The sequence below is a fragment of the Micromonospora sp. HK10 genome, assembly GCF_000982955.1.
Classification (GTDB): Bacteria; Actinomycetota; Actinomycetes; order Mycobacteriales; family Micromonosporaceae; genus Micromonospora.
The window spans coordinates 55,698-104,302 of sequence record NZ_KQ058881.1 but is presented as its reverse complement, the minus strand read 5'-3'; the positions used below and the strand labels follow the sequence as shown (position 1 = coordinate 104,302).

Sequence of the window (48,605 nt, the reverse complement as noted above, 5' to 3'; positions counted from 1 at the left end):
CTGCCGGCCGAGGTCGGTCAGCCCGGCCAGCACGGCGTCGTCACCGCCGCGGGCCAGGGCCTGGATCCGGTCGAGCTCCGGCAGGTAGTCGGTGACCGGCCCGTCCTGCTCGGCGTCGGGCAGCAGGCGGCGGACCACGGCGTCCACCCCGGTGAGTGCGGCGAGGCAGCCGCGCCGGCCGCACGCGCAGACCGGCCCCGCCGGGTCCAGCGGCACGTGCCCGATCTCGCCGGCGAAGCCGCGACCGCCGCGCAGCAGCCGGCCGCCGCTGACCAGGCCGGCGCCGACCGCCACCCCGCCGGTCAGGTGGATCAGGTCGGCCGTGCCGGCGTACGCGCCGTGGCGCTGCTCGGCCAGCACGGCGAGGTTGGCGTCGGTGTCGACGGCCACCGCGAAGCCCGGCTCCCGCAGCGCGCGGCGCAGCTCGTCGGCGAGCGGCACGTCCCGCCAGCCCAGGGCGGGCGCCAGCGGCACCGCCTGGTCGGTGTCGACCAGGCCGGGCACGCCGACGGCGAGGCCGAGCACGGTGCGGCCCTGCCCGCCGATGCGGGTGATCGCGCGGCGGGCCAGCGCGGCGAGCGCCTGCACGGTCTCCGCGGCGCTGGCGGCCGGCGCGGCGAAGGCCCGCCGCCAGGTGAGCAGGCGGTTGCCGCCGAGGTCGACGGCGACCACCACCAGCTCGTCGGCGCCGATCTGCAGGCCCAGCCCGGCGTACGGCGCGCCGTCGAGGACGAGCATGGTGGCCGGTCGGCCGACCCGGTTCTCGGTCAGCCCGGTCTCGCGCAGCAGCCGCCGGTCGATCAGCTCGGTGACCAGGCTGGAGACGGTGGCCTTGTTGAGGCCGGTGTGCGCCGCGATGTCGGCCCGCGAGCAGGGCGCGTGCAGGCGGACGTGCCGCAGGACCACGGCCCGGTTGGCCACCCGCACATCGCCCAGGTCGCTGGGTCGGGGTGGGGTGTGAATGCTGATCACGAGCTGCCCGCTTCCTGCGCCGACGGTCCCGGTGGTGCGGACCTCATCATCGCCTACCTCCGTGGCCGACCCGGGCCCGCCACCACCGGCTGTCTTGTGGGCGGCATCACCGTCGTCTAATTTGTTCGGCTAGAACCCCAACTAATCCTATGCGGATCCCGAGTCCTCACGAAACCCGTACCCACGAAGGGAGTGCGCCGTGAAGCCGTCCCTGCCGGGCGTATCCACCGACCGCCGGAGCGTGCTGCGGCTGATCGGCCTCGGCACCGCCGCCACCCTGGGCGGCGGCACCCTGGCCGCCTGCAGCAAGGAGGCGGGCAGCAAGGGCACCGCCACCAAGGCCGACGCCATCCGGTCGGTGCTGCCCACCTACAAGCCGGCCGAGCTGCTCAAGCCGGACATCCCGGGCGAGGGCCCGATCCCGGACGGCTACCTCGCCTACCCCCGCCAGCTCGTGGACGCGGTCACCGAACAGCCCGGCCGCGGCGGCCCGGCGATCCGCACCATGAGCCCCTGGTGGGGGCCGACCCCGCCGACCCTGGGCAAGAACTCCTACCTGGCCGCCGTCAACGCCAAGCTCGGCGTCGACGTCGACCCGAGCCTGCAGGACGGCACCACCTACGCCGACAAGCTCAACGCCATGCTCGGCGCCCGCGACGTGCCGGACCTGCTGAGCATCCCGAACTGGGAGGTCGACAAGATCGCCCGGTTCTCCGACGCCGCCAAGGCGCTCTTCGAGGACCTCACCGACCACCTCAAGGGCGACGCCGCCGCGACGTACCCGTACCTGGCGTCGCTGCCCACCGGGGCCTGGGAGTACTCGGTGTGGGGCGGCCGGCTCGCCGCGGTGCCGTTCCCCACCGACGGGCCGTTCGGCTGGGCGCTGTTTCACCGCAAGGACCTGCTCGACAAGGCCGGGCTGGCCGCCCCGACGTCCCCCGAGGAGTTGCACGAGCTGGGGCGCAAGCTCACCGATCCGGCCAAGGGCGTGTGGGCTTTCGGCACGGTGTTCGACATGGTCCAGCAGTTCTTCGGCTGCCAGCAGATCTGGCGCAAGAAGCCCGGCGGCGGCCTGGAGCACAAGTACGAGAACCCCGCCTTCGCCGCCGCGCTGGAGTTCACCGCAAAGCTGTTCGCCGACGGCCTGGTCCACCCGGACACCGTGTCCAGCAAGGGCGCCGACGAGAAGCAGCTGTTCAAATCCGGCAAGATCGTCATGTACCAGGACGGCCTCGGCGCCTGGCAGGGCATGCAGAGCGAGCAGACCAAGGTGCTGCCCAGCTTCAACATGCAGCCGCTGCCGGTCTTCGGCGCCAACGGGGGCAAGCCGCTGATCTGGGGCAGCGAGAAGCCGATCTTCTTCACCTTCGTCAAGAAGGGCCTCGGCAAGGACCGGGTCGGCGAGCTGCTGCGGGTGCTCAACTGGTGCGCCGCCCCGTTCGGCAGCCGCGAGTTCGAGCTGCGCGAGTACGGCGTGGAGGGCAAGCACTTCACCCGCTCGGCCGACGGCAGCCCGGCGCTGACCGAACTGGGCCGCCGGGAGATGGGCGCCCAGTACACCCACATCGGCGGCCGGGTCCCGGTCAAGGTACGCAGCGCCGACACCCCCAACTACGTGCAGGAGTACCTCGGCTACTACAACAAGAACATCGGGCTCATGGAGAAGGACCTGTTCGCCGGAATCAAGCTGGAGCTGCCCGCCAACTGGTCGAAGCTCCTGCAGCCCACCGAGGACAAGCTCCGCGACATCCTGCGCGGGCGGCGGCCCCTCAGTGACCTGGAGGCGGTCAAGAAGGAGTTCTTCGCCACCGGCGGCGAGGAGGGGCGCGCGTTCCACGAGAAGGCGCTCGCCGACAACGGCCGATGAACCGGCGTCAGCCACCGCGTCACCGGCAACCGGCCGTGGGCTCGCCCACGGCTGGCGGGCCGGGGCAGGTGGACGCATGAGCACCCGGGAGGCCGCCGGTGTGGTGGCGGCGCCGGCGACCGACCCGCCCGCGCCGCCCCGTCCCGTTACCCGGCGGCGGCGCCGGCTGCGGACCCGGCTGGCCCGCGACTGGCCGCTGCTGGCGATGACCGCGCCGGCCGCCGCGCTGCTGCTGGTCTTCCACTACCTGCCGACCCTGGGCAACGTCATCGCCTTCCAGGACTACAACCCGTTCCTCGGCGACGGCCCGCTCGACGCGTTCCTGGGCAGCGAGTGGATCGGCTTCGGCAACTTCGAGGCCCTCTTCACCGACCCGCTGTTCTGGGACGCGGTCCGCAACACCCTCACCATCACCGCGTTCCAGCTGGTGTTCTTCTTCCCACTGCCGATCCTGCTGGCGATCCTGCTCAACAGCGTGGTCTCCGGCCGGGTGCGGGCCTTCGTGCAGAGCGTGGTCTACCTGCCGCACTTCTTCAGCTGGGTCCTGGTGGTCACCTTCTTCGTGCAGATGCTCGGCGGCGCCGGCCTGCTGGCCCAGGAGCTGCGCGACGCCGGGATGCAGCCGTGGAACATCATGACCAACCCGGACACCTTCATCGTCCTGGTCACCGGCGAGGCGGTGTGGAAGGACCTCGGCTGGGGCGCGATCGTCTTCCTGGCCGCCCTCGCCGCGATCGACCCCAACCTGTACGAGGCGGCGGCCGCCGACGGCGCCGGACGCTGGCGGCGGCTGTGGCACATCACCCTGCCCGGCCTGCGCCCGGTGATCGTGCTGCTGCTCATCATGCGCCTCGGTGACGCCCTGTCGGTCGGCTTCGAGCAGTTCATCCTGCAACGGGACGCGGTCGGCCGGGACGCCGCCGAGGTGCTCGACACGTTCGTCTACTACCAGGCCATCGTCACCCAGCAGTGGGGACTGGGCGCCGCCGCCGGCCTGTTCAAGGCGATGGTGGGCCTGGCGCTGATCCTCACCGCCAACCACGTCGCGCACCGGCTCGGCGAGCAGGGGGTGTACTCGAGATCATGACTGTGACCACCGAGCCCGCGGCGCGGCGACGGCCGAGGTCCGGGCGAGCACCGTGGGAGGAGCCGCCGTCGCCGCTCGGCGCGGCCACCAAGGCGGTGCTGCTGACCCTGCTCGTGGCGGCCGTCCTGCTGCCGCTGTGGGTGGTGCTGGTGACCAGCCTCGCCTCCCGGGAGACCATCGACGCGGCCGGGGGGATGGTGCTGGTGCCCCGCGAGGTCGACCCGTCGGCGTACCTGACCATCTTCAACGGTGGGCAGATCAGCCGGGCGGTCTGGATCAGCACCCTGGTCACCGTGGTCGGCACCGCGCTGAGCCTGACGCTGACCGTGCTGGCCGCGTACGGGCTGTCCCGGCCCGGCTCGGTGGGGCACCGGGGGTTGCTCTTCTTCTTCCTGCTGACCTTCTTGATCTTCCCGGGGCTGGTGCCCAGCTACCTGGTGGTTGCCGGGCTCGGCCTGAAGGACAGCATCTGGTCGCTGATCCTGCCCAGCGCGATCAGCGTGTTCAACCTGGTGGTCATCCGGGCGTTCTTCCTGAACATCCCCGGCGAGCTGCTGGACAGCGCCCGCGTGGACGGGGCCGGGGAGCTGCGCATCCTCTGGCGGATCGCGTTGCCGCTGTCCCGGGCGGTGGTGGCCGTGGTCGGCCTCTTCTACGCCGTCGGCTACTGGAACGCGTACTTCAACTCGGTGCTCTACATCGACGACAACGACATGTTCCCGATCCAGCGGGTGTTGCAGAGCTACATCCTGGCCGGGCAGTCGCCGAGCGTCTCCGGCGCCGCGGTCAGCCTGCCCGGGATCACCGCCTACCCGCCGACGCTCGCGGTGAAGATGGCCGTCGTGGTGGTCACCGTGATCCCCGCGGTGATCGTCTTCCCGTTCGTGCAGCGGCACTTCACCAAGGGTGTGATCACCGGAGCGGTGAAGGGCTGAGCGGCCCGGGTGGCGCCCGACCGTCCGGGCGTCGGGCGCCACCCGGGCGTCAGGCCGGGAACCAGCCGTCGAACGGGGTCACCGGCACCGGCGATCCGTCGAGCAGCACCCGCCGTGGGGTGTCCGCGCCCACCGCGCTCACCCGCCGTACGTCCAGCGGGCCGTCGACCCGTACCCGCAGGGTGTCCCCGTCGCGCACCGCCGTGATCACCGTGTCACCGCCGTCGTCGGACACCACGGCGCGGCCGTCCACGCCACCCCAGGCGACCAGGGTGACGTCCCGGAACGGCCCCTCCGCGACGGTGCCGGCGGGGGCCAGCACCGGGATCAGCGCGCCGTGGCGGACGTAGAGCGGCAGCCGGTCGATCGGCACGTCGACCCGCAGGTGCCGGCCGCCGGGATGGCGCTGTCCGGTGGCCGCGTCGAGCCAGTCGGCGCCGGTGGGCAGGTAGACGTCGCGCCGACCGGACGGGTCGAGCACCGGGGCGACCAGCAGGTCGGTGCCGAGCCGGTACTGCAGGTCGACGGTCCAGGCCGTCGGATCCTCGGGGGTGTCGAGCAGCAGCGCCCGCAGCATCGGGGTGCCGGTCCGGGCGGCCATCACCGCCGCCGACCACAGGTACGGCAGCAGCCGGTAGCGCAGCCGCAGCGCGGCCACCGCGTGCCGTTCCGCCTCGGGCGGGAAGTCCCACGGCAGCCGGCTGGTGGTGCCGTGCAGCCGGACCAGGGGGGACAGCGCGCCGAACTGGGTCCAGCGTACGTACAGGTCCGGCTCGGGCGTGCCGTGGAAGCCGCCGGTGTCGTGGCTCCAGAACGGCACCCCGGAGAGCCCGTGCGACAGGCCGCCGCGCAGCGTGCTGGCCATGCCGGGCCAGGTGGCGTTGACGTCGCCGCTCCACTGCGCGCTGTGCCGCTGCCCGCCCAGGTAGGAGGAGCGCGCCCACACCGTACGGTGCCCGGCCACCTCCTCGGTGACGCCCGCGACCACGTCGTTGAAGAGCAGCGCGTACACGTTGTGCAGCTCGACGCCGGTCATCCCGTTGTGCGCCACCGCGTCGGCGGGCACCCCCTCGGCGAAGTCGGTCTTGAACACGGCCACGCCCTGCTCCAGCAGCGGGCGCAGCAGCCCGGTGAACCAGCGCACCGCCGCCGGGTTGGTGAGGTCGACGATGGCGCAGACCGGATAGCTGCCGTGCCAGGTGTCGGCGACGTACGTGCTGCCGTCGGCGCGGCGCAGGAGGTAGCCGGCGGCCTCCGCCTCGGCGTACAGCGGGCTGCCGGTCATCAGGTACGGGTTCATCCAGAGGCAGACCCGGAAGCCCTGCTCGCTGAGGGTCTTGAGCATCCCGGCCGGGTCGGGGAAGGCCTCCTCGTCCCAGCGCAGGTCCGACCAGTTCCCGGCGACCTGCCAGTAGCAGTCCAGGTGCAGCACGTCGCAGGGGATGTCCCGTTCCCGGATCAGCCGGGCCCGTTCCAGGACCCGCTGCTGGCTGTCGGGGAAGAAGCCGGAGGAGATCCACGCGCCGAACGCCCAGCGCGGCGGCAGGTACGGCCGACCGGTCAGCCGGTCGAGCCGGTCCAGCACCTCGGCCGGGGTCGGCCCGGCCAGCACGTAGTAGTCGAGCAGGTCGTCGGGGACCAGCAGTTGCACGCTGCTGTGGGTGGCGGCGCAGACATCGAACTGCACCGGCAGCCCGCTGTCGACCAGCACCCCGTAGCCCCGGTCGGAGAGGTAGAACGGCACGTTCTTGTGCGAGCGGTCCGACTCGCCGCCGAAGGCGTCGAAGTTCCACATCAGTGGCCGCTGGCCGCGCTTGTCCAGCGGGGTGAACTTCTCCCCGAACCCGACGAACCGTTCGTCGCCGGGGGCGGTGAAGCTCTCGTGCCAGGCCACCGGCGCGCCATCCACGTAGGAGCGCCCGAGCGGCAGGGTGCGCCGGCGGCCGCTGATGTCGCGGGTGCCGGGGTCGGCGGCGAGCAGCAGCCGCCCGTCCGGGGCGAGGAACCGCAGCCCCCACGGGTCGAGCCGGATCTCGGCGAGCACGCCGCCGGCGTCGACGCGCACGTACCCGCCGCCGACGGTGACGCGGGCGGGTCCGGGCTCGGGGTGGACCAGGGTGAGCGCGCGGGCCGAGCGGCTGCGGGCGGCGAGGTCCTCGGCGAGGCGTACCCGGATCATCCCGTCGCCGGCGGACTCCACCCGGGCGGCCAGCGTGGCGCCGTCGTCGGTGGTGGCCGCCAGGGTGACCCCGTGCGGGTCGGTGCCGACCACCTCGGCCCGGGTCACGACGGCGGCCCCCTGCTCACCGGGTGCCCGGGTTGGCAGCTCGGGCGGGTCGGCCACGAAGGTCTCGTACGGGACCAGGGGCGGGCGGTACGGCATGGGCGTCTCCTCGAAGGCCGGCCGGGGCGGTACCGCCAGTTTCTTTGGATTCCCAACTAACTGTCAATGTTGTCGCGCATTGACTTGCCTCCGTGCGGTTTCTACTTTGTACGGGATGTCAACTAACCCGGTGCGGAACGGCGGGCGGCTCTGCTACGGCGGGGACTGGAACCCGGAGCAGTGGCCGCCCGAGGTGTGGCGCGAGGACGTCGCCCTGATGCGCCGCGCCGGGGTCAACCTGGTCACCGTCGGCGTGTTCGCCTGGTCCCGGCTCGAACCGGCCCCCGGCCGGCACACCGCCGACTGGCTCGACCGGGTGCTCGACCTGCTGCACGACAACGGCATCCGGGCCGCCCTGGCCACCCCCACCGCCGCCCCGCCACCGTGGTTCACGCTGGCCCACCCCGACGCGCTACCGGTCACCACCGACGGCGTACGCCTGCACCACGGCAGCCGCGACACCTACTGCGCCGCCGCGCCCGCGTACCGGGCCGCCGCCCGGGACATCGCCGGGTTCCTCGCCGACCGGTACGCCCACCACCCCGCCCTGGCCCTGTGGCACGTGCACAACGAGTACGGCACCACCTGCCACTGCCCGCACGCCGACGCGGCGTTCCGCCGCTGGCTGACCGACCGGTACGGCGACCTCGACGCGCTCAACGCCGCCTGGGTGACCAGCTTCTGGAGCCAGCACTACTCGGACTGGGCGCAGCTGGCCACCCCGCGCGCCACCCAGTACCTGGGCAACCCCGGCCAGCTGCTCGACTTCCGCCGGTTCTGGTCGGACACCCTGCTGGCCGCGTACGCCGAGCAGCGGGACCTGCTGCGGGCGGCCAACCCGGCGGTGCCGGTCACCACCAACTACGTCCTCGGCGACTGGGTGCCGGTCGACCACGCCCGCTGGGCCTCCGAGGTGGACCTCGTCGCCATCGACCACTACCCGTCCGCGGTCGACGGCGGCGCGGAGGAGCAGACCGCGCTCGCCGCCGACCTGGCCCGCGGCTGGGCACGGCACGGCGCGTACCGGCGCGGCGCGGGCGACGACTCGTGGCTGCTGATGGAGAGCGCGCCCAACCAGCTGCACACCGCCGGCCGGATGCACACCAAGGAACCCGGCCGACTTGCCCGGCACAGCCTCGCGCACGTCGCCCGCGGCTCGCGCGGGGTGATGTTCTTCCAGTGGCGTGCCCCGGCCGGCGGCGCGGAACGCTTCCACTCCGCCGTGGTCCCGCACGCCGGACCGGACAGCCGGGTGTTCCGCGAGGCGGCACAGCTCGGCGACCTGCTCGGCCGGATCACCGAGGCCACCGCCGGGCGGGTGGCCGCCGCCGTGGCGCTGGGCTGGGACGCCGCCAGCGCCTGGGCGCTGCGCCACCCCGGCATGCCGTCCCGGGCGCCCGACCACCACGCCGAGGTGGCCGCCGCGCACCGGGCGCTGTGGCGGGCCGGCGTCGCCTGCGACCTGGTGCCGCCCGGCGACCCGCTGGACGGCTACCGGCTGCTCGTGCTCCCCGCGCTCTACCTGGCCGCCGACGCCACCGTGGACTGGGTACGCCGGCACGTCGACGCCGGTGGGCACCTGCTGGTGACCTGGCTCAGCGGCGTCGCCGACGAGCACGCCCGGATCCGCCTCGGCGGCTACCCCGGCGCGTTCCGCGACCTGCTCGGCATCCGGGTCGAGGAGTTCCACCCCCTCGCCGACGGCGACCGGGTCGCGCTGACCGACGGCGGGTACGGCGAGCTCTGGACCGAGACCGTCCACCTGGCCGGGTCCGAGCCGGTCGTCGGGTACCGCGGCGGGGTGCTCGACGGCCGCCCCGCGATCACCCGGCACCGCCACGGCGACGCGCTCGCCTGGTACCTCTCCACCCGCCCCGACGACGACACCTACCAGCGGCTGCTCGCCGGGGCGGCCCGCGACGCCGGCGTCGGTCCGGTCTGCCCGGCGGCGCCACCCGGGGTGGAGGCGGTCCGCCGGCACGACGGTGACAGCAGCTGGCTGTTCCTGCTCAACCACACCGACCGGCCGCAGCGGATCCCCGCCACCGGGACGGAACTGGTCACCGGTGAACGGGTCGACGAGGCGGTCACCGTCCCGGCCGGCGGGGTGGCCGTGCTCCGCGAGCGGCCGCGCTGACGGTCGAGCCGCGGTCAGGCGGCGCGGTCCGCGGCCACCGGCCTGTGCCTGCCGAGCCGGCCGCGCAAGGCCGGCCCGGGGGTGCGCACCAGACCCGACGACGCCGGTCCCCGCGAGCCGGGCTGCCGGGTGAGAATGCGGGGATGTCGATCGTCCTGCGCGCCCCGGCCACCTCCACCGCTCCCGAACTGGTGCTGCGGCCGTGGCACGCCGGTGACGTCGAGGACCTGCTGGCCGCCTACCGGGACCCGGTGTTGCTGAGCTGGACCCGGAAACCGGTGACCACCCCGGGCGAGGCCCGTTCGTTCGTGCGACGCAGCCGCCAGGGCTGGGCGTCCGGCCGCCGGTTCAGCTTCGCCGTGGTCGAGCCCGGCCCGGAGGGGGAGCGGCTGGTGGCGAACGTGGTGCTCAAGGAGATCATCCCCGGCCGGCCGGACGCCGAGATCGGTTACTGGACCGCGGCGCCCGCGCGGGGACGCGGGGTGGCGCCGCGTGCGGTGGACGCGGTCAGCGCCTGGGCGTTCGTCCGGTTCGCCGCCGGCGGCCTGACCCGCCTCGAGCTGCTGCACCAGATCGACAACCCGGCCTCCTGCCGGGTGGCGGAGAAGAGCGGGTACGTCTTCGAGGAGGTGCTGCCCGCCCGGCCGCCGTTCCCGCGCGACGGCCACCGCCACGTCCGCCGACGGGACTGACCGCCGACGGGGCGTCGGGCCACATCGCCGGCCGGCTCGCCCGGGCCTCATGGCCCGGGGCCTCATCGGCCGGCCGGCTCGCCGGGCGCCGGACCGAGCAGCCGGAGCAGCAGTCGCGGTTCGCCCGGCCACGCGTCGAGCAGCACCTGCCGGGGCACCTGCCGGCCGGCGTAGCGCAGCGCCAGCGCCACCACCACGATGTCGTCCAGCGGACCGATGACCGGCAGAAACTCGGGAATCAGGTCGATCGGGCTGGCCAGCCAGAGCCCGGCGAGCACGATCGCGACCTTCGCCCGGCGGGGCACCCGGGGGTCCCTGCGCAGCCGCCGCACCGTGGTCAGACAGTCCGGGATGAACGCGGCCAGATCACGCAGGAGACCCGGTGGCAGCCGCCGGGCCAGCAGGATCAGCAGAGCCCAGCTGGCCAGCAGGCAGACGACCGCGACGGCCAGGCCGATCAGCCAGTCGCGCACGGCCACCGGTCCCTCCCCACGTCGTCCGGCCCCCCAGGAATGTACGCCGGACCACTGCCCGCCGCCCGCTGGGAATGGCGGCCCCTCCGACGGCGCTGACCTCGGTTGGAGCAGCGGATACGGTGGGTGCGGAGGTGACGGCGGTGACGCATGGCTGGGAGGCGGCGGTCGAGGCGCAGATCCGCTCGGCTCTGGAGCGGGGCGAGTTCGACAACCTGCCCGGTGCCGGCAAGCCGATCCCGGGCCGGGATCTGCCCTACGACGAGGGCTGGTGGATCAGGAGCTTCCTGGAGCGCGAGCAGTTGCCCAGCGACCTGCTGCTGCCCACCCCGCTGCAACTGCGCCGGCGGATCGAGAAGCTCCCCGACGAGGTGCGTGACCTGCCCACCGAGGAGTCGGTGCGCGCGTACGTGGCCGACCTCAACACCGAGATCGTGGCCTGGCTGCGCACACCGACCGGTCCCCGGGTCGTGGTCCGCCCGGTCAACGCCGACGACGTCGTCGGCCGGTGGCGGGCCGACCGGGAGCGGCTGAGCGTCGGGTCGGTGCCCGCCGCTCCGGCCACCGTTCCCGACGAGGCGCGGCGGCGCCGGCGGCATTGGCGGCTGCCCTGGCGGCGCAACTCCCGCTGAACCCCCGGCCGGACAGCAGCCGAGATCTGCCCGGCCGGACGGCCCGGGGTCAGCAGCCGACGCGCGTAGCGGACAGGGCGATGTCGTCGAACAACACGTCGTACGCGGACGGGTCAGGGTTGCCCTGGTACAGCTGCCAGCCGATCTTCACGGTGTCGAACTGGGGAAACACGAAGTCCACCGGGTTGCCGCCGTGCTCGCGGGTGGTGACGGTCAGGTCGGTCTGGTGCACGCCGTCGATCCAGACGTCGACGCGGTTGTCGGTCGCGTCCGCGCGCCACTCGACGCACTGCCAGCGGTCCGCGACCGACGGCGCCGACTCGCGCCAGTTGGTCCAGTCGCCGGTCGGGCCGCCGTCGGCGCCGACGCCCCACAGCGCGCGGCCGAGCGTGGGTACGTACTGACCGCCGAGCGGGCGGACGATCTCCGGACCCTGGCCCGTCGCCTCGACGAGGGTGTAGTGCGCCCAGTCCGGTGCGGTCGGGAACGCGGCCACCCGCAGGCGTACCCGGCCGAAGAAGCTGTTGCCGGGCGCGGTGAAGTCGTCCACCTTGAGAAAGGCGCGGCCGTTTCCCTCCGTGTGCACGTGCAGGACGCGGTCGCCTCGGTGGCGTTCGACGGTGAGGGTGCCGTGCTCGGTGTCGATGCCCCAGTTGAGGCTGGCGGCACCGCCCAGCGGGAGCCGTTCGAAGTCCTCACAGAACAGAACACGGTCCGGGCACCCACCGCGGGGGTGGGCGGGCGCCGCGGCCGGCGCGGCGAGCAGCAGAAGTGCACCGGCCGCAGCGGCCGCCAACTTGGTCATCATGTCGACATCGTTACATACATCGATTGATCAGGGTGGCCGGGTGCGCCCAGGGAGCGTGTTGGCGGGCTGCCGAACCAGCGGGAGAGGTGGTTGTCCAGGTCCTGCCGATCGTCGCCGACCCAGGCGGTCGGGCGGAGGAGCCGTTTCCCCGCCACGCGATCGCATCTCCGCATTACTGGATTATCGATAACGCCAATCCGAAAACCGGGCTAGGACAAACCGCGCAAACCAGAGATGCACCATAATGACAGTTCTTGGTTATCAACAGAAACGGTTACTGTTGTTGGATGGTCAAGATGTGTCTCCGCTGCCTCAAGGAACGCCCCCTTGACAGCTTCCGCAAGGGCGACCGTGAACTGGTCTCCTGTGCGCCCTGCCGCGAGTATGCGCGCGTCAACAACCACAAGAACCGGCGAGCGAAACCCGGCAAGATCCGTGCAGACAATCTCTGGGCCCTGTATCGCATCCGACCAGAGGAGTACGACGCGATCCGGGCGGCCCAGGCCTACCGATGCGCCATCTGTGGAATCAATGAGAGCGAGATCATGACGGGGTCACGAGGGCGACCGCGTCTGGACGGCACGCCGAACGCCGAACCGTTCCGACTGGTCGTCGACCACTGTCACGCGTCCGGGAAGGTTCGTGGACTACTGTGCGGCCCCTGCAACGCCGGTCTCGGCGGATTCCGCGACGATCCGGCGCTGCTGACAGCGGCAGCGCGTTACCTGCTCGGCCGGGAAGGACCGAGCCCTCTGGGCGGACGGCAACGTGCGCTTGACGGTCCCTGTAATGGGATCGAGGAGAAGGCTGCGGACGGCGCTGTCGGTTGAGGGCTGTTGGCCACACCGGAGCTTTGCCCCTTGACGGCGCTCTTCTGCAGACCGCGGTGCTGGTTCAGCTCAGGACCAGGAGGTCCAGGGCGTCGACCACGGGTCCGGTCTCGGACTGTGCCGCCCTGCGCAACCGGGCCAGGCCCGCGGCGTACTCGTCGTCGTTGATCAGTTGCAGCGGGGTGTGCGCCTCCCGGCGCAGCGCCGCCGCAGCCTCGCGGAGGGACGCCGCGCTGATCTGCGGGACCTGTTCGAGACCGACGGTGACGAACCCCGCCGCGGCGAAGGCTGCTTCGACGTCAGCCGCGCTGGGGTAGGCGTCGAGCACGCGGACGGCCTCGGGGAAGTAACGGAACAGGGTGATCGCCTGGTGTCGACCGGCGAACGCGGCGCGGATCAGCACCCGGCCGCCGGGCCGCACCACCCGGCGCAACTCGCGGGCCGCGCGGGCCAGGTCCGGCACGTGGTGGATGACCGTGGAGATCCAGGCGGCGTCGACGCTGCGGTCGTCGAGCGGGATGCGCTCGGCGTCGCCGGGCAGGACTGGCTGGAACATCGAGCGGGCGCGCATCGCCTCGGCGGGCTCGACCGCGACGACCTCGATGCGGTCGTACCAGGCGGTGAAGGCTCGCGCCCACATCCCGGTGCCGGAGCCCAGGTCAAGCACGCGCATGCCCGGCCGGGGATCCAGGTGCCGGATCACCGCCTCCCGCCAGGCCGCGAGCCCGTCGTCGCTGAGGTGCCGGGTCGCCTCGAACGCTGCGGCACCCGCATGGTCGTACGCGATTCGTGCCATGCCCCTCACCCAACTGCCCGGGCACCCGGGAAGGCAAGGGTGCGGCTGTGTGACGAACCGCGCACGCTGCGGGGCCGTCGGGTCGGACCTGGCTTACGTAGGGTCAGGCCATGGGCGTGGACTCCGCTGTGCGGCGCTGGCTACGGCAACGTGGAGCCGAGACGATCCCGCCCGGGGCCACTCTCTACACCCACCTGTGCCGAGTGCACGACCGCCTCACCGAGCTGGGGTGTGGCGTTGACGCGCAACTGGCTTCGCGGACCCCGCGCCGGCTAGTGCCGCAGCTCCGCCGCCGGACGACGACGGTCTAGTGCCGCAGCTCCGCCGGCGGACGGCGGCGGTTCCCGGCCAGCGCCACGTCCAGCACGGCGCCCACGCCCTCCTCGCCGAGGCCGGCCAAGCGGTGGATCAGCAGGAGTCGGTGCCGCAGCCACTCCGGCGTCCCGATCGCCGGCGTACGCTCGCCGCCGGCCCGGCCCGCCGCCCCGGTGCCGCGGGGCAGCGGGAGGTGGTCCACCGCCGCGGTGGGAAGCGCCCGCCCGCTCGGGTCGTGCTCCTCGACCAGCAGGGCCGAGGTGTCCTCCAGCACCCGGCACGTCCAGGGCTGGGGCAGCCGCGCCAGCCGGCGGACCGCCGCCGCGACGCCGGTCTCGTCCGCGTTGTCGGCGGCACGGACGCCGGTCACCACGGCATTCCACAGCTCCTGTTCCGCCGGGCTGGGTGGCCGCCTCGTCACCATCTTCGCTCCGCTTCTGCCGCTGCCGCCGTCGAGGATGCCGACCGGTCCGGGGCCGGCCGGCACGGGCCCGTAGGAGGGCGAGGCCCGTGCCGGTCGCGGTGATCACCCCAATCACCGTTCCCCGCCGGAGCCGGTCGGCCGGACGGCGTCCGGGGACCGCGCCGACGGGGGTCCGAGCCGGACACCGGTTGCCGGGCGTCCGGGCAGGGGGAGGGTCCGGATGCGCCTCCGGTGCACTCCCAACGTGAGTCAAGTATGCAATACGGTTACCGAGTTATGACGATTTGAACGCCCGCGTTTCTCGTGTCGCGACGGTCACCACCACGTCGGCATCCGCCGGCCGGTGTGGACGGCGGGAGCGCGTGTCGCAGTCAGCGGACGCGGTGCCGCCCCGGGGCGCGAACCCCGGGGCGGCACGCGCGATCAGCTCTGCGTACGGTCGTCGATCTCGGTGTCGGACTCCCCGGGTCGGGCGCCGATCGCCTCCTCGGCGGCGCGCCCGCCGGTGCTCTCGTCGCCCAGCGTCAGGCTGCTGCGGGGCAGACCGGACAGGCCGGCCGGATCCTGGATCTCGCCCTGCACGCCCCGGGTGTCCTGGCTGCGATCCTCGATTTCCGTACCCGATTCCCCGGGTCGGGCGCCGATCGCCTCCTCGGCGGCGCGCCCGCCGGTGCTCTCGTCACCCAGCGTCAGGCTGCTGCGGGGCAGACCGGACAGCCCGGCCGGGTCCTGCGTCGGCTGGTCCGGCCAGTCGGCGTTCTGCCCGCCGGCGCCACCGGCGGACTCGCGGCGCCCGGCACCCCGTGCGTGGTACCGGCCGGCGTCGGTGCCCGGATCACCCGGGTCGGCCAGGCTGGTGTCGACCGGTCGGCTGTCCGGATCGGCCAGCCCGGCCCGGCGCAACATGTCGACAAGCTCATCGTGCGGCATGCGCTCGGTGTCCGTAATGCCGGCACCGCGCGCGATCGACCGCAGGGTGGTCAGGTCCTGATCAGCGAAGGTCTCGGCCATGTCGGTGGCTTCCCGCCGGACCCGCAGCGGAAACCTGCGCCGCTCAGCCGCGTGGCCTGCCCAGGCCGCGCAGCACCGCCAGGCCGCGGGCAGGTCCGCGGCCGGGCACCGCCAGGCCCCGGGCAGTCCGGGGCCGGGCCCGCCGGGCGAGGTAACGGCCCGCGCACGAAACGGTCACAGAACTGACGTCCGGGTCTCGGTACGGGCACCAGGCTCACGCTTGGGTCTCGGCTCGACCACGGCGGGAGCCGTCACCACGTCGGTCTGCGTCAATGACCGAAACGGATCCGGTGCGTCCCGACCGGATCCGCCGCCCCTCACCCCGCCGGGAGGATCCGATGCTCCACTGGAGACGGTCACCGCTGCTGTTGGTGGCGCTGCTCGCCGCGACGGCGATCGGTGCCTGCACCGCCGCCGACACCGGCGCGCGCAGCGGCACCGCCGAGGCGCCGCCCCGCCCGTACGAGGGCAGCCCCTGGCCGGGCGGCGCCGACACCTCCACCGAGCGGGACCCGCTGTCCACCTTCGCCGTCGACGTCGACACCGCCTCCTACGGCTACGCCCGGCGGCTGATCGCCGACGGCCGGTTGCCGGAGCGGGCCACGGTGCGGCCCGAGGAGTTCGTCAACTCGTTCCGCCAGGGCTACCCGGAGCCGGCCGGCGACGGTTTCGCGGTGCACGTCGACGGTGCCCGCCCGCCCCGCGCCCACGAGGGCGGCGACCGCACCCGGCTGATGCGGGTCGGGTTGCAGACCCGCGCCGAGGACCGGGCATCCCGCCCGGACGCCGCGCTCACCTTCGTCATCGACACCTCCGGGTCGATGGACGAGCCCGGCCGGCTCGACCTGGTCAAGGACGCCCTGCACACGCTGGTGGACCAGCTGCGCCCCACCGACTCCATCGCGGTCGTCGAGTTCAGCACCGAAGCCCGGGTGCTGCGGGAGATGACGCCCGTCTCGGACGCGCGGCGGCTGCACGACGCCGTCGACTCGCTGCGTACCCGGGACAGCACGAACCTCGAGGCAGGCCTGGTGCTGGGCTACCGGGTGGCCCGCGACGGGTTCCGTGCCGGGCGGACCAACCGGGTGATCGTGCTCTCCGACGGGCTGGCCAACGTGGGCAGCACCGACGCCGAACCCATCCTGCGCCGGGTACGCGACGAGGCGGAGAAGGAGATCGCCCTGCTCGGGGTCGGGGTCGGCAGCGACTACGGCGACCGGCTGATGGAGCAGCTCGCCGACCGGGGCGACGGGTTCGTCGTCTACGTCAGCGAGCGCGAGCAGGCCCGGAAGATGTTCGTGGACCAGTTGCCGGCCGCCCTCAGCGTCCGGGCCCTCGACGCCAAGGTGCAGGTGAGCTTCGACCCCGCGGCGGTGCGCTCCTACCGGCTGATCGGTTACGACAACCGGGCCGTCGCGGACGAGGACTTCCGCGACGACCGGGTGGACGGCGGCGAGGTCGGCCCCGGCCACAGCGTCACGGCGCTGTACGCCGTCCAGCTCGCCGAGGGCGCGCCGGCGTCGGCCCGAGCGGCCCGGGTGCAGGTGCGCTGGACCGATCCGAGCGACCACCGGCCGGCCGAGACGTACCAGTCGGTCCGGGTGGCCGACCTCGACCCGGCCTTCGACGCCGCGTCGCCGCGCCTGCGCACCTGCTACGCCGCGGCCTACTTCGCGGTGGCGCTGCGCGGCGCCGACGACGGCGCGCCGGTACGGCTGGGCGACCTGGCGTCGATCGCCGACGGCGCGGCCACCGCGACCGAGGACCCGGACGTGCGGGAACTGGCCCGCACCATCCGGGCGGCCGAGGAGCTGCGCCGCTAGCCCGGGCGCCGGTGTCGGGGTGAGGTCCTCAGCCGGTCCCGGCGCGCAGGCTCCGGACCAGGGTGGGGATCATCACCGACGCCGGGACGAGGTGCAGCCCGAGAAGGGTGGCGACGGTGGCGGTGTCCGCCCCGGAGAGGAACGGCGGGACCAGCGAGATCGCGGTCAGCGACAGCGCCGTCCACCGGAACCGTTCGGCGGGGCGGGCGGCCCACCGCAGCAGCGCGGCGGCGATGACGACGCCCACGATGGAGAAGAAGCCGGTCACCACGGCGAAGCCGGGCAGCGGGATCGTCTCCCCACCGTCGGGGATCTCGAAGTCGACGCCGCCGGCCCGGGCGAGCGCGGCGGCGAGGGTGGTGGCCGCCGTCGCCGCGAGGGCGGCGATCAGGCCGGTGCCGGCGAGCCGGCGGAATCGGTGGCCGCGGTCGGCCCGGCGCGTCGCGGGGCCGGCGATGGTGTCGCTCGTGCTGCTCATGGTGCTGCTCCCGGTCGGGTGGTGGGGGTGCACGGGTGAGGACGGGTCCTGGTCCGGGATCACTCGATGCCGTCCGCGGGCAGGCGTTGCGGCAGCCCGAGCCGCGGGAACTGGTCGGCGTGGAAGATGAGAATCTCGGTGATCTCCCCGCCGGTGATGCGCAGCACGTCGATCGTCAGCGGCAGGTAGGCGCCGGCCTGCTCCCGCCAGTGGTAGTAGGCGACGGCGGGCTGCCGGTTCACGGCGGTGGGGACGGCGCGCAGGCCGGTCATGTCCGCGAAGCCGTCGTCGATCCAGTTGGTCACCACCGCGTCCCGGCCCACCTGGACGCCCGGCGTGGGTGGCATCGCGCAGCGGACGTCGTCGCGCAGCATCGTGGTGAGCGCGGCGATGTCGGTGGCCACGCTGGCCTCGGTGAATCGGCGTACCAGCTCCCGCGTCCCGGCGTCGTCCTCGGCGCCGGTCCAGTCCTGCCGCTCGGCGGGCAGGTGCTCCCGCATGCCGGCGCGGGCCCGCTGCAGCGCGCTGTTCACCGAGTTGACGGAGTCCCCGAGCAGCTCCGCGACGTCCCGCGCCGGCCAGCCGAGCACGTCGCGCAGGATCAGCACGGCCCGCGGGCGCGGCGCGAGGTGCTGCACCGCCACCAGGTACGCCAGCTCGATCGTCTCCCGGGCCACGGCGACGCTCTCCGGCTCGTCGGCGTCGCCCGCGGGCAACTCGTCGAGCAGCCGGTCCGGGTAGGGCTGCAGCCACCGCACCTCGCCGCCGGTCGCCGGCTCGGGGCGGCGCCGGGCGAGCAGGTCCAGGCAGGTGTTGGTGGCGATCCGGTACAGCCAGGCCCGGAACGGCGCGCGTCCCTCGAAGGTCTCCCGCCGCCGCCAGGCGCGCAGGAACGTCTCCTGCACGGCGTCCTCGGCGTCGTCGAACGATCCGAGCATCCGGTAGCAGTGCACGTGCAGCTCCCGCCGGTGCCGCTCGGCCAGTGCCGTGAACGCCGGCTCCTCGATCTCACCCGACCCGCTCACGCCCAACTCCTCCCGCGTGTCCACCCTCATCGCGTCATCCTTCCGTCCCGTCGGGTCCTGTCACAGGTGTGACGGGTCCGGGCGCGGGAACTCATCACCCGGACGGCAGCCTCCCCTTATGCCGCTCATATGTGCTGGTTCGTACCCTCAGGTCCATGCCTGTGGTGACGACGGAGACCAGACCGGCCAGCCGGTGGCGCGCGCCTGTCCGCCGGGCGGTACGCGCCGTCTGCCGGCCCGGCCCCTGGCGTCGCGGGCCGGTGCTCGCGGCGGCGGCGCTGCTGCTGGGGCTGGTCATGCTGCTGCACGCGAGGATCCCGAACCGGATCGGGAATCTCGGCAGCCTGGTGGAGACGTTCCTGCCGTGGTTCGGCCTGCTCATCCCGGCGCTGCTGGCCGGGGCGTGGTGGCGCCGGTCCGCCACCGCGGTGGCCGCGCTGCTGCTGCCGGCTCTGGTCTGGCTGAGCCTCTTCGGCGGGCTGCTCGCCGACAAGTCCCGGTCGGGTGGCTTCCTCACCGTGGGTGAGCACAACGTCGGCGCCGGCAATCCCGACCCCGCCGGCACCGCCCGCGCCCTGGCCGCCTCCGGGGTGGACGTGCTGGCCCTGGTGGAGTTGACCGAGGAGGCCCGCGGCACGTACGAGGAGGCGCTGGCGGCGACGTACCGGTATCACACGGTGCTGGGCACGGTCGGGCTGTGGAGCACGCTGCCGCTGTCCGACACCGCGCCGGTCGACATCAAGATGGACGCGGGACCGCTGGGCGACACGAAGCCGGCCGAGGTCACAGCGACCTACACCCGGGCGCTGCGGACCACGGTGAGCACCGACCGCGGCCCGCTGGCCGTGTACGTGGCCCACCTGGGATCGGCCCGGGTGAATCCCAGGGCGGGCTTCTGGACGGCCCACCGGGACCGGAACGCGCAGGCGCTCGGCCAGGCCCTCGCCGCCGAGCGGAGCGAGCGGGTGGTGCTGCTCGGCGACCTGAACGGCACCATGGACGACCGTGCCTTCGGCGGCATCACGTCCCGGCTGCGCTCGGCTCAGGTCGCGGCCGGGGACGGCTTCGGCTTCACCTGGCCGGCGGCGTTCCCGATGGTCCGGATCGACCAGATCATGGTCCGCGGCGTGACGCCGACCAACTCGCGCGTGCTGCCGGCCACCGGCAGCGACCACCTGCCGGTGGCGGCCCGCATCGCCTGGTGACCGAGTCCGAGGCGCACCCGGGCCGGTCAGCGCCGGGCGAGTTTCGGCGGCTGCCTGGGCCGGGTGCCCTCCGGATCGACGCCGACCCGCACCGCGAACCGGGGATCGACGGCCAGCAGCGGGCGCGGCCCGAACAGCGCCATCGCGGTCAGCAACTCGTCGGTGCCGCGCTCGCTCCACGCCGGCCGCAGTTCCGGGTCCAGGTCGGCGTGCGTCCGGCGCATCCGGCGCAGCAGCCGCCGGGCCGCCGCCCCGGTCTCCGGCACCTCACACAGCCACCAGCCGCCGAGCGCGGTGGCCAGGCAGCACAGCAGCAGGCCGGCCACCGAGGCGGGCCCGCCGGCGTCACGGCCCTCGACGGCGCTGTCCACCAGCCGGGTCAGCCCGACCGCGGCGACCGCGAACAGCGGGAGCGTGCCCAGCGCGATGCGCCGCCGCTGCGCCGGGGTGAGCAGCCAGCCGTCGCGGACCAGCCGACCGACCAGGCGGCGCAGCGCCCGGCCGACGTGCGGGTCGGCCAGCGTCGCGGCCCAGGTCTGCGGCCGGCGCAGCGCGGCGTGCAGGGCCCGGACCAGCGCCGCCGAGCGGGGCGGGGGCGGGCCGTCCACCGACAGGGTGCCCAGCTCGCCGAGCTGCGCCACCCCCGCCCGGCGCAGCACCGCGACGCCCACCTGGCAGGCCAGGCCCGCCCGGTCGGTCAGGTACGCCAGCTCGATGGTGTCCGGCCGCTCGCCCCGGGCGCGGCGGCCGGTCAGCTCGCGTACCGCCACGGCGATCGCGAGGGCCGCGGCGACCGCCGTGACGTAGTCGAGCAGGAAGAGCGGTCCGCTGACACCCCAGAGCATGGCGCCAAGTATCGCGCGGCGGCGCGGACCGCCGGCGCCGGCCGACGACCATGATCAGGAAGCGTGCCGTACCTCGGTGTCCCAGATCTGCGACCACGGTCGCCGCATGCCCCGACAGACGAAGATCGGCAGGCCGTTCTCGTCGTTGTCGACCGCCACCCGCTGGTCGACCCGGCCGGCCTCGGTAACCTCCGTGAACCAGGTCCGCAGCTGGTCGGGGCGCTCCCAACCCACGGCGATCACCACGTCGGCGCCGTCCGGGGGCCGGCCGAAGCGGGTCATGCTGTTGTGCCCCGAGTACGCCCGCGGCAGCCCCCGGGCCGGCCCGTACCGGGCCAGCGCCCCGGCCTCGCCGTAGTTGCCGGTGAGCAGCACGGCCCGGGTCCGCTCGGCCGGCGGCAGGGCGCGGTGCACGGCGGCCATCGAGTCGGCCAACGCCGGCCAGCCGATGGTCTCGCCCGCGTCGTAGTTGACGTCGACCACGAAGCCGGGCAGCCGCTGCGCCGGCAGGGTGGGCAGCAGCAGCACCGCGCTGCCGGCGAGGGTGATCGCGGCGCCCACGGCCAGCAGGGCCCGCCGCAGGCGCGCGCCGCGCCGGACGGCCCAGTCGACGGTCACCACGGCGCCGGCGGCGGTGAGCACCAGCAGCAGCGGGGCGTCGTAGTAGCCCTTGCCGCCGGCGAGCAGCACCAGCCCGAAGACCACCAGCCAGGCCCAGCCCAGCGCCCGGTACGCCGCCCAGGCCGGCCGGCGCAGCAGCGCCACAAGCCCGGCGACCCAGATCGGCGTCGCGTACGGACTGACGATCATCAGTTGCAGCACGGCCGCGTCGAGCCGGCCGCTGTAGGAGCTGTCCCCGCCGGCGATCGAGGCGGCCACCGACAGCTGCGGGAACCCGTGGGCGGCCTGCCAGGCCAGGTAGGGCACGGCGAGCAGGGCGGCCACGGCGGCGCCGGCCAGCACCCGGCGGTCCCGCAGCAACCGGCGCGGCCCGGCGATCGCCACCCCGGCCAGCAAACCGATCCCGAGCAGCCCGGGCAGCAGCTTGTTGAGCAGCCCGACGCCGAGCGCCAGACCGATGCCGAGGGCCCACCGGGTGTCCCCGGTGCGTAGCATCCGGGTCGCGCACCAGGCCGCGACGAGCCAGACCAGCAGGTCGACCGTGGTGGTGCTGAGCAGGTGCCCGCCGGCCAGCACGATGCCCGAGGTGGCGGCGAGGAACGCGGCGAACAGCTGGGCCGCCCGGCCCGCGCCGAGCTCGCGGGCGATGGCGGCGACCAGCGCCACCGCGGCCCCGCCGAGCAGCGCCGACGGGGTACGTAGCAGCACCAGGTTGCCGGGCGCGACGGTGTCGGCGAGCCGGGCCAGCGCCGGCACCAGGGGCCCCTGGTCGACGTAGCCCCAGTCGAGGTGCCGGCCGCAGAGCAGGAAGTACAGCTCGTCGCGGTGGTAGCCGTACCGGCCGGCGAACAGCAGCAGCACGACGCTGGTGGCGAGGCCGAGCAGCCACGGCCCGGCGGTGCGCGGCCCGGCCGGCGGCGGTGGCGTCGGGGACGACGGCGCCGGGGCGGGGCGGTCGAGGTCGGTGACGGGTTCGGCCACGCCGTCCATGATGGCCCTCCGGCGCCGCCGGTGGGGGGCACCGGGCGGTGCGGCGGGTGGCCGCCGGAAACCCGGTGACCGGCGGTCGGGCACCGCACTAACCTGCAGCGGATGCGAATGCGTGAGTTCACCGGGGCCGACTGGGCGCAGGTCGGGCCGATCGTCGCGGCGGTCGTCGCGGCCGGCGACACCTTCCCGTACGACCCGGCGTGGCCGGCCGAGGTCCTGCGCGACGTGTGGGTGGAGCGACCCCCGGGGCGCACCGTGGTCGCCGAGGAGGACGGGACGATTCTCGGCACCGCCAAGATGGGCCCCAACCGGCCGGGTCCGGGCTCGCACGTGGCCACCGCGAGCTTCATGGTGGCCGGGGCGGCCCGGGGTCGCGGCGTGGGCCGCGCCCTGGTCGGCGAGGCGCTGGACTGGGCGCGCCGCGAGGGGTACGCGGCCATGCAGTTCAACGCCGTGGCGGAGACGAACCTGGCCGCCGTGGCGCTGTACCGCTCGGTCGGGTTCGCCGTGGTCGGCACCGTGCCGGAGGCGTTCACGCACCCCACCGAGGGTCGGGTGGGGCTGCACGTCATGCACCGTCGGCTGTGACTGGGCACGATGGGCGATCATGGGCGGATGAGCAGTGAACCGATCGAGCTGACCGCCGCCCTGGCGCGCTTCGACCAGTTGTGGAGTCCGCGCATCGTCACCACCGTCAACGACTACGACGTCCGCGTCGCCAAGGTGGCCGGGGAGCACGTCTGGCACACCCACGACCACACCGACGAGTTCTTCCTGGTGCTCGACGGGGAGTTGCGCATCGCGTTGCGCGACGGCGCCGACGGCGGGCAGCGGGAGGTGGTGCTGCCCCGCGGCGCGGTGTACGTGGTGCCGCGCGGCGTCGAGCACCGGCCGTCCGCGCCGGACGGGGCCTCGATCCTGATGTTCGAGCCGTCCGGCACCTCCTCGGTGGGGGACCGGCACGAGGAGGCGCCCGGGCACGTCGACGCCACCACCGGGCACCGGCTCTGACCGGCGGGTTCAGCGCGTCACCGGCGTCCGGGTCGGGGACGGGACCGGCGCGGGCGCCGGCCAGCCGATCCGCCGTACGCCGGGCACCGCGGCGGTGCCGGCGCAGGCCACCAGCACCAGTGCCCCGGCGACGGCCAGCGGAACCGGCGGTCCCCAGGCGCGGGCGGCGAGCGGGGCCAGGGCGTACCCGAGCGGCATGGCGCCCAGCGACACCAGCCAGTCGTACGAGGTGACCCGGGCGAGCACCGCCGGCGGGAACTGTCCCTGCACCACCGTCTCCCAGACCGGGTTGAGGAACCCGAGGGCGGTCAACGCGAGGCAGTAGGCGGCGACGACCAGTGGGGCGGGCGCCGCCCCGGCGAGCAGCAGCAGCGGGGCCGCGTACGCGGCCAGCGCGAGGTTGCCCAGCAGCACCGGCCGGCGGGGGCGGAGCCGGGCGGCCAGCAGCGCGCCGGCGAGCATGCCGGCGGCACCCACCTGTTGCAGCAGCACCCACACGCCCTCTCCGCCGAGCCGCTGCACGGCGACCACGGGACCGATGGTGAGCAGCACCGCGGCGGCGCCGTTCCACACCCCGTGGGCGAGCAGGCTGCTCCAGTACCAGTCCCGGGAGCGCACCTCCCGCCAGCCGAGGGTCAGGTCGGCGCGCAGCGACCGGCGCGGCGCGGGGACGTGCCGGACCCGGATGAGCGACAGCAGCACGGCGCTGACCGCGAACGAGGCGGCGTCGAGCACGAACGCCCACCCCGGGCCGACGGTCCAGATCAGCAGGCCGGCCAGGCCCGGACCGGCGAGCCGGCTGGCGTTGGCGGTGACGCCCATCAGGGCGTTGGCCCGCTGCCGGCCGTCGGCGTCGACGGTGCCGGCGACCAGCGGGGACGCGGTCGGGATGGCGAACGCGGAGGCCGCGCCGCCGACGGCGGAGGCCGCCGCGAGGTGGGCCAGGGCGGGAGCGCCGCCGAGCAGTTCCGCGCCGACGACCAGCTGGGCGGCGCAGCGCACCAGGTCGGTGACGAGGGCGACCCGGCGGGCGTCGAACCGGTCGGCGACCACGCCGCCGAGCGGGAGCAGCAGCAGCCGGGGCAGCATGGCGCAGCCGAGCACCACGGCGAGTGCGGCGGTGGAGCCGCTGGCCCGCAGCACCGCCAGGGCCAGCGCGGTGGGCACCACCGCGTCGCCGACGGCGGAGACCGTGCGGCCGAGGAAGAGCAGGCGGAAGGCGGGCAGCCGGAGGGGGGACGTCATGCCCGGGGAGGTTAGTTCGACGCCGAATATTTCGTCAACAAAATATTGCTCGTGCGCGTACGGTGGTCGGGTGACCGCCCGTGATCGCACCGACCGACACGTCGACCGCTGGCTGCCCGTCCTGCCCGACCTGGACCCGGACATCGAGGGCGCGGTCACCCGCATGTCGGTGCTCACCCGCCACCTGCGCGGGGTCAAGGACCGCGCGCTGGCGGAACTGGACCTCCAGGAGAAGGAGTACGGCACCCTGCACGCCCTGGCCGGCCGGGGCGGCCGGGCCGCGCCCTCCGAGATCGCCGACGACCTGCGGATGGCGCCCGCCTCGATCACCGCCCGGGTCGACGCGCTGGTGCGTCGCGGGTATGTGCGGCGGATCCCGTCGACGGTGGACCGGCGACGCATCGACGTGGAGTTGACCACCGCCGGCCGGGACGCCTGGCGGCGCGCCATGGAGGTGGTCGGCGACGAGGAGCGGCGGGTGCTCGGCGTGCTCTGCCCGGACGAACGGCGCCTCCTGTCCGACCTGCTGCGCCGGGTCTGCCGGGCCGCCGAGGGCGCGCCAGGGCCGGAAGGTGTCGGCGGCCGGGGCTAGATTGGCGCTGGCACGCCCAGTCGTCCCGTCCGAGGAGTCGCCATGACCACACTCGCCGACCGGCCGCACACCGCCCTACTCGTCATCGACGTCCAGAACGGCGTGGTGGCCCACGCCCACGACCGGGATCGGGTCGTGGCCAACATCGTCACCCTCGTCGACCGGGCCCGCGCCGCCGGCGTCGCGGTCGTCTGGGTGCAGCACCGCAGCGATGACCTGCCCACCGGCAGCCAGCCCTGGGAGTACGTGCCCGAGCTGGTGCGCGGCGACGCCGAGCCGCTGGTGCACAAGGCGTACGGCGACTCCTTCGAGGACACCGACCTGGAGCAGGTGCTCGCCGAGCGGGGGATCGGCCGGCTCGTCGTGGCGGGCGCGCAGACCGACGCGTGCATCCGATCGACCCTGCACGGCGCGATCACCCGGGGCTACGACGCGACCCTGGTCGCCGACGCGCACACCACGGAGGACCTCAGCGACTACGGGGCGCCGCCGCCGGACCAGGTCATCGCCCACACCAACCTGTACTGGGGAGAGCACAGCGCGCCCGGGCGCACCGCCGGCACCGTCGACACCGCCGCGGTCGACTTCGCGGTCCCGGCCCGGGCCTGACCGCCGGCCGCTCCCGGGGGAAAATGCCTGGCCGGTGGCGGGCGCGACTGCCAGGCTGCGGCACATGAGTTCACAGGCCCTGGCGGGTGCGCTCGCCGACGACCGCCGCCGTGCCGTCTTCGCCGCCATCGTGCTCGGCGCCGCCGACCTGACCACCGTCGCGTCCCGTGCCGGGCTGTCCACCCGCGACGCCGCCACGGCCGTTCGCCGGCTGGCCGACCTGGGCGTGGTGACCGACGACGGCACCGGGCTGCGCGTCGACGGGCGGTGGCTGCGCGAGCAGGCTCGGGCGGGCGCGGCGGCGAGCGTACCCGCCGCGAATCCCCGGGAGTCGATCCTGCGCACCTTCCTGCGCGACGGGGCGCTGACCCGGCTGCCCGCCCAGCGGGGCCGTCGCCGCGTGCTGCTGGAACACATCACCGACCGGTCCTTCGAAACCGGGGTCCGGTATCCGGAACGCGCCGTCGACGACGCGCTGCGCGGCTGGTGCGAGGGCGGTACGGCCGACCACGTGACGCTGCGCCGCTACCTGATCGACGAGCGGCTGCTCCACCGGGACCACGGCGTCTACTGGCGGCCCTGACCCCGGTGAGGCTCGGTGACCGTCGGGCGAGGATCGGCCGGCCCGCCCGCCTTCCATCCCGGACGCCGAAGCCGACCCGTTCCCGGCAGCCCGTTTCCGCCGGCCCGTTCCCGCCGGCCCGGGTTGACGACGCCGTCCGATCGCGCTAAACAAGAAATCGGGAACTTGAGTCAACCAGACTCAACTTGACACCCTGGGTTGAGGAGAACCGAGGAGGCATGGCCATGTTGATGCGTACCGACCCGTTCCGTGAGATCGACCGGCTCGCCGAGCAGTTCTTCGGCACCACCGCGCGGCCGGCGGTCATGCACCTGGACGCCTATCGCGACGGGGACTTCTTCTACGCCGCCTTCGACCTGCCCGGCGTCGACCCGGACAGCATCGACTGCACGGTTGAGCGCAACGTGCTGACGGTGCGCGCCGAGCGGCGCCGGCCCACCGGCGAGGGTGTCGAGCTGGTCGCGGCCGAGCGGCCGATGGGCACCTTCACCCGGCAGCTGTTCCTCGGCGACACCCTCGACACCGACAAGCTGGAGGCCGGCTACGACAACGGCGTACTGACCCTGCGCATCCCGATCGCCGAACGCGCCAAGCCGCGCCGGATCAGCGTCAGCACGACCGGCAGCGGCCACCGCGAGATCCGGGCCTGACCGGCCGGCGGACCGGCGGCTGACCGGGCGCCCGCTTGGCAGCGCAGCGCCTGACCGGGTGCCCGCTGGCGGATCGGTACCCGACCGGGCGCCGGCCGGGACATCGCACCTGGGCGAGCGTCGGTCCGGGCCGGCTCGGCCAGCGGCACCGACGGCCGATCGCGGCGGCGCCAGGGCGCGGGCAGGAGCAGCAGCGCCGATGGGGCGCCGCCGGGGGATCAGCGCCCGACGGCGGGACCGGTGGGGGCGTCCACGACGGACGTCCCCACCGCCGTGTCCGGGGCGGCCGGATAGAGCCGGGCCAGCGCGTGCGCGGTGCGGGCCAGCCGGTCCCGCAGCTCCGCCGGCTCCAGCACCTCCACCTCCGCGCCGAGTTTGAGCAGTTCGGTGTGGGCGTGCCGGACCGACTCGATCGGCACGATGGTCTCCAGCCAGCCGTGCTCGTCCGGTGGGCCGGCCGCCGCGCGGGCCGCGCGGCTCATCTCCGGCGGGAAGACGTACGGCATGAACTCCAGCGCGGCGACGGTCAGCCGGATCCGCGCCCGCGCCCGGTAGACGTCCTGTTCGTAGCGTCGGGTCCAGTCCTGCCAGTAGGCGGCCAGGTCGAAGTCGGCCGGCCGCTCGTACCGCTCGTCGCTCGGCAGCACGTCCAGCACGGCGCCGACCCGGTAGGTGCGGATCTGCTCGTCGCAGCGGGCCACCAGGTACCAGCGGCCCGCCTTGAGCACCACGCCCAGCGGGGCCACCACCCGGATCACCTCGCGCGGCGCCCGCCACCGCCGGTAGCGCATCCGCACCAGCCGGTCCTCCCACACGGCGCGGGCCAGCGCGGCCAGGTGGGGGGTGGGCTCGGGGTGCCGGAACCAGCCCGGCGCGTCGAGGTGGAACCGCTGCCGCATCCGGCCACCCCGGTCGGCCAGCTCATCGGGGAGCGCGGCGAGCACCTTCAGCTCGGCCGCCGCCACCACCGGGCCGAGTCCCAGCTCGGCCGCGGGGCCGGGCATGCCGGCCAGGAACAGCGCCTCGGCCTCCGGCGCGGTCAACCCGGTCAGCCGGGTCCGGTACCCGTCGAGCAGCCGGTAGCCGCCGGCCGGTCCCCGGTCGGCGTACACCGGCACCCCGGCCGCGCCGAGCGACTCCACGTCCCGGTAGACGGTCCGGACGGAGACCTCCAGCTCGCCGGCGAGCTCCTGGGCGGTCATCCGGCCCCGGGTCTGCAGGAGCAGGAGCAGGGAGACCAGGCGGCTGGCACGCACCCGCCGACGGTATCCCGCCGCGCCGTACCGGTCGCGGCCCGGCCCGCCGGGCGAGCTCGCGGTACCCGCCGGCGGTCGACAGGTCCGCGGCCGCTCGACCCACGGCGCGACGGTCGCCGCGATTCCGTCGGGCGCGCCTCATCGCGAATCGCCCCGCCGGCTGAGAGCCTTTTTCACATGCTGCGTCCCGAGGTGCTGGCCCGCGGGTCGGCGCGGCCCGCCCTGCCCGGCGGTCCGGCCGACTTCACCGAGGCGTGGCTGCGCAACCGCCGGTTGTCGGAGCACACCCGCGACGCCTACCGGCGGGACGTCGGCGCGTGGCTGGCCTGGTGCGCGGGGCGGGAGATCGACCCGCTGCGGGCCACCTTCCTGGACGTCAACGCCTACGGGCGGGCGCTGGAGGCGACCCTGGCGGCGCGCACCGGCCGGCCGCTCACCCCGGCCACCGTGGCCCGCCGGCTGTCCGCCCTGTCCAGTTGGTACGACTTCCTGGTCAAGCTGCGCGCGCTGGACGCCAACCCGGTCACCGCCGCCGACCGGCCCCGGGTCGACCGGGACCACTCGGCCACCGTCGGGTTGACCCCCGACGAGGTGGACGCGCTGCTGGCGGCCGCCGAGGCGGAGACCGGCCCGACGGCCGCGCGCAACCGGGCCGCCATCGCGCTCCTGGCCGACCTGGGGCTGCGGGTCGGTGAGCTGATCTCGCTGGACGTGGCCGACCTCGGGACGGAACGCGGGCACCGCAGCGTGCGGTTCGTCGGCAAGGGCGGCAAGGTACGCCGCCGGGCACTGACCCCCGGCACCGCGTACGCGGTCGACGCCTACCTGACCGCGCGGGCCGCCGCCCAGCGGGTGACGGTGCCGGAGCTGACCGGCCCGCTGCTGGTCACCGCCACCGGCGCCCGGCTCGACCGGCACTCGGTGTTCCGGCTGGTGCGCCGGCTGGCCCGCACCGCCGGCATCGCGGCCTGGGCGAAGCTGTCGCCGCACTCGCTGCGGCACGCGTTCGCCACCACCGCGCGTGCCGAGGGGGTGCCGTTGGAGGACGTGCAGGACGCGATGGGGCACGCCGACCCGCGCACCACCCGCCGCTACGACCGGGACCGGCACAACCTGGACCGCGACCCGGCGTACGCCATCTGGGCGGCCCGGGCCCGCCGGCGCGGCTGATCGTGTCGGACGCCCGTCCTAGCGTGCGGTGATGCGACACGGACTGGAGATCTGCTGCGGCGGCCCGGCGATGACCGCCGCCCTCCTGGTCGAGCTGGGCGAGCTGGCGGACCGGGCCGGCTGGGACGGGCTGTTCTTCGAGGACTATCTGATCTACTACGAGGGCGAGGATCCGCCGACGTACGACCCGTGGTTGCTGCTCGCCGCGATCGCCGGCCGCACCCGGCGGCTCCGGCTGGGCACCACGGTGACCGCGTTGCCCCGCCGGCGGCCGGCGAAGCTGGCCCGGGAGGTGCTCACCCTCGACCACCTCTCCGGCGGCCGGGCCACCGTCGCGGTCGGCGTCGGCGACCCGAAGGACCGGGGCCTCACCGCGTTCGGCGAGCCGACCGACCTGAAGATTCGGGCGGCGATGCTGGACGAGGGCCTCGACCTGCTGGTCGGGCTGCTCGGCGGCGAACGTGTCCAGCACCGGGGCGTCCACTACCGGGTCGACGGCGCGACGCTGCGGCCGGCGCCGGTGCGGTCGCCGAGGGTGCCGGTCTGGGTCGGTGGCAGCACCCAGGCGAAGGCGGTGCTGCGGCGGGCCGCCCGCGCCGACGGGATCGTGCCGTACAAGCTCACCGACACCGGCGACTGGGCAGACTTCGCCCCCGAGGAGGTGCACGACCTGGTGGCCGCGCTGCCGGCCACCCGTGCCGACGGTCAGCCGTTCGACGTGGCGATCGGCGGCCGGCGCCGCCGGCCGGACGAGCGCGCCGAACGCAGGTACCTGGGGGAGCTGGCGGCGGCCGGGGCGACCTGGTGGCTGGAGTTCGTCCCGGCCGGCGACCCCGCGGCGATGCGCGCGGCGGTCGCCCGCGGGCCGCTGCGCTGAGCGGGCGCCTGCTGGTGGCTGCGGTGCGCGGCCGGGTCAGCCGCGGCGGCGACCGGGCCGGGGCTGGGCGTCGTAGGCGATCCGGGCCGCGCCGACCCGGGCGAGATTGGCGGCGGACCAGTCGGCCAGCGTGGCGAACAGCGGCGCCAGGCTGCGGCCCAGCTCGCTGATCTCGTACTCGACCCGGGGCGGGACCTCCGGGTGGTACGTGCGCACCACCAGGCCGTCGCGTTCCAGTTGGCGCAGTCGCTGGGTGAGGACCTTGGGGGTGATGCTGGCCAGGCGGCGCTCCAGCTCGACGAAACGCTGCCGGCCGTACTCGTGCAGCGCCCACAGGATGGGTGTGGTCCAGCGGCTGAACACGATGTCCACCACGGGTGCGATCGGGCAGGCCTGTCCCGGATCTACCGCCCGCCCGTGCGCGGGAACGGTGTCGCTGGTCACCATCGCCTCCCCGGCCATTACTTTCCTCTAGGTACCTACTATATGCCGGCAACTAACGTGACCACGTGCCCACGGAGGGCAGGGAGAGGAGCGGATCATGATCGTGGTTACGGGAGCGACGGGCAACGTCGGCCGGCCCCTGGTGCGGGCCCTGGCCACCACCGGTGCGCCGGTGACGGCGGTGTCCCGGCGGGTCACGGCAGGGGACCTGCCGGCCGGGGTGCGGGCGGTGCCGGCCGACCTGGCCGAACCGGACGGGCTCAAGGCGGCGCTGGACGGCGCGGACGCGTTGTTTCTCCTGCTCACCGGGGAACTGCTGACCGGCGGGGCCGACCCGGGCGCCATCCTCGGCACCGCCCGCAACGCCGGCGTACGCCGGGTGGTCCTGCTCTCCTCCCAGGGCGTTGCCACCCGGCGACACCCCTCGGAGCTGGAGGACGCGGTCCGGGCCAGCGGACTGGCCTGGACGCTGCTGAGGCCGTCCGGCTTCCACTCCAACGCGCTGGCCTGGGCTCCCGGCGTGCGGGCCCAGCGCGTGGTGCACGCGCCGTTCGGCCGGGTGGCGCTGCCGACGGTCGACCCGACCGACATCGCCGAGGTGGCGGCCCGCCTGCTGCGCGAGGGCGACCACAGCGGTGCCACGTACGAGCTGACCGGCCCGCAGCCGGTCACGCCCCGGCAGCAGGTCGGGGCGATAGCGGACGCGCTCGGCGAACCGGTGCGGTTCGTCGAGCAGAGCCCGGAGCAGGCGCGGGCGGAGTTGCTGCGCTTCATGCCCGAGCCGGTCGTGACGGCGACCCTCGGCATTCTGGGCACCCCGGTGCCGGCCGAGCAGCGGGTCAGCCCCGACGTCGAGCGGGTGCTGGGCCGCCCGGCGCGGACCTTCGCGGGCTGGGCGGCGGAGAACGTGGCGGCCTTCCGCTGACCGGGCGTGCGCCGGTCCGACCGATGCCGGGCACGCCGGGCGTGGAATCGCTCGGCGTGCCCGGCCAACGGTCAGCCCTGCGGACGGGGGCAGAGGCAGAACGGCTGGCCGATCGGGTCGAGCAGCACGGTCCACCGCTCGCCGCCTGGCTGGAACTCCGGCTTCGTCGCGCCGGCGGCCAGGAACTCCTTCTCCGCGACCGTCACGTCGTCGACGTGTAAGTCGAGGTGGTAACGCTTGCCGGCGGCCTCGTCCGGCCAGGCCGGCGGCGCGTACCCGGGCACCAGGCCGAAGCCGATCGAGGTCCCGTCCTTGGTGATCATCGCGTACTCGGCCTGGCTGTGGGTGACCTCCCAGCCCAGGGCGCGGGAGTAGAAGGCGGCGTGGGCCGCGGGGTCGGAGCTGTCGAGACTGACCATCGCGAGGTCGGCGTGCACTGTCATGCCGCCCATCCTGCCGCCGGTACCTGACATCCTGTGGCAGGTACCAGGGGCACAAGTTCCTGCGCCCACCCGGTCCCGGTCTCTACCGTCTACAGGTGATGGGCAGGGAGCGGGCGTACCACCGGCCGGCCCGGCGACGCCGGCCGGTACGCGGCGGTGTGCTGGTCGCCGGCCTGGGGCTGGGCACCTGCCTGGTCGGGGTGGCCGGCCTCGGGCTGTGGAACGTGCAGGTGGTGCTGCAGGCCAACGGCCCGGTACGGGAGACCGCGGACGTGTTCTTCCAGCAGGTGGTCGCCGGCGACCCCGACCAGGCGTACGAGAAGTTGTGCCGGGACGCGCGCGGCCGGTGGAGCCAGGTCGGCTTCGCCAGCTGGGTACGCACCCCGCCGCAGGTCAGCGGCTACGAGATCGTCGACGTGTCGGTCGCCACCCGGGGCGGGCGCCCACGCGGCACGGTCACCGTGCGGCTGACCCGCGAGGGCGGCGCCAGCGAGCAGCGGGAGCTGCCGGTGGTGCAGGAGGACGGCAGGTGGCGGGTCTGCGGGGATCCGTTCTGAGGCCCGGGCCGGGGGTTCAGCCGCGCGGGCCCAGGTCGCCGGAGCGGTAGTGCCGGCGACAGAGCACCTGGTAGCGCACGTCGGCGCTGTCGACCGTGTCGCCGATGACCACCTGCTCGCCCTCGCGCACCACCCGCCCGTCGACGACCCGGGCGTTGAGCAGCCCTTCCCGGCCGCACCAGCAGAGCACCTCGACCTGGATGCGGGCCACCGCGTCGGCGAGTTCGAACAGCCGCTGCGCGGCCGGGAACAGGCAGGACCGGAAGTCGGTGGCCAGGCCGAACGCGTACACGTCGACGTCGTACTCGTCGACCAGTTCGGCCATCTGCTCGATGTGCTCCAGGTTGTAGAAGGACGCCTCGTCGCAGATCAGGTAGTCCACGCGTACCCCGTCGGCGAGGCCGTCGCGGACCAGGTCGCGCAGGTCCAGCTCGTCGGTGACCTCGATGGCCGAGTGGGCCAGCCCGATGCGGGTGGTGACCTGCGGGCCCAGCGAGCGGTCGATGCGGGTGGTGACCAGCCCTCGGCGGCCCTGCCGGGCGTGGTTGTAGTTCATCTGCAGGGCCATGGTGGACTTGCCGCAGTCCATCGGCCCCCAGAAGAACTTCAACGCGGCGGCGTGCAGCGGGCGCCCGTGCACGCCGCGCGCGGCGGCGCAGCCGCCGGCACGGTCGTCGCCGGGACGGGGCAGGGGCCGGGCCAGGCAGATCGGGGCGGCGTCGTCGGTCACGTCGGGGCAGCCTAGCCGATCGACGCGAGAGGATCTTGCTGGCGCGGCGGCCGGCTACAGCACCCGGGGCGGGGTGTTGCCGGCCGCGATGATGGCCCGGCGGATCGGCACGGCCGCCAGCAGCGCGAACCCGACCACGAAGAAGATCAGCAGGGAGACCAGGCCCACCCGGTAGGAGGAGGTGAGCTGGAACACCAGGCCGAAGGCGAGCGGCCCGAGCCAGCTGGTGCCCTTGTCGCTGATCTCGTAGAAGCCGTAGTACTCGCCCTCCTTGCCGGTGGGGATGAGCTGGCTGAACAGCGACCGGCTCAGCGCCTGGCTGCCGCCGAGCACCAGGCCGATGCAGCCGCCGAGGATCATGAACGGCACCGGCGCCTCGGCGGGCAGCCGGAACGCCGCGATGATCACCAGCGTCCAGAGCACCAGCGACAGCAGCACCGTCTTCCAGGCGCCGATGCGCCGGGCCAGCGCGCCCAGGGCGAGCGCGCCGCCGAAGGCCAGGAACTGCACCAGCAGGATCGTCACGATCAGGGTGCTCTGCTCCAGCCGCAGCTCCTCGGTGCCGTACTGGCTGGCCAGGGTGATGACGGTCTGGATGCCGTCGTTGAAGACCAGGAAGGCGAGCAGGAAGAACAGCGTCAGCGGGTACGCCTTGATCTCCCGCAGGGTGCGGCCGAGCTGGCGGAACCCGTCGGTGAGCACGTTGCCGCCGCCGCGCAGCGCCGCGGCGGTGGGGTGCTCGCGCAGCCAGCGCAGCGGCAACAGGGTGAACGCCGCCCACCACACCCCGGCCGACACGATCGACCAGCGGGCCAGGTCCAGGGTGCGCTGGTCGTTGCCCTCCTCGCTGAGCAGCGTGACCGCCACCAGGTTCAGCGCGAGCAGCAGGCCACCGCCGAGGTAGCCGATGGCCCAGCCGCGGCTGGAGATGGCGTCGCGTTCGTCCGGGCCGCCCAGCTGTGGCAGGAACGAGTTGTAGACCACGACGGCCGCGCCGAAGGAGATGTTGGCGATCAGGAACAGCATGCCGCCGAGCAGGTAGCGCTCGCCGGTGACGAACACGAAGCCGATGGTGGCCGCCGCGCCGGTGAACGCGGCCAGGGCCAGCAGTCGCTTCTTGTGCCGCGAGCGGTCGGCGACCGCACCGACCACCGGGAGCACGAACACGGTCAGGAACACCGACAGCGAGATCAGGTACGGGTAGTAGGAGCCGGCGGCGACCCGGATGCCCAGCGGGTGCACGGACCCGTCGCAGCTGTCCGCGCCGAGTTCGCAGCCGGCGGCCAGCTCGGCCACGGTGGTGAGGAACGGCCCGAGGAAGACCGTGATGACGGTGGTCTGGAAGGCGGAGTTCGCCCAGTCGTAGAGGTACCAGCCGGTGCGTTCGCGGCGGGTGCTGCCCGGGTGGGCGGGCTCGGCGACGGCGGGGGTGACCGTATCGGCCATCAGGGTCCTCGGGGCTCAGGCGGCCCAGTGGCCGCGGCTGCGGTAGACGTCGCGCAGCACGCCGACGTGATCGGTCATGATGCCATCCACACCAAGATCAAGTAAGTGGTGCATCTGGGCGGGTTCGTCGATCGTCCAGACGTGCACCTGCAACCCCAACCGGTGGCAGTACGCGACGAACCGCCGGTCCACCACCGGGATGCGCCCGTACCGGGGCGGCACCTGGGCGGCCACCACGGACGGGGGCAGCCGCAGGGAGCGCCCGTGCAGGCTGGCCATCCGGATCCGGGCCACCCCGCGCATGCCGAGGCTGGTGGCGACCTTCGGGCCGGCCAGCGCGCGCAGCCGGGTCAGCCGGGCGTCGCTGAACGAGGCGAGCAGCACCCGGTCGGCCGCGCCGGTGCGGCTGATCGTGGCGACGGTCGGCTCGACGCCGCCATCTGCCTTGACGTCGACGTTGAACCGGACCTCCGGCCAGGCGGCCAGGACCTCGTCCAGGCGGGGGACGACGGCGGCGCCGCCGACGCGGACCGAGGCGAGGTCGGACCAGCGCAGGTCGGCGATGCGGCCGGGCTCGCCGGTGACCCGGCGCAGGGTCGGATCGTGGAAGATCACCGCCACCCCGTCGGCGGTGGCGTGCACGTCGGTCTCCACGTACCGGTAGCCGAGGTCGATGGCCCGGGCGAACGCGGCGGCGGTGTTCTCGTCCCCGTCGGCCGCGCCGCCCCGGTGGGCGAAGGCCAGCGGCGGCGGGGCGTCGAGGTAGCCGTGTCGGGGCTGCACGCCGGCAGTATGCCCGGTGCGGGTGGCCCGCCGGTGACCGGCCGGCATCACCCGAACTAATTTCCCTATCCTTCCCTATCCTGCTTACGATAGGGAGCGATGAGTGATGACCTGTACTCGGTCGAGCAGGTGGCGGAGCTGCTCGGCCTGCACGTGCGCACCGTGCGCGGCTACATCCGTACCGGCCGGCTCCGCGCGGTGCGGATCGGCAAGCAGTACCGGATCGCCCGGGCCAACCTCGACGCGCTGACCGGCCGGCCGGGACCGCCGGCCGGGACCGCCGCGCTGGAGGTATCGAGCGTCGTGCGGGTCGACGGCGTGGACCGGCGCACGATCGACCGGATCACCACCCTGGTGCACGCCGCCGCCAACACCGGCCACGACCTCGCCCACCCGCTACGTGTGCAGACCGTCCACGACGAGGAGCGCCACCGCATGACGATCATGATCCTGGGCGACGCCGTCGCCACCGCCGACCTGCTGCGGCTGGTCGACGTCGTGCTGCGCGACGGCGGCCTGCTCACCGGGCCGGTGCGCGATGCCTGACCTGATCGAGGAGCGCGCCGGGGTGCCGGTGCTGGTCTGCGACCCGGCCGGCCCGCCGCTGACCACCGAACGCGACGCCCTGGACCTGATCGGCGCGGCCTTCGCCGGCGCCGAGGTGGTCGCGGTGCCCGCCGAGCGACTGGATCCGGCCTTCTTCTCCCTCGGCAACCGGTTCGCCGGGGAGATCATGCAGAAGTTCGTCAACTACCGGCTGCGGCTGGTCGTCGTCGGCGACATCAGCGCCCACCTGGCGGCCAGCGCCGCGCTGCGGGCCCTGGTCGTGGAGTCCAACCGGCACGACCACGTCTGGTTCGTGCCGGATCTGGCCGCCCTCGACGGGCGGCTGCGGGCCCGGGCCTGACCCCACGATGTCACCCCCGCGCGGTACGGTCCGCACCACCGCACGGGGAGGCGACAGATGGTGGACGGACAGGGCTGGACCGGGCTCGGCTACCGGTCCTGGGCAGACGCGACGCAGATCCGGGACCGGCTGGCGGCCGGCGCGGACCCCGACGCGGAGCTCGACTGGAGCGACACGCCGCTGCACCGGGCCGCCGTCTCGGGCACGCCGGAGGTGATCGCGCTGCTGGCCGCCCGGGTCCGCGACGTCGATGCCCTGCGTGCCGGGCGGACCGCGCTGTGGCAGGCGGTCGACAACAGCCGCCACGACAACGCCCGCGCCCTGGCCGCGGCCGGCGCGGATCCGTGGCTGCCGATGATGTCCGGCTGGTCGCCGGGGCGGCTGGCGTTGGCCGGCCCGGAGCCGGAGCTGTTCGGCCCGCCGCCGCCCGGCGCCGGACTGACCGACGCCGAGCGCGACGCCGTGGCCGAGGCCCGCCGGCTGATCGCCGCGCTGGGCGAGATCTGGTACGACGGCATCGGCCTGGCCTGCGTGGCGGGGCTCGACGCGGCGGAGGTGGTGCGCCGGCTCGACGCGACCCCGGTGCCCGAGGCGGAGGCGACCGGCGCGGCCACGCTGGACATCGTGGGGGTCACCGACGTGCCGGGCGGCTGCGTGGTCACCCAGCCGTGGGGTTACGCCCCACAGCAGCCGGGCGTGCTGGGGCTCGTCTCGGTGGGCACCCGCTGCTACGGCCTGTACGCCAACCCGAAGAGCGGCAACCAGGGCAGCATCGCCGTGGACGGCGCCATCGAGGGCTGGGACCTGCACCCCGGTGGTTGGGCCGGCGAGGGCGACCCGCCGGAGCTGGTGCTCGCCGCCTACCTCTACCGGCACCGGGCGGAGGCCTACAGCTGCGCGTACGCCGGGCTGCGGCTGACCGACCCGCGGGCGGTGACCGGCCCGCCCGACGCCTGGGTGCGGCTGCCGGAGCGGGACTGGTGGGCCTGGCCCTGACCCTCGGCGCCCCCGGGCCGTGCCCACGGCGGCGGTGTCAGACCGGTCGGCGGCGGTGGCTGCGGCTGGTGTCGACCGGTCGGCCCGGGTCGACGTGGCGGGGCCGGTCCGGCTCGTCGGGGCGCAGCGGGGCCAGGCTGTCGGTGAGCGCGTCGATGATCCGGTCGGTGGCCCGCCGGGCGGCCCCGGGAGTGTCGGGGTGCAGGTCCTGCAGCGGCACCGGGGCGCCGAAGTGCACCCGGATCACCGGCCGCCGCAGCACGGCGCGGGCCAGTGCCGGCAGCATCCCCTTGGGCGTCCGGTACGGCAGCACCTCGTGCGAGCCCCACTGGGCGACCGGTACGACGGCGGCGCCGCAGGCCAGGGCGAGGCGGGCGGTGCCGGTCTTGCCGCGCTCGGGCCACATGCCCGGGTCCAGCCCGATGCGCCCTTCGGGGTAGACCAGCACCACCGAGCCGGCGGAGACCGCGGCGGCGGCGGCCGGCAGGGAGCGGTGCACGGCGTCGGTGCCCCGGTCGACCCGGATGTGCCCGGCACGACGCATCAGCGGCCCGACGACGGGGGCGCGGAACAGCCCGCCGGTGGCCATGATCCGCGGGGCGACGCGGCGGGCCCGGCAGGCGGCGGCGAGCACCACCGGGTCGAACGGGCTGATGTGGTTGGCGGCCAGGATCAGCGGTCCGCGCCGCAGCGCGTCCGGCACCTCCCCGGTGACCTCGAGGCGGCCGAGCAGGCCGACGACGGCGCGGGCGAGTGCCTGGGCGGCGCGCCAGATCAGGGGTGGCTGCCATGGGGTGCTGTTCATCAGTGCTGGATGGTCGCACGCGCCGGGGTGAGCGGGGCACCCGATCCCGGTCACCCGCCGGACGCGCCGCGGGGACGCGGCCGGCGGGCGCGTGGCGGGGAGGCGGCTGGCGGGCCGCCCCGGGGGCGCGCCGGCCGCCTCGTCGCGGGGGTCACTCCGCGTAGGGCTGGTTCTCGCCCTGGGCGCTGTAGCCGAGGCTCCAGATGTAGCCGTCGAGGTCGGCGAAGGAGCCGCCGTAGCCGCCCCAGGGCAGCGGGCCGGCGGGCTTGAGGATTGTGGCGCCGGCCTTCTCGGCCTCCGCCATGACCTCGTCGACCCGCGTCTCGCTGCGGACCACGTAGGTGAGGACCAGCCCGCTGAAGCCGCTGCCCTGGGGGCTCGTGCCGACCTGCTCGGCCAGGCCGTCGCGGCCGTAGAAGCCGACCGGCGAGCCGCCGTCGGAGGCGAAGAACACCGAGACGCCGTAGTCCTGCGCGACCTGCCAGCCGAGGCCTTCGGTGTAGAACCGCCTGGTCCGCTCCATGTCCCGGACGCCGAGGAGGATCGCGCTCACGTGCGCTTTCATGCCTTGTCTCCTGTTCCGTGCTTTCTGATCATCCAGACGTCAGTCACGCTACGGAGCGGTCCGGGAACCGCGCTTCTTCAATCCTGATCGGTTGGTCCCACCGGGCCCGGGTGATCAGGGTCATTGGTCCCGGGTCGGTTCGGGCCCCACGGCCCTGCCGGTTTCTCTACGACGCCGAGTAGTATTTACTACGTCTCGTAGTATGAACAGCTGGGGGTTTTCAGGTGGACGCGTTGGACGTCGCCCGCTGGCAGTTCGGTGTCACCACCGTCTACCACTTTCTCTTCGTACCGCTGACCATCGGCCTGTCCGTGCTGGTGGCCATCCTGCAGACCCTGTGGCACCGCAGCGGCAACGAGCGCTACCTCAAGCTCACCAAGTTCTACGGCAAGCTCTTCCTGATCAACTTCGCGATGGGCGTGGTCACCGGCATCGTGCAGGAGTTCCAGTTCGGCATGAACTGGTCGGACTACTCGCGCTTCGTCGGCGACATCTTCGGCGCGCCCCTGGCGATCGAGGCCCTGGTCGCGTTCTTCCTCGAGTCGACCTTCATCGGCCTGTGGATCTTCGGCTGGGACCGGCTGCCCAAGCGGCTGCACCTGGCCGCCATCTGGGCCGCGGCGATCGGCACCAACCTGTCCGCCTACTTCATCCTGGCCGCCAACTCGTTCATGCAGAACCCGGTCGGCTACCGGATCAACCCGGACACCGGCCGCGCCGAACTGACCGACTTCGTCGCGGTGCTCACCAACAAGGTCGCCCTGATCACCTTCCCGCACACCCTGGCCGGGTCGTTCCTGGTCGCCGGGTCGCTGATCGTCGCCGTCGGCCTCTGGCACGTCATCCGCAACCGGGGCAGCGCCGACACCGGCGGCTACCGCTTCGCCACCCGGTTCGGCTCCTGGGTGGTGCTGATCTCCTCGGCGCTGGTCATCCTGACCGGCGACATCCAGGGCAAGATCATGACCGAGGTGCAGCCGATGAAGATGGCCGCCGCCGAGGGCCTCTACACCACCGAGAGCCCCGCCTCGTTCTCCGTGCTCACCGTCGGCAGCCTCGACGGCAGCCGCGAGCTGTTTGCCATCAAGATCCCGTACCTGCTGTCGTTCCTCGGCACCGGCGACCCCAACGGCACCGTGCAGGGCATCAACGACCTGCAGGCCCAGTACGCCAGCCAGTACGGCGCCGGCAGCTACACCCCGATCATCCCGGTCACCTACTGGAGCTTCCGCTTCATGATCGCCTTCGGGCTGGCCGCCGCCGCGATCGCGCTGCTGGTGCTCTGGAGCCAGCGCAAGGGCCGCACCCCGCGCAGCCGGTGGCTGCTGCGCGCCGGCCTGGTCATGCCGGTGCTGCCGCTGCTCGCCAACTCCTTCGGCTGGATCTTCACCGAGATGGGCCGCCAGCCGTGGATCGTCTTCGGCGAGATGCTCACCCGCAACGGCGTGTCCCGCAGCGTCTCGCTGACGGAGGTACTCACCTCCTTCACCGCGTTCACCCTGATCTACGCCACCCTCGCGGTGATCGAGTTCAAACTGCTGGTCCGCTACGCCAAGGCCGGCGTACCCGACGTCGCCCCGCAACCGGCCGACGACGACGACACCGACGACGCCGAGCGCCCGCTCGCCTTCGCCTACTGACCCCCGGAGCCCATCGTGGAACTGACCACCATCTGGTTTCTCCTCGTCGCCGTGCTCTTCACCGGCTACTTCATCCTCGAAGGCTTCGACTTCGGCGTCGGCATGCTGCTGCCCGTGCTCGGCCGCGACGACCGGGAACGCCGCGTCCTGATCAACACCATCGGCCCGGTCTGGGACGGCAACGAGGTCTGGCTGATCACCGCCGGCGGCGCGATGTTCGCCGCCTTCCCCGAGTGGTACGCCACCCTGTTCTCCGGGTTCTACCTGCCGCTGCTGCTCATCCTGCTCGCGCTCATCGCCCGCGGGGTGGCCTTCGAATACCGGCACAAGCGCGCCGAGGCGTCCTGGAAACGCCGCTGGGACCAGGCCATCTTCTTCGGCTCGCTGATCCCGGCGATCCTGTGGGGCGTGGCCTTCGCCAACATTCTGCGCGGCGTGCCGCTCGACGCCCAGCACGAGTACGTCGGCGGCCTGGTCGACCTGCTCAACCCGTACGCCCTGCTCGGCGGCCTGACCACCCTGGGCCTGTTCCTCACCCACGGCGCGGTGTTCCTCGCCCTCAAGACCACCGACGACATCCGCCGGCGCGCGGGCACCCTCGCCGTGAAGCTCGGCGTCGGCACCGCTGTCGTCGCGGTGGCCTTCCTGAGCTGGACGCTGACCATCCGGTCCAGCGCGGCCGCCGTGGTGCTCGCCGTCGCCGCCGCCCTCGCCCTGCTCGGCGGTCTGGCCGCCGCCGCGGCACGCCGGGAGGGCTGGGCGTTCACCGGCACCGCCCTGGCCATCGCGCTGGCCGTGGCGACCCTGTTCGCCGCGCTGTTTCCGAACGTGCTGCCGTCCACCCTCGACGCCGCCGGCACGCTGACCGCCAGCAACGCCGCCTCCACCCCCTACACCCTGAAGATCATGACCTGGGTGGCGGTGATCTTCACCCCGATCGTGCTGGCCTACCAGGGCTGGACCTACTGGGTGTTCCGCAAGCGGATCGGGGTGCGCAACATCCCGCAACACTGATCGACGGCGTGAGCGCGGAAAAACGCGGGGCCGGTGCGAGGGGGTCGCACCGGCCCCGCGGGGCGTTCAGGGGAGGGGCGGTCAATCGGTGGCCCGCCTGTCCGCCCACACGCGGCCGGAATTCCACGGGTGCTCCCGACTGAGAGGGCCGTGAGGCGGCCGTGGTCGCCGACCCCTGGCGACGTCATATTCCGCCCGCAGCCGCTGCGCTCGCCGCGCCAGACCCGCGACGTCCACCTCCGGGCGGTACAACGACGCCCACAGCTCCTCTTCCAGCCGGATCGCCGCTGCCTCCCACGGCGCCTCCGGCTCGTCGGGCTCCGCACCGTCCTCGACCGCCGCCTGCCGGTACGCCGCCTCCGCCCGGGCCCGCGACGCCAGGATGTCCGTGACCGACGCGAAGGGGTGCTGCTCCAGCGGCACCGTCCACGGTCGGGTCCGGCCGATCCTCGCCACTCCCAGCGCCTTCACCAGCGCGAACAGCAGATCGTCCGCCTCGACCGGATGCTCGTGTCCCAGCACCGCTCGCAGCCGGGTCGCGTCCGCCCGAAGCCCGGCCGCCGCCGACCACGCCATCAACTCCGCGATCACCTCGTCAGCGGTGCGTCCGACCGGTTCCGGCAGCCCGCGCGGCTGGTGCCGGTAGACCCCGCACGGTCGGTCGGTGTCCCACAGGTGCGTCAACGGTCCCACCTCGTCCGGCGTCGCCGTCGCCATCACCGCGCAGTCGCCGTCGCTGACGTAGGCGGCGAAGACCGGCCGCCCCGTCGAGGTGGCGAGCGCGCCGGCCGGAGCGAGCAGGTCCGGAGGATCGTTCCACCCGCTGGTCTCCAGCAGCTGCCAGCCGTCACTCAGCTCCCGCAGCCACCGGTGTCGGTATCCGAATCCGCCGACATCGTCCTGGTCGACCAGCAGACCGTCAGGCCGCGCCACCACCACCGTGCCCCAGTAACCCACCGGGGCAGCCTAGGCGGTCCTTCCAGGAAGCGGTTCCCTCCGGCCTCGTCGAGGACGCGGCGGAAACCCAGCAGATGCCGCGCGCCCGGCCGAGGCGATTTCCGACCGGGACGCGCGGCGGGGCTCAGTGGGCCTCGCGCAGCTCCGCCAACCGGGCCTCGATCTCCGCCAACTCGGCGCGCAGCTTCTCGGCCTGCTGCTCCGCCTCGGCGCGCTCGGCGGCGAGGATCTGCTCCACCGCCTCCTGCACCCCCGGCACGTCCACCAGCGCCACCATCCGCAGCGCCTCCGCCGGCTTCACCACGTACGGCTTGGCGAGGGCCTTCGTGCCCTGCTGCGCGGCCACCGTCCACTCGCCGTCGGCGTACGCCAGCGTCACGGTCAGCCCGGCCGGGCCCTTCGGCTTCACCGCCTTCACCGCCCGCCGTGCCGGCTTCGGCTCCGCCTGCTGCTGCGCCACCCTCGGCTCCTCCCGGCGCGGCGCCGGCACCGGCGGCGCGTCCAACACGAACGCCGGCTCCGCCGGCGCCGGCGGCTCCTCGACGGGCGGCTTCGCCTCGGCCGGCTTACGCCCGGCGCCCTTGGGCGCGATCGCCACGTCGGCGGGGGAGAAGGGCAGCTCGTCGCGGCCGAAGCGGACCACCACGAACTCCTCCGACAGCTCCGGGTCGGTCAGCTCCACCACCTGCCCGAGCTGCCCGGCCATCTGACCCGCCGCCGCCGTGAACACCACCCGCGGCTTGCGGCCCGCCGCCAACGCTTCCCGGATGCCCTGCACCTCGTCAGTGGACAAACCCTGACCCGCCATCACGCCCTCTTCCGTACACCTGTCTGATTGCAGCCTTGATACCAGCCGACTGCGACAACCGGAAGATCAACCCCCCAGCGCGCGCAGCGCCGCGTCGGCGTGCTCGGTCATGCTCAGCTCGCTGTGCACCACGGCGAGCACCCGCCGGTCCGGGTCGATCACGAACGTCATCCGCCGCGTGCTCAACGCCCCCAGCGGCAGCCGCCGGCGCACCCCGAACGCGTCCGCCACCGTCCCGTCGACGTCGGACAGCAGCGGATAGTCGAAGCCGTGCCGCCGGGAGAACTCCGCCTGCCGGTCCACCGGATCCCGGCTGATGCCCACCCGCTGCGCGCCGACCGCGGCGAACTCCGCCGCCAGATCGCGGAAGTGGCAGCTCTCCGCCGTGCACCCGCGGGTCATCGCCGCCGGGTAGAAGAACAGCACCACCGGCCCGGCCGCCAGGAACTCCGACAACCGCCGTAGCGTGCCCGTCTCGTCCGGCAGCGCGAAATCCGCGACCTGATCCCCGACACCCACAGCCACCTGGCACCTCCGCCCGTCGCGCCGACCCGGTGAGCCTAGGCGGTCAATCCCACACCGCGGCCACCTCGGCGGCCACCACCGCCGCCTGCGCGTGCCCGGCCCGCGCCGACCCGGCCCGCCGCGCCGGATCCAGCAGGTTCCGGCCGATCGCCCGCCGCGATCCGCTGTCCGGGGTCACCACCACCACCCGCGACCCGGCCGACCGCAACTGGGCCACCTGCGCCGCCAGCCGCGGCCCCGGACCGAACCCGGCCGTCACCGGCGCCAACACCACCACCGCCGCCGCGCCGGCCGCCAGGTCCGCGTTCACCGACGAGCGCACCCCACCGTCGACGTAGCGGCGCGTCCCGATGGTCACCGGCGGCCACACCCCGGGCACCGCGCAACTGGCCCCGACCGCGTCCACCAGCGACACCCCGGCGTCGGCGTCGAAGACCACGAACTCGCCGGAGGCCGCGTCGACCGCCGTCACCAGCAGCCGCCGCGCCGGCCACTCCCGCACCGGCAACCGGGACTCCAGCACCGCCCGCCGCGACGCCTCCGACGGGGTACGCGCGGCCAGCGCCATCGCCCCGACCCGCGCCCGTGACCGCTGCGCGTCGCCGCCCCGGGCGCCCGCCCACGCCCAGCGCAGCAGCACCGCCACCCCCAGCCGGGCGGTCAGCTCACCACGCGGCGGGCGCAGCTGCGCCGCGTACAGCTCCGCCAGCGGCGTGCCGGAGCACACCTGCGCCCCGACCACCGATCCCGCCGACGTGCCCACCACCAGGTCCGCGCCGGCCAGGTCCACGCCCCGGTCGGCCAGCCCGGCCAGCAGCCCCAACTCCCACGCCACGCCGGTCACCCCGCCGCCACCCAGCACCAACGCCCGCGCCATGGTGTGACCGTCCTCTCCACCCGCATCCCGTCCCGGCCACGGTAACGTCACCCACACCAACGGGGCAGGGGAGAGGGCATTGACGTCCGTCACCATCGTCACCGGCGGCGGCCGTGGCATCGGCGCCGCCACCGCCCGGCGGCTGGCCGCCGCGGGCCACCACGTCGCCATCGGCTACCGCAGCGACCACGCCGCCGCCCGGGCGGTGCTGGCCGACATCGAGGCCGCCGGCGGCCGCGGGGTGGCCGTCGCGGCCGACACCAGCGACCCCGACCAGGTGCGGCGCCTCTTCGACGCCGCCGCCGACCTCGGCCCCCTCACCGGCCTGGTCAACAACGCCGGCATCACCAGCCCGATCGGCCCCTTCACCGAGCTGCGCGCCGACGACCTGCGCCGCGTCGTCGACGTCAACCTCGTCGGGTACGTGCTCTGCGCCCAGCAGGCGGCGCGCCGGATGGCCGACGGCGGCGCCATCGTCAACGTCTCCTCCGCCGCGGCCACCCTCGGCAGCCCCGGCGAATACATCCACTACGCCGCCGTGAAGGCCGCCACCGACACCCTCACCGTCGGCCTGGCCAAGGAACTCGCCCCCCGCGGCATCCGGGTCAACGCCGTGGCCCCCGGCATCATCCGCACCGAGATCCACGCCCTCTCCGGCGCGCCCGACCGGCCCGACAGCGCCGCCGGTCGCATCCCGCTGGGCCGGGCCGGGGAGCCCGACGAGATCGCCGGCGCCATCGCCTTCCTCCTCGGCCCCGACTCCTCCTACACCACCGGCGCGGTCCTGCGCATCGCCGGCGGCCTCTGACCGGCACCGGACCTCGCCCGCCACCGGCAACCCTGCCGGTCGTGCGACCGGCACACCGCGCGGGATGCGACGATGAGCGCGTGAAGATCTTGTCCGTGCAGTCCTCGGTCGCCTACGGCTACGTCGGCAACTCCGCCGCCGTGTTCCCCCTGCAACGACTCGGGCACGAGGTCTGGCCGGTGCTCACCGTGCACTTCTCCAACCACACCGGCTACGGCGCGTGGCGCGGCCCGCTGCTGGCCCCGGCCGACGTCGCCGACGTCATCGCCGGCATCGAGGACCGGGGAGTCCTCGGCACCGCCGACGCGGTGCTCTCCGGCTACCAGGGTGACCCGGCGATGGGCGCGGTCATCCTCGACGCCGTCGACCGGGTCAAGGCCGCCAACCCGGACGCGGTCTACTGCTGCGACCCCGTGATGGGCGACGTCGGCCGCGGCATGTTCGTCCGCCCCGGCATCCCCGAGTACCTGCGCGACACCGTCGTGCCGCGCGCCGACATCGTCACCCCCAACCAGTTCGAGCTGGAGTTCCTCGCCGGGCGCAGCACCGACACCATCGACGACCTGCTCGCCGCCGTCGACTCCGTGCGGGCCACCGGTCCCCGGCACGTCCTGGTCACCAGCGTCCTGCACGGCGACCTGCCCGCCGGTCACCTGGAGGTCGTGGCGGTCTCCGACGAGGGCGCCTGGGCGGTCACCACCCCGCTGCTGCCGATCACCCCCAACGGCGGCGGCGACGTCACCGCCGCGCTGTACCTGGCCCACCTGTGCAGCACCGGGTCACCGGCCGCCGCCCTGGAGAAGACCACCAACTCGATCTTCGCGGTGCTCGACGCGACGCTCGCCGCGGGCACCCGCGAGCTGCAACTCGTCGCCGCCCAGGACGCCATCGCCGACCCACCCACCCGGTTCACCGCCCGCCGGCTGCGCTAGCACCCCGGCGAACCGGACAGGCCGCCGCACGCCGGACGCCACGTCGCACGCGGCCGGCCGGTGGTGGGCAACCCGGGCCGGCCATGGCACGATCACGGGGATGACCAGCAGATCCGACGCCGAGCAGCGGCTGCACGACCTCGCGCGGCTGCGCCGGGTCCGCGACCGGATCGACCGGGAGTACGCGCAGCCGCTGGACGTCGAGGCGCTCGCCCGGGGCGTGCACATGTCCGCCGGGCACCTCAGCCGCCAGTTCCGGGCCGCCTACGGCGAGTCCCCGTACTCGTACCTGATGACCCGGCGCATCGAGCGGGCCATGGCGCTGCTGCGCCGCGGCGACCTGAGCGTCACCGAGGTCTGCTTCACCGTCGGCTGCTCCTCGCTGGGCACGTTCAGCACCCGGTTCAGCGAACTGGTCGGCGTGCCGCCCAGCGTCTACCGGGACGAGGCCGCCCAGGCCACCGCCGGCCTGCCCGCCTGCCTGGCCAAACAGGTCACCCGGCCGGTCAGGAATCGAGAAGCGGGCGGCGCGGGGCCACGACTAGCCTGACCCGGGACCGATCCGGGCCGGCCGGCCACGCGGCGGGCCCGTCGCACAGCAGGGGAGACAGCATGAGCAGCGCCACGAGGACCGAGTCGTCACCCGCCCGGCACGCCGCCGACAGCCACGACCTGATCCGCGTGCAGGGCGCCCGGGTGAACAACCTCAAGGACGTCAGCGTCGAGATCCCCAAGCGCCGACTCACGGTCTTCACCGGCGTCTCCGGTTCGGGCAAGAGCTCCCTGGTGTTCGGCACCATCGCCGCCGAGTCCCAGCGCATGATCAATGAGACCTACAGCGCGTTCGTGCAGGGCTTCATGCCGACGCTGGCCCGGCCCGAGGTCGACGTCCTCGACGGGCTCACCACCGCGATCATCGTGGACCAGGAACGGATGGGCGCCAACGCCCGCTCCACCGTCGGCACCGCCACCGACGCCAACGCCATGCTGCGGATCGTCTTCAGCCGCCTCGGCCAGCCGCACATCGGCTCGGCCCAGGCGTTCTCCTTCAACGTCGCCTCGATCAGCGGCGCCGGCGCGGTCAGCGTCGAACGCGGCGGCAAGACCGTCAAGGAACGGCGCAGCTTCACCATCACCGGCGGCATGTGCCCGCGCTGCGAGGGCATGGGCTCGGTCACCGACTTCGACCTGTCCGCCCTCTACGACGACAGCCGCTCGCTCAACGAGGGCGCGCTGACCATCCCCGGCTACAGCATGGACGGCTGGTACGGGCGCATCTACCGCGGCTGCGGCTTCTTCGACCCGGACAAGCCGATCCGGGCCTACACGAAGAAGGAACTGCACGACCTGCTCCACAAGGAACCAACCAAGATCAAGGTCGAGGGCATCAACCTGACGTACGAGGGACTGATCCCCAAGATCCAGAAGTCGTTCCTGGCCAAGGACATCGACACCCTGCAACCACACATCCGCGCCTTCGTGGAGCGGGCCGTAACCTTCACGACCTGCCCGGACTGCGCCGGCACCCGGCTCAACGAGACCGCCCGCTCCTCGAAGATCAAGGGCATCAACATCGCCGACGCCTGCGCCATGCAGATCAGCGACCTCGCCGACTGGGTCCGCAGCCTCGACGAACCCTCCGTGGCCCCGCTGCTCACCGGCCTGCGCCACCTGCTCGACTCGTTCGTCGAGATCGGACTCGGCTATCTCTCCCTCGACCGGCCCTCCGGCACCCTCTCCGGCGGCGAGGCCCAACGCACCAAGATGATCCGCCACCTCGGCTCCGCGCTCACCGACGTCACCTACGTCTTCGACGAACCCACCATCGGCCTGCACCCGCACGACATCCAGCGGATGAACGACCTGCTGCTGCGACTGCGCGACAAGGGCAACACCGTCCTCGTGGTCGAACACAAACCGGAAGTCATGGCCATCGCCGACCACCTCGTCGACCTCGGCCCCGGCGCCGGAACCGAAGGCGGCCACGTCGTCTTCGAGGGCACCATCGACGGACTGCGCACCAGCGGCACCCGCACCGGCCGCCACCTCGACGACCGGGCCGCCCTCAAACCCTCCGTACGCACCCCCTCCGGCACGCTGG

Annotated in this window: 52 protein-coding genes (1 of these 52 only partly in view); 28 read left to right on the top strand and 24 right to left on the bottom strand. The window is 73.9% G+C overall.

Going from position 1 to position 48,605, the window contains the following annotated elements; genetic code table 11:
* Positions 1-972 (bottom strand): ROK family transcriptional regulator (locus tag LQ51_RS26590; RefSeq protein WP_046570375.1); only part of this gene is annotated, 972 nt, incomplete at its 3' end.
* 199 nt (positions 973-1,171) lie between these two features.
* Here LQ51_RS26590 and LQ51_RS26585 point away from each other — a divergent pair.
* The 3 genes from LQ51_RS26585 (at position 1,172) to LQ51_RS26575 (ending at position 4,861) form a co-directional block, all read left to right on the top strand.
* Positions 1,172-2,839 (top strand): extracellular solute-binding protein, encoded by a 1,668-nt coding sequence (locus LQ51_RS26585; RefSeq protein WP_052745067.1) that lies wholly within the window; start codon positions 1,172-1,174, stop codon positions 2,837-2,839.
* 76 nt (positions 2,840-2,915) lie between these two features.
* Complete coding sequence (locus LQ51_RS26580; RefSeq protein ID WP_046570331.1) at positions 2,916-3,926, top strand: ABC transporter permease; 1,011 nt, start codon at positions 2,916-2,918, stop codon at positions 3,924-3,926.
* Positions 3,923-4,861: a carbohydrate ABC transporter permease gene (locus tag LQ51_RS26575; RefSeq protein WP_046570329.1), complete on the top strand. Its 939-nt coding sequence runs from the start codon at positions 3,923-3,925 to the stop codon at positions 4,859-4,861. Before LQ51_RS26580 ends, LQ51_RS26575 begins: the two co-directional genes overlap by 4 nt.
* A 49-nt stretch (positions 4,862-4,910) precedes the next feature.
* On the opposite strand, the gene LQ51_RS26570 is transcribed toward LQ51_RS26575, so the two are convergent.
* Positions 4,911-7,244: a TIM-barrel domain-containing protein gene (locus tag LQ51_RS26570; RefSeq protein WP_046570327.1), complete on the bottom strand. Its 2,334-nt coding sequence runs from the start codon at positions 7,242-7,244 to the stop codon at positions 4,911-4,913.
* A 115-nt stretch (positions 7,245-7,359) separates the two neighbouring features.
* On the opposite strand from LQ51_RS26570, the gene LQ51_RS26565 reads away from it, so the two are divergent.
* Both LQ51_RS26565 and LQ51_RS26560 read left to right on the top strand, forming a co-directional pair.
* On the top strand, positions 7,360-9,381 hold the full coding sequence (locus tag LQ51_RS26565; protein ID WP_046570325.1) for a beta-galactosidase: 2,022 nt from the start codon (positions 7,360-7,362) through the stop codon (positions 9,379-9,381).
* 143 nt (positions 9,382-9,524) lie between these two features.
* A complete protein-coding gene (locus tag LQ51_RS26560) occupies positions 9,525-10,073 on the top strand; it encodes a GNAT family N-acetyltransferase (RefSeq protein ID WP_046570323.1) in 549 nt (182 codons plus the stop codon).
* A gap of 62 nt (positions 10,074-10,135) precedes the next feature.
* Here the strand turns inward: LQ51_RS26560 and LQ51_RS26555 are convergent, their stop codons facing one another.
* Complete coding sequence (locus LQ51_RS26555) at positions 10,136-10,546, bottom strand: YkvA family protein (RefSeq protein ID WP_046570370.1); 411 nt, start codon at positions 10,544-10,546, stop codon at positions 10,136-10,138.
* Positions 10,547-10,689: 143 nt separating this feature from the next.
* Between LQ51_RS26555 and LQ51_RS26550 the strand changes: the two genes are divergently transcribed.
* Positions 10,690-11,178: a DnaJ family domain-containing protein gene (locus LQ51_RS26550; RefSeq protein ID WP_046570368.1), complete on the top strand. Its 489-nt coding sequence runs from the start codon at positions 10,690-10,692 to the stop codon at positions 11,176-11,178.
* 49 nt (positions 11,179-11,227) lie between these two features.
* On the opposite strand, the gene LQ51_RS26545 is transcribed toward LQ51_RS26550, so the two are convergent.
* The gene (locus LQ51_RS26545) at positions 11,228-11,986 is read right to left on the bottom strand and encodes a hypothetical protein (RefSeq protein WP_082159661.1); all 759 of its coding nucleotides are present in this window, start codon (positions 11,984-11,986) and stop codon (positions 11,228-11,230) included.
* A 287-nt stretch (positions 11,987-12,273) separates the two neighbouring features.
* Between LQ51_RS26545 and LQ51_RS32390 the strand changes: the two genes are divergently transcribed.
* A complete protein-coding gene (locus LQ51_RS32390) occupies positions 12,274-12,816 on the top strand; it encodes an endonuclease VII domain-containing protein (protein ID WP_156313236.1) in 543 nt (180 codons plus the stop codon).
* Between the two features lie 64 nt (positions 12,817-12,880).
* Here LQ51_RS32390 and LQ51_RS26535 read toward each other — a convergent pair whose 3' ends face one another.
* The 3 genes from LQ51_RS26535 to LQ51_RS34615 form a co-directional block, all read right to left on the bottom strand.
* On the bottom strand, positions 12,881-13,612 hold the full coding sequence (locus tag LQ51_RS26535; RefSeq protein ID WP_046570321.1) for a class I SAM-dependent methyltransferase: 732 nt from the start codon (positions 13,610-13,612) through the stop codon (positions 12,881-12,883).
* 307 nt (positions 13,613-13,919) lie between these two features.
* Positions 13,920-14,351, bottom strand: coding sequence for a hypothetical protein (locus tag LQ51_RS26530; protein WP_156313235.1), 432 nt, complete (start codon positions 14,349-14,351; stop codon positions 13,920-13,922).
* A 423-nt stretch (positions 14,352-14,774) separates the two neighbouring features.
* Positions 14,775-15,362, bottom strand: a complete 588-nt coding sequence (locus LQ51_RS34615; RefSeq protein WP_369799898.1) for a hypothetical protein — start codon at positions 15,360-15,362, stop codon at positions 14,775-14,777.
* 338 nt (positions 15,363-15,700) lie between these two features.
* Between LQ51_RS34615 and LQ51_RS26520 the strand changes: the two genes are divergently transcribed.
* Positions 15,701-17,185 carry a vWA domain-containing protein gene (locus LQ51_RS26520; RefSeq protein ID WP_046570360.1) on the top strand — a complete coding sequence of 495 codons (1,485 nt, stop codon included), beginning with the start codon at positions 15,701-15,703 and terminating at the stop codon, positions 17,183-17,185.
* 28 nt (positions 17,186-17,213) lie between these two features.
* Here the strand turns inward: LQ51_RS26520 and LQ51_RS26515 are convergent, their stop codons facing one another.
* Positions 17,214-17,663, bottom strand: a complete 450-nt coding sequence (locus tag LQ51_RS26515; RefSeq protein WP_046570359.1) for a DUF6069 family protein — start codon at positions 17,661-17,663, stop codon at positions 17,214-17,216.
* 59 nt (positions 17,664-17,722) lie between these two features.
* Complete coding sequence (locus LQ51_RS26510) at positions 17,723-18,718, bottom strand: RNA polymerase subunit sigma-70 (protein ID WP_046570318.1); 996 nt, start codon at positions 18,716-18,718, stop codon at positions 17,723-17,725.
* Positions 18,719-18,843: 125 nt separating this feature from the next.
* On the opposite strand from LQ51_RS26510, the gene LQ51_RS26505 reads away from it, so the two are divergent.
* Complete coding sequence (locus LQ51_RS26505; RefSeq protein WP_082159660.1) at positions 18,844-19,893, top strand: endonuclease/exonuclease/phosphatase family protein; 1,050 nt, start codon at positions 18,844-18,846, stop codon at positions 19,891-19,893.
* A gap of 26 nt (positions 19,894-19,919) precedes the next feature.
* Here LQ51_RS26505 and LQ51_RS26500 read toward each other — a convergent pair whose 3' ends face one another.
* Positions 19,920-20,738, bottom strand: a complete 819-nt coding sequence (locus LQ51_RS26500) for a TIGR04222 domain-containing membrane protein (RefSeq protein ID WP_046570316.1) — start codon at positions 20,736-20,738, stop codon at positions 19,920-19,922.
* 54 nt (positions 20,739-20,792) lie between these two features.
* Positions 20,793-22,349, bottom strand: a complete 1,557-nt coding sequence (locus LQ51_RS26495; protein ID WP_231605891.1) for a glycosyltransferase family 39 protein — start codon at positions 22,347-22,349, stop codon at positions 20,793-20,795.
* 102 nt (positions 22,350-22,451) lie between these two features.
* On the opposite strand from LQ51_RS26495, the gene LQ51_RS26490 reads away from it, so the two are divergent.
* Positions 22,452-22,937, top strand: coding sequence for a GNAT family N-acetyltransferase (locus tag LQ51_RS26490; RefSeq protein WP_046570315.1), 486 nt, complete (start codon positions 22,452-22,454; stop codon positions 22,935-22,937).
* Between the two features lie 27 nt (positions 22,938-22,964).
* Entirely contained in the window at positions 22,965-23,360 is a 396-nt protein-coding gene (locus LQ51_RS26485; RefSeq protein ID WP_046570313.1) for a cupin domain-containing protein, read from the top strand.
* A gap of 9 nt (positions 23,361-23,369) precedes the next feature.
* Here the strand turns inward: LQ51_RS26485 and LQ51_RS26480 are convergent, their stop codons facing one another.
* The gene (locus tag LQ51_RS26480; RefSeq protein ID WP_046570312.1) at positions 23,370-24,605 is read right to left on the bottom strand and encodes an MFS transporter; all 1,236 of its coding nucleotides are present in this window, start codon (positions 24,603-24,605) and stop codon (positions 23,370-23,372) included.
* 70 nt (positions 24,606-24,675) lie between these two features.
* Here LQ51_RS26480 and LQ51_RS26475 point away from each other — a divergent pair, with 70 nt between their 5' ends.
* The 4 genes from LQ51_RS26475 (at position 24,676) to LQ51_RS26460 (ending at position 27,039) form a co-directional block, all read left to right on the top strand.
* On the top strand, positions 24,676-25,197 hold the full coding sequence (locus LQ51_RS26475; protein WP_046570310.1) for a MarR family winged helix-turn-helix transcriptional regulator: 522 nt from the start codon (positions 24,676-24,678) through the stop codon (positions 25,195-25,197).
* 42 nt (positions 25,198-25,239) lie between these two features.
* Positions 25,240-25,806 (top strand): isochorismatase family protein, encoded by a 567-nt coding sequence (locus tag LQ51_RS26470; RefSeq protein ID WP_046570309.1) that lies wholly within the window; start codon positions 25,240-25,242, stop codon positions 25,804-25,806.
* A gap of 64 nt (positions 25,807-25,870) precedes the next feature.
* The gene (locus tag LQ51_RS26465) at positions 25,871-26,389 is read left to right on the top strand and encodes a DUF2087 domain-containing protein (RefSeq protein ID WP_046570306.1); all 519 of its coding nucleotides are present in this window, start codon (positions 25,871-25,873) and stop codon (positions 26,387-26,389) included.
* 224 nt (positions 26,390-26,613) lie between these two features.
* Positions 26,614-27,039, top strand: a complete 426-nt coding sequence (locus tag LQ51_RS26460) for an Hsp20/alpha crystallin family protein (RefSeq protein ID WP_046570353.1) — start codon at positions 26,614-26,616, stop codon at positions 27,037-27,039.
* Between the two features lie 218 nt (positions 27,040-27,257).
* Here LQ51_RS26460 and LQ51_RS26455 read toward each other — a convergent pair whose 3' ends face one another.
* Positions 27,258-28,295, bottom strand: coding sequence for a helix-turn-helix transcriptional regulator (locus tag LQ51_RS26455; protein WP_046570304.1), 1,038 nt, complete (start codon positions 28,293-28,295; stop codon positions 27,258-27,260).
* A 177-nt stretch (positions 28,296-28,472) separates the two neighbouring features.
* On the opposite strand from LQ51_RS26455, the gene LQ51_RS26450 reads away from it, so the two are divergent.
* Together LQ51_RS26450 and LQ51_RS26445 are read left to right on the top strand one after the other, a co-directional pair.
* On the top strand, positions 28,473-29,465 hold the full coding sequence (locus LQ51_RS26450) for a tyrosine-type recombinase/integrase (protein WP_046570301.1): 993 nt from the start codon (positions 28,473-28,475) through the stop codon (positions 29,463-29,465).
* Positions 29,466-29,496: 31 nt separating this feature from the next.
* Positions 29,497-30,342, top strand: coding sequence for an LLM class flavin-dependent oxidoreductase (locus LQ51_RS26445; RefSeq protein WP_052745066.1), 846 nt, complete (start codon positions 29,497-29,499; stop codon positions 30,340-30,342).
* Positions 30,343-30,378: 36 nt separating this feature from the next.
* Here LQ51_RS26445 and LQ51_RS26440 read toward each other — a convergent pair whose 3' ends face one another.
* Positions 30,379-30,786: a winged helix-turn-helix transcriptional regulator gene (locus LQ51_RS26440; protein ID WP_231605890.1), complete on the bottom strand. Its 408-nt coding sequence runs from the start codon at positions 30,784-30,786 to the stop codon at positions 30,379-30,381.
* A gap of 97 nt (positions 30,787-30,883) precedes the next feature.
* On the opposite strand from LQ51_RS26440, the gene LQ51_RS26435 reads away from it, so the two are divergent.
* Complete coding sequence (locus tag LQ51_RS26435; protein WP_046570300.1) at positions 30,884-31,711, top strand: SDR family oxidoreductase; 828 nt, start codon at positions 30,884-30,886, stop codon at positions 31,709-31,711.
* Positions 31,712-31,782: 71 nt separating this feature from the next.
* Here LQ51_RS26435 and LQ51_RS26430 read toward each other — a convergent pair whose 3' ends face one another.
* On the bottom strand, positions 31,783-32,154 hold the full coding sequence (locus LQ51_RS26430) for a VOC family protein (protein ID WP_046570348.1): 372 nt from the start codon (positions 32,152-32,154) through the stop codon (positions 31,783-31,785).
* A gap of 98 nt (positions 32,155-32,252) precedes the next feature.
* Between LQ51_RS26430 and LQ51_RS26425 the strand changes: the two genes are divergently transcribed.
* Positions 32,253-32,711, top strand: a complete 459-nt coding sequence (locus LQ51_RS26425) for an Rv0361 family membrane protein (protein WP_046570298.1) — start codon at positions 32,253-32,255, stop codon at positions 32,709-32,711.
* A 16-nt stretch (positions 32,712-32,727) separates the two neighbouring features.
* Here LQ51_RS26425 and LQ51_RS26420 read toward each other — a convergent pair whose 3' ends face one another.
* Genes LQ51_RS26420 through LQ51_RS26410 form a run of 3 tightly spaced genes read right to left on the bottom strand, consistent with a single transcriptional unit; the run spans position 32,728 to position 35,670 of the window.
* Positions 32,728-33,441 (bottom strand): thymidine kinase, encoded by a 714-nt coding sequence (locus tag LQ51_RS26420; protein WP_046570297.1) that lies wholly within the window; start codon positions 33,439-33,441, stop codon positions 32,728-32,730.
* Positions 33,442-33,495: 54 nt separating this feature from the next.
* Positions 33,496-34,887, bottom strand: a complete 1,392-nt coding sequence (locus LQ51_RS26415) for an MFS transporter (protein WP_046570295.1) — start codon at positions 34,885-34,887, stop codon at positions 33,496-33,498.
* A gap of 15 nt (positions 34,888-34,902) precedes the next feature.
* Complete coding sequence (locus LQ51_RS26410) at positions 34,903-35,670, bottom strand: glycerophosphodiester phosphodiesterase (protein ID WP_046570347.1); 768 nt, start codon at positions 35,668-35,670, stop codon at positions 34,903-34,905.
* A gap of 99 nt (positions 35,671-35,769) precedes the next feature.
* On the opposite strand from LQ51_RS26410, the gene LQ51_RS26405 reads away from it, so the two are divergent.
* The 3 genes from LQ51_RS26405 to LQ51_RS26395 are packed head-to-tail and all read left to right on the top strand — an operon-like array spanning position 35,770 to position 37,573.
* Complete coding sequence (locus LQ51_RS26405) at positions 35,770-36,216, top strand: helix-turn-helix domain-containing protein (protein WP_046570293.1); 447 nt, start codon at positions 35,770-35,772, stop codon at positions 36,214-36,216.
* Positions 36,209-36,577 carry a DUF4180 domain-containing protein gene (locus LQ51_RS26400; protein ID WP_046570292.1) on the top strand — a complete coding sequence of 123 codons (369 nt, stop codon included), beginning with the start codon at positions 36,209-36,211 and terminating at the stop codon, positions 36,575-36,577. Before LQ51_RS26405 ends, LQ51_RS26400 begins: the two co-directional genes overlap by 8 nt.
* Positions 36,578-36,634: 57 nt before the next feature.
* On the top strand, positions 36,635-37,573 hold the full coding sequence (locus LQ51_RS26395) for an ankyrin repeat domain-containing protein (RefSeq protein ID WP_046570290.1): 939 nt from the start codon (positions 36,635-36,637) through the stop codon (positions 37,571-37,573).
* A gap of 37 nt (positions 37,574-37,610) precedes the next feature.
* On the opposite strand, the gene LQ51_RS26390 is transcribed toward LQ51_RS26395, so the two are convergent.
* Positions 37,611-38,378: a lysophospholipid acyltransferase family protein gene (locus LQ51_RS26390; protein ID WP_046570289.1), complete on the bottom strand. Its 768-nt coding sequence runs from the start codon at positions 38,376-38,378 to the stop codon at positions 37,611-37,613.
* Positions 38,379-38,529: 151 nt separating this feature from the next.
* Entirely contained in the window at positions 38,530-38,943 is a 414-nt protein-coding gene (locus LQ51_RS26385) for a VOC family protein (protein WP_046570287.1), read from the bottom strand.
* A 224-nt stretch (positions 38,944-39,167) separates the two neighbouring features.
* Between LQ51_RS26385 and LQ51_RS26380 the strand changes: the two genes are divergently transcribed.
* Both LQ51_RS26380 and cydB read left to right on the top strand, forming a co-directional pair.
* Positions 39,168-40,583 carry a cytochrome ubiquinol oxidase subunit I gene (locus LQ51_RS26380; RefSeq protein ID WP_046570286.1) on the top strand — a complete coding sequence of 472 codons (1,416 nt, stop codon included), beginning with the start codon at positions 39,168-39,170 and terminating at the stop codon, positions 40,581-40,583.
* A 15-nt stretch (positions 40,584-40,598) separates the two neighbouring features.
* Positions 40,599-41,597, top strand: a complete 999-nt coding sequence (gene cydB, locus LQ51_RS26375) for a cytochrome d ubiquinol oxidase subunit II (protein WP_046570284.1) — start codon at positions 40,599-40,601, stop codon at positions 41,595-41,597.
* Between the two features lie 81 nt (positions 41,598-41,678).
* Here cydB and LQ51_RS33010 read toward each other — a convergent pair whose 3' ends face one another.
* The 4 genes from LQ51_RS33010 to LQ51_RS26355 form a co-directional block, all read right to left on the bottom strand.
* Complete coding sequence (locus LQ51_RS33010) at positions 41,679-42,554, bottom strand: hypothetical protein (RefSeq protein ID WP_046570283.1); 876 nt, start codon at positions 42,552-42,554, stop codon at positions 41,679-41,681.
* A gap of 124 nt (positions 42,555-42,678) precedes the next feature.
* Complete coding sequence (locus LQ51_RS26365; RefSeq protein WP_046570281.1) at positions 42,679-43,362, bottom strand: hypothetical protein; 684 nt, start codon at positions 43,360-43,362, stop codon at positions 42,679-42,681.
* Positions 43,363-43,428: 66 nt separating this feature from the next.
* A complete protein-coding gene (locus LQ51_RS26360) occupies positions 43,429-43,887 on the bottom strand; it encodes a peroxiredoxin (protein ID WP_046570280.1) in 459 nt (152 codons plus the stop codon).
* Positions 43,888-43,930: 43 nt separating this feature from the next.
* The gene (locus LQ51_RS26355) at positions 43,931-44,764 is read right to left on the bottom strand and encodes a patatin-like phospholipase family protein (RefSeq protein WP_046570278.1); all 834 of its coding nucleotides are present in this window, start codon (positions 44,762-44,764) and stop codon (positions 43,931-43,933) included.
* Between the two features lie 79 nt (positions 44,765-44,843).
* Between LQ51_RS26355 and LQ51_RS26350 the strand changes: the two genes are divergently transcribed.
* The 4 genes from LQ51_RS26350 to LQ51_RS26335 all read left to right on the top strand — a co-directional run.
* Entirely contained in the window at positions 44,844-45,572 is a 729-nt protein-coding gene (locus tag LQ51_RS26350) for an SDR family NAD(P)-dependent oxidoreductase (protein WP_046570276.1), read from the top strand.
* 80 nt (positions 45,573-45,652) lie between these two features.
* Positions 45,653-46,504 (top strand): pyridoxal kinase PdxY, encoded by an 852-nt coding sequence (gene pdxY / locus LQ51_RS26345; protein ID WP_046570274.1) that lies wholly within the window; start codon positions 45,653-45,655, stop codon positions 46,502-46,504.
* A gap of 100 nt (positions 46,505-46,604) precedes the next feature.
* Complete coding sequence (locus LQ51_RS26340) at positions 46,605-47,054, top strand: helix-turn-helix transcriptional regulator (RefSeq protein WP_046570272.1); 450 nt, start codon at positions 46,605-46,607, stop codon at positions 47,052-47,054.
* Positions 47,055-47,116: 62 nt separating this feature from the next.
* Positions 47,117-48,605, top strand: the 5' portion of a protein-coding gene (locus LQ51_RS26335; protein ID WP_046570270.1) for an ATP-binding cassette domain-containing protein. The gene runs 905 nt beyond the window's last position; only the first 1,489 of its 2,394 coding nucleotides appear in the window; the start codon lies at positions 47,117-47,119; the stop codon falls past the right edge of the window.

Excerpts from the sequence above, each read along its gene's own strand:
- LQ51_RS26580 (WP_046570331.1), top strand. The coding sequence starts at position 2,916 with ATGAGCACCCGGGAGGCCGCCGGTGTGGTGGCGGCGCCGGCGACCGAC.
- LQ51_RS26575 (WP_046570329.1), top strand. The coding sequence starts at position 3,923 with ATGACTGTGACCACCGAGCCCGCGGCGCGGCGACGGCCGAGGTCCGGG.
- LQ51_RS26570 (WP_046570327.1), bottom strand. The coding sequence starts at position 7,244 with ATGCCGTACCGCCCGCCCCTGGTCCCGTACGAGACCTTCGTGGCCGAC.
- LQ51_RS26565 (WP_046570325.1), top strand. The coding sequence starts at position 7,360 with ATGTCAACTAACCCGGTGCGGAACGGCGGGCGGCTCTGCTACGGCGGG.
- LQ51_RS26560 (WP_046570323.1), top strand. The coding sequence starts at position 9,525 with ATGTCGATCGTCCTGCGCGCCCCGGCCACCTCCACCGCTCCCGAACTG.
- LQ51_RS26545 (WP_082159661.1), bottom strand. The coding sequence starts at position 11,986 with ATGATGACCAAGTTGGCGGCCGCTGCGGCCGGTGCACTTCTGCTGCTC.
- LQ51_RS32390 (WP_156313236.1), top strand. The coding sequence starts at position 12,274 with ATGGTCAAGATGTGTCTCCGCTGCCTCAAGGAACGCCCCCTTGACAGC.
- LQ51_RS26535 (WP_046570321.1), bottom strand. The coding sequence starts at position 13,612 with ATGGCACGAATCGCGTACGACCATGCGGGTGCCGCAGCGTTCGAGGCG.
- LQ51_RS26530 (WP_156313235.1), bottom strand. The coding sequence starts at position 14,351 with ATGGTGACGAGGCGGCCACCCAGCCCGGCGGAACAGGAGCTGTGGAAT.
- LQ51_RS34615 (WP_369799898.1), bottom strand. The coding sequence starts at position 15,362 with ATGGCCGAGACCTTCGCTGATCAGGACCTGACCACCCTGCGGTCGATC.
- LQ51_RS26520 (WP_046570360.1), top strand. The coding sequence starts at position 15,701 with ATGCTCCACTGGAGACGGTCACCGCTGCTGTTGGTGGCGCTGCTCGCC.
- LQ51_RS26515 (WP_046570359.1), bottom strand. The coding sequence starts at position 17,663 with ATGAGCAGCACGAGCGACACCATCGCCGGCCCCGCGACGCGCCGGGCC.
- LQ51_RS26510 (WP_046570318.1), bottom strand. The coding sequence starts at position 18,718 with ATGAGGGTGGACACGCGGGAGGAGTTGGGCGTGAGCGGGTCGGGTGAG.
- LQ51_RS26505 (WP_082159660.1), top strand. The coding sequence starts at position 18,844 with ATGCCTGTGGTGACGACGGAGACCAGACCGGCCAGCCGGTGGCGCGCG.
- LQ51_RS26500 (WP_046570316.1), bottom strand. The coding sequence starts at position 20,738 with ATGCTCTGGGGTGTCAGCGGACCGCTCTTCCTGCTCGACTACGTCACG.
- LQ51_RS26495 (WP_231605891.1), bottom strand. The coding sequence starts at position 22,349 with ATGGACGGCGTGGCCGAACCCGTCACCGACCTCGACCGCCCCGCCCCG.
- LQ51_RS26490 (WP_046570315.1), top strand. The coding sequence starts at position 22,452 with ATGCGAATGCGTGAGTTCACCGGGGCCGACTGGGCGCAGGTCGGGCCG.
- LQ51_RS26485 (WP_046570313.1), top strand. The coding sequence starts at position 22,965 with ATGAGCAGTGAACCGATCGAGCTGACCGCCGCCCTGGCGCGCTTCGAC.
- LQ51_RS26480 (WP_046570312.1), bottom strand. The coding sequence starts at position 24,605 with ATGACGTCCCCCCTCCGGCTGCCCGCCTTCCGCCTGCTCTTCCTCGGC.
- LQ51_RS26470 (WP_046570309.1), top strand. The coding sequence starts at position 25,240 with ATGACCACACTCGCCGACCGGCCGCACACCGCCCTACTCGTCATCGAC.
- LQ51_RS26465 (WP_046570306.1), top strand. The coding sequence starts at position 25,871 with ATGAGTTCACAGGCCCTGGCGGGTGCGCTCGCCGACGACCGCCGCCGT.
- LQ51_RS26460 (WP_046570353.1), top strand. The coding sequence starts at position 26,614 with ATGTTGATGCGTACCGACCCGTTCCGTGAGATCGACCGGCTCGCCGAG.
- LQ51_RS26450 (WP_046570301.1), top strand. The coding sequence starts at position 28,473 with ATGCTGCGTCCCGAGGTGCTGGCCCGCGGGTCGGCGCGGCCCGCCCTG.
- LQ51_RS26445 (WP_052745066.1), top strand. The coding sequence starts at position 29,497 with ATGCGACACGGACTGGAGATCTGCTGCGGCGGCCCGGCGATGACCGCC.
- LQ51_RS26435 (WP_046570300.1), top strand. The coding sequence starts at position 30,884 with ATGATCGTGGTTACGGGAGCGACGGGCAACGTCGGCCGGCCCCTGGTG.
- LQ51_RS26430 (WP_046570348.1), bottom strand. The coding sequence starts at position 32,154 with ATGACAGTGCACGCCGACCTCGCGATGGTCAGTCTCGACAGCTCCGAC.
- LQ51_RS26425 (WP_046570298.1), top strand. The coding sequence starts at position 32,253 with ATGGGCAGGGAGCGGGCGTACCACCGGCCGGCCCGGCGACGCCGGCCG.
- LQ51_RS26415 (WP_046570295.1), bottom strand. The coding sequence starts at position 34,887 with ATGGCCGATACGGTCACCCCCGCCGTCGCCGAGCCCGCCCACCCGGGC.
- LQ51_RS26405 (WP_046570293.1), top strand. The coding sequence starts at position 35,770 with ATGAGTGATGACCTGTACTCGGTCGAGCAGGTGGCGGAGCTGCTCGGC.
- LQ51_RS26400 (WP_046570292.1), top strand. The coding sequence starts at position 36,209 with ATGCCTGACCTGATCGAGGAGCGCGCCGGGGTGCCGGTGCTGGTCTGC.
- LQ51_RS26395 (WP_046570290.1), top strand. The coding sequence starts at position 36,635 with ATGGTGGACGGACAGGGCTGGACCGGGCTCGGCTACCGGTCCTGGGCA.
- LQ51_RS26390 (WP_046570289.1), bottom strand. The coding sequence starts at position 38,378 with ATGAACAGCACCCCATGGCAGCCACCCCTGATCTGGCGCGCCGCCCAG.
- LQ51_RS26385 (WP_046570287.1), bottom strand. The coding sequence starts at position 38,943 with ATGAAAGCGCACGTGAGCGCGATCCTCCTCGGCGTCCGGGACATGGAG.
- LQ51_RS26365 (WP_046570281.1), bottom strand. The coding sequence starts at position 43,362 with ATGGCGGGTCAGGGTTTGTCCACTGACGAGGTGCAGGGCATCCGGGAA.
- LQ51_RS26355 (WP_046570278.1), bottom strand. The coding sequence starts at position 44,764 with ATGGCGCGGGCGTTGGTGCTGGGTGGCGGCGGGGTGACCGGCGTGGCG.
- LQ51_RS26340 (WP_046570272.1), top strand. The coding sequence starts at position 46,605 with ATGACCAGCAGATCCGACGCCGAGCAGCGGCTGCACGACCTCGCGCGG.